The sequence below is a fragment of the Sphingomonas hankyongi genome (genome assembly GCF_023516575.1).
GTDB classification, from domain to species: domain Bacteria; phylum Pseudomonadota; class Alphaproteobacteria; order Sphingomonadales; family Sphingomonadaceae; genus Sphingomicrobium; species Sphingomicrobium hankyongi.
Map to the genome: position 1 here is coordinate 563030 of NZ_JAMGBE010000003.1, position 54504 is coordinate 617533.

A 54504-nucleotide genomic window follows, 5' to 3' on the forward strand; every position below is an offset into this window, starting at 1 on the left:
CGATGTCGTAGCGCGTCGTGCGACGGCTCCCGTCCTCGCGCGGTTCGGCTTCGATCGTGATGGCCAGCGCCGGGCAGATCGCCTCGCACAATTTGCAGGCGATGCAGCGTTCTTCACCATTGGGATAGCGGCGCAGCGCATGTTCTCCCCGGAAGCGCGGGCTCTGCGGCGCTTTTTCATACGGATAATTGATCGTCGCCTTCGGCTTGAAGAAATATTTCAAGGTGAGCGCGTGCGCCTTGAGGAACTCCCAGAGCGTGAAGGCCTTGAGCGTGCGAGAAATCATGCGCCCGCCCCTCCATAACGCGTGAACATCAGCCATCCGGAAACGAGGATCACAAAGAGCAACGACAGCGGCAGGAAGATCTTCCAGCCCAGCCGCATGAGCTGGTCGTAGCGATAGCGCGGCACCGTCGCCTTCACCCAGCCGAAGCAGAAGAAGAAAAAGGTCATCTTGGCGAAGAGCCAGAACAGGCCGGTGAGCTCCGGCGTGAAGAAGAAGCTGTAGAGCGGCGCCCAGTCGATCGGCGGCATCCAGCCACCCCAGAACAGGATGGCGTTGAGCGCGCACATCAGGATGACATTGGCATATTCGCCGAGCCAGAAGAGCGCGAAGCTCATGGACGAATATTCCGTCTGGTGACCGGCAACGAGCTCGCTTTCCGCCTCGACCAGGTCGAACGGCGTGCGGAAGGTCTCGGCCATCGAGCTGATGAAGAACACCACCCACATCGGGAACAGCAGCGGATTGAAGCCAAAGCCGTTCAGCAGGCCAAGCACATGCCCCTTCTGCTGGAGCACGATCGCGCTGAGGTTGAAGGACCCTGCCCAAAGCACGACCGTGATCAGCACGAAGCCGATCGAGACTTCGTAGCTGACCATCTGGGCCGCCGCCCGCAGCGCCGAGAAGAAGGGATATTTTGAGTTGGACGCCCAGCCCGCGACGATCACGCCGTAAACCCCCAGCGAGCTCGCCGCGAGGATGTAGAGTAAGCCGACGTTGACGTTTGCAAGCACGACGCCAGGCGCGAATGGCACTACCGCCCAGACAATCAGAGCGACCGTGAAGGTGACGATCGGCGCGATCAGGAACAGGCCCTTGTTCGCGCTCGTCGGAATGATCGTCTCCTTGAGGAAGACTTTCAGCCCGTCCGCGAAGCTCTGCAGGAGGCCCCACGGCCCGACGACGTTTGGTCCGCGCCGAAGCGCCATCGCCGCCCAGATCTTGCGCTCAGCGTAGATGATCATCGCCACCGCGAGCATCAGCGGCAGCGCGATTACCAGGATCCCAATGATCGTGGCCAGGAACCACGACCATTCGTAGGTCAGGCCCCAGTGGTGGAACGTCTCGGTCACTCGGCGGCCTCCTGGAAGGAAGCGCCCTGCACCAGTTCTTCCGAGCAACGCCGCATCGTCGGGCTGTTGCGGCTGATCGCATTGGTGAGGAAGAAGTCGGCGATCGGATAGCGGATCGCACCGGACGCCTTTGCATTGAGCGCCGGCGGTGCCCAGGGCAGGTCGACGAGGCCGGATCGACCGAGCTGCGGAAATTCCGCGATCATGGCAGCGCGCAGCTCATCATAGCTGTCGAATTGCAGCGGCGACCCGAGCACGCCCGAAACGGCTCGAAGGATGGACCAATCCTCACGCGCATCGCCCGGCGGGAAGACCGCGCGCTCGCTCCACTGCACCCGCCCTTCGGTATTGACGTAGGTCCCGTGCTTTTCGGCATATGCGGCGCCGGGCAGAATGAGATCGGCCTGCTTGGCGCCATTGTCGCCGTGATGGCCAATGTAGACCTTGTACGCGCCGTTAAAGCGGTCGGCGGCCATCTCGTCTGCGCCAAGAAGAAGCACCAACTCAGGATTTGCGGCTTCAAGGTCAGCGATACCGCCCGGCTGCGCATAGCCGAGGATCAGTCCCGCCATCCGCGACGCGGCGGTATGAAGGACGTTAAAGCCGTTCCACTCGCCCTTGAGCAGACCGAGCGGCTGGAGGAGCGCCAGAGCCGCTCCAAGCCCGCCAGCCGCGAGCGCGCCCGGGCCGACGATGACTGCCGGCCGCTCCGCGTTGGCGAAAGCCTCGGTAACGTCCTTCGGCAGGTCGCCGAGCAGCTTGAGATCATCCCCGAGCCACTGGACCTTCATGCCGAGGTCGATTTCCGGTCCGATCGCGAAGATCTTGCCCCCCTTGCGCGCAACCTTGCGGACGCGGGTGGCGATCAGCGGCGCTTCCCAGCGAATGTTCGAGCCGACCAGCAAGACGACGTCCGCGCCTTCAATCCCCGCGATGGTTGAATTGAAGGCGACGGCAGAAAGGCTGCTGGTGTCGTAGGTCATGCCGGTCTGTCGACCTTCGAGCAGCTTCGACCCCTGCCCCTCGAGAAGCTTCTTGGCCGCGTACATGGTTTCGGCGTCAAGAAGGTCACCGCCGATCGTCGCAACCTTGCTGCCTGCCTTCTTCAGCTTCTTGGCGAAGATCTGCAGCGCTTCCTGCCAGCTCGTTTCGCGCAGCTTCCCCTTCTCACGCACCCAGGGCCGGTCGAGACGGTTGCGGACCAATGCGTCGACATGATGCCGCGTCTTGTCGCTGATCCACTCCTCGTTCACGTCCTCGTTGATGCGCGGAAGGACGCGCATCACCTGCCGCTGGCGGACGTCGAGGCGGATGTTCGATCCCACCGCATCCATCACGTCGACGCCCGGGACGCGCCGCAATTCCCACGGGCGCTGCTCGAACAGTTGCGGCTTCTGCAGCAACGCGCCGACCGGGCAGACGTCGGCGAGATTGCCGGCGAGCTCCGTCGAGACCGTGCGTTCGAGATAGGTCGTGATCTGGCTGTCTTCGCCGCGATAAAGCATGCCGATCTCGTCGACGCCGGCGACTTCCTCCGAAAAGCGGATGCAGCGCGTGCACTGGATGCAGCGGGTCATCGAGGTCTTGATGACCGGGCCCATATACTTGTCGTCGACCGCGCGCTTGTTCTCTTCGTAGCGCGATCCGCTGCGTCCATAGGCCATCGCCTGGTCCTGAAGGTCGCATTCGCCGCCCTGGTCGCAGATCGGGCAGTCGAGCGGGTGGTTGATCAGGAGGAACTCCATCACCCCTTCGCGCGCCTTCTTGACCATTGGCGTATCGGTGCGGATCGTCTGCCCGTCCGCGGCCGGAAGGGCGCAGCTCGCCTGGGGCTTGGGAGGCCCGGGCGACACCTCGACCAGGCACATGCGGCAATTGCCGGCGATCGACAGGCGCTCGTGATAGCAGAAGCGCGGGATCTCCTTGCCCGCGAGCTCGCACGCCTGCAGCACGGTCGCGCCCTGCGGAACCTCAATCTCGACCCCGTCGACAATGACCTTAGGCATCGTCGCGGTCCTCTTTCTCGCGAGTACGGGTGATCTGCGTCACGCGTGGGCCGCCGCCGCGCGCGGCAAGAACAGCGATGATCGCGATCACGGCGACGATGGCGATGATGATCTGGGTGTTCGTCATTCCGCGGCCTCCAGCAGCTTGCGGCCGGCGTGCTCTGCGATGCGGCGCTCCAGCTCGGGACGGAAATGGCGGACAAGACCCTGGATCGGCCATGCCGCGGCGTCGCCAAGCGCGCAGATGGTATGGCCTTCGACCTGCTTCGTCACGTCGAGCAATTTGTCTATGTCGGCGACGTCCGCGTCGCCGTCGCGCAGCTTTTCCATCATCCGCCACATCCAGCCGGTGCCCTCGCGGCACGGAGTGCACTGGCCGCAGCTCTCATGCTTGTAGAAATAGCTGATGCGGCTGATCGCCCGGACGATGTCGGTCGATTTGTCCATGACGATGACCGCCGCCGTGCCGAGGCCGGAACCCAGCGCCTTGAGCCCATCGAAGTCCATCGGCGCGTCGATGATCTCGGCAGCCGGGACCAGCGGCACCGAAGATCCGCCGGGGATGACCGCCAGCAGATTGTCCCAGCCGCCGCGGATTCCGCCGCCGTGCCGGTCGATCAGCTCGCGGAAGCTGATGCTCATCGATTCCTCGACGACGCACGGCGTGTTGATGTGGCCCGACAGCTGGAACAGCTTCGTGCCTTCGTTCTTTTCCCGGCCGATGCCCGCGAACCATTCGGGCGTGCGCCGGAGTATGGTCGGCACGACCGCGATGCTCTCGACATTGTTGACCGTCGTCGGGCAGCCATAGAGTCCCGCGCCCGCAGGAAATGGCGGTTTCAGGCGCGGCTTGCCCTGCTTGCCTTCCAGGCTTTCGAGCATCGCCGTTTCTTCGCCGCAGATGTAGGCGCCGGCACCGCGGTGGACGAACAGGTCGAAGTCGTAGCCGGAGCCGGCAGCATTCTTGCCGAGCAGTCCCGCTTCATACGCCTCCGCAACTGCACGCTCCAGCACCCGGGATTCCTGGATGAACTCGCCGCGGATATAGATGTAGCCGGCTCGCGCACGCATCGCGAAGCCGGCGATCAGCGCGCCTTCGATCAGCTTGTGCGGATCGTGGCGAATGATCTCCCGGTCCTTGCACGATCCGGGTTCCGACTCATCCGCATTGATCACCAGGAAATTGGGCTTACCGGGCTTGGGCTCCTTGGGCATGAAGCTCCACTTCATCCCGGTCGGGAAGCCGGCGCCTCCGCGGCCGCGGAGGCCCGACGCCTTGATCTTGTCGATGATCGCGTCCTGGCCGATCTGAATAAGCTTGGCAGTGTCGTCCCAGTCGCCGCGCAACTGCGCCGCCTTCAGCCACGGCTCCTGGAAGCCATAGACATTGGTGAAAATGCGGTCCTTGTCCGCGAGAGGCCCGGTGTAACCCATTAGTGCGCGACCCCGTTCGCGAAGAACCAGACGAGGACGACCGCGATCAGAGCAAGGATGGCGAACTTTACCATTCCGGTCACGAAGCGGAACGCGAGGAAGCCCAGGACCACGGCTACGATGATTGCGGCGATCGTCATTTGATGCGCTTCTGTCCGAAATGGCTCTGCGCAAGCATCAGCCCGCCGACGACCAAAGCCACGATGATCGCGAACTTGAGCAGCTTCAGCACGAGGCCGATCAGGAGGATGCCGATGACCACGGCGATGATAAGCCCGATCATTGCGCGCCCTCCCCGGCGGTCGCCGTCCACTGGCCGCGATAGTCATAGTTACGCTCGGCCATCTTCTTGAGCGTCGTCGGACCGCCTTCGGGGCAGCTGGTCTGGCGATCGACCTGCGGACCAACCTTCGGCTTCTCGCCGCGGGCCAGCGCATCGAGGATCGCGGCCATGCTTGCCTCAGTCAGGTCCTCGTAATTGTCGTCGTTGATCTGGACCATCGGCGCATTGGCGCAGGCGCCGAGGCATTCGACCTCCGTCAAGGTGAACAGCCCGTCGTCGGTCGTATGGCCCTTCTTGAGGCCGCGCTTGTAGCAAGCCTCCAGCACGTCGTCCGAGCCGCGAAGCATGCAAGGGGTCGTCCCGCACACCTGGACGTGGAAGCGGCCGACCGGCGCCATGTTGAACATGGTGTAGAAGGTCGCGACCTCGAGCACGCGGATGTAGCTTGTGCCGAGCTCGTTCGCGACGAACTCCATCACCGGGATGGGCAGCCAGCCCTGCGTGTTCGTCTCAGCCCCGACCTGCCGCTGGGCAAGGTCGAGCAAAGGAATGACGGCCGAGACCTGACGCCCCTCGGGATAGCGGCCGATGATCTCCGCCGCGCGCTTCGCATTGTCAGGCTTCCACTGGAAGCCTTCCCAGCGCGCGCGCTGCTGGGCGTCATCGACGAAAGAGCCCTGCCCGGCCATCAGCGATCTACCTCCCCGAACACGACGTCGATAGCGGAGAGCACTGCGGTGGTGTCCGCGAGCATGTGACCCTTCATCATGAAGTCCATCGCCTGCAGGTGCGAAAAGCCGGTCGGGCGGATCTTGCAGCGATAGGGACGGTTGGTGCCGTCGGCGACGAGATAGACGCCGAACTCACCCTTGGGGCTTTCGGTCGCGACGTAAACCTCACCCGCGGGCACGTGATAGCCCTCGGTGTACAGCTTGAAGTGATGGATGAGGGCCTCCATCGAGGTCTTCATCTCGGTCCGCGACGGCGGGAACACCTTCTTGTCCTCGCTGCCCACCGGCCCCTTCGGCATTTCCTTGAGGCACTGGCGCATGATCTTCGCCGACTGCCGGACTTCCTCGACGCGGACCATGAAGCGGTCATAGCAATCGCCTGCCGTGCCCACGGGTATTTCGAAATCCATGCCCGCATAGACTTCGTAGGGCTGCGAGCGGCGGATGTCCCAGGGGATGCCCGAGGCGCGGATCATCGGTCCGGAGAAGCCCCATGCGATCGCATCGTCCCTGCTGACGACGCCGATGTCGACGTTGCGCTGCTTGAAGATGCGGTTGTCGGCGACGAGGCTGATCGCGTCCTCGAACAGCTGCAGCCGGTTATCGAGCCAGTCGCCAAGGTCGGCGATCATCTTCTCGGTGAGGTCGTAGCGCACGCCGCCGGCTCGGAAATAGTTGGCGTGCATGCGCGCTCCGGACGCCCGCTCGTAGAATTGCAGGGTGTCCTCGCGGACTTCGAACAGCCACAGGTTCGGCGTCATGGCGCCGACGTCCATGATGTGGCTGCCGAGGTTCAGCATGTGATTGGAGATGCGGGTCAACTCCGCCATCAGGGTGCGGATGTACTGGGCGCGGATCGGCACCTCGAGGCCCATCAATTTCTCGATGGCGAGCACGAAGCTGTGCTCCATGCACATCGGGGAGCAGTAATCGAGGCGGTCGAAGTAAGGCAGCGCCTGGGCGTAGGTCTTATATTCGATCAGCTTCTCGGTGCCGCGGTGAAGCAGGCCGACGTGCGGGTCCACGCGCTCGACGATCTCGCCGTCCAGCTCCATGATCAGGCGAAGGACACCGTGCGCAGCGGGGTGCTGGGGACCGAAGTTGATCGTGTAGTTGCTGATCTTGTCGTCGCCGGGCACGCGTTCATCGAGCGCTGCGCCATGCCCGCCGGCGCCAACGTCCACCTCGACGCGGCGCGGCGACTTGGCATGCGCGCCGGTGCCGCCGCCTTCGTTGCGGACGTCGCTCATGACGCGCCTCCGCTCGGCCTACGCGTACGGCTGCCCTTGGGCTTGGGATCCTTCCCGGCCGCCGGCTTGCTGACCTCCTTCGCGGCTTTCGCCGCGCGCGGCTTGCGGGCCTCCTTGGTCGCCTGCTTGTCGGCCGGCGCTCCTGCTCCAGTCTGCGCGGGCGTATCGGTCGTCTTCGGCGTTTCAGCCGGGGTCTTCACATTCTCCGGCTGCTTCCCGGCTGGCGCAGGTGCCGGAGACGGTGCACCGGCCTGCTCGGGAGACGCTTTTTCGTCCCCGGGAAGCACATATTCCGCGCCTTGCCAGGGCATCAGGAAGTCGAATGTGCGGAAGTCCTGCGGAAGAGCGACGGGCTCATAGACCACCCGCTTCTCGGCCTCCGAATAGCGCAGCTCGATATGGCCGGTGAGAGGGAAGTCCTTGCGCTGCGGATGGCCCTCAAACCCATAATCCGTGAGGATCCGACGCAAGTCGGAATTGCCGGCGAACGTGACGCCGTACATGTCGAACACTTCGCGCTCGAGCCAGCCAGCAACCGGCCAAAGCCCGGTGACGGTCGGCACCGGCGTGACCTCATCGGTCGACACATGCACGTGGAGCCGATGATTCTTCGTCAGCGAGAGCAGGCAATAGACGACTTCGAACCGTTCGGGACGTTCCGGATAGTCGACCCCCGCAATCTCCATGAGCTGCTGATATTCGTGATCGTCCCGCAGGGTACGAAGCACTTCGACGACGTCGCCACGCTCGACATCGAAAGCCGTCTCGATGCCCGGTCGGCGGCGAGCACCCTTCAGGCCGGCGAGCGAGGCCGGCTCGTCCACGTAGGTCGGGACGTGCTTGGCAAGCTGGATGGCCATCAGCGCTCGATGGTCCCTTCGCGGCGGATCTTCCGCTGGAGCTGCATGATCCCGTAGAGCAAGGCCTCGGCCGTGGGCGGGCAGCCGGGGACGTAGATGTCGACCGGCACGATGCGGTCGCAGCCGCGCACGACCGAATAGCTATAGTGATAATAGCCGCCGCCGTTCGCGCAGCTGCCCATGGAGATGACGTAGCGCGGCTCGCTCATCTGGTCGTAGACCCTCCGAAGCGCCGGAGCCATCTTGTTGCAGAGCGTTCCCGCGACGATCATCACGTCGGACTGGCGCGGAGAAGCGCGCGGCGCGGCGCCGAACCGCTCGAGATCGTAGCGCGGCATGTTCACATGGATCATCTCGACCGCGCAGCAGGCGAGGCCGAAGGTCATCCACCATAAGGAGCCGGTGCGCGCCCAGGTGAACAGGTCCTCGGCCGTAGTGACCATGAACCCCTTCTCATTGAGATTCTGCTGGAGCGTCTCGAGGTGCTTGCGGTCGATATCGCCAGGAACGAGACCTGCGAGGCGAGCGAGTTCTTCCTCGCTCGGCATGCGGTCCTCGTTGGGACGCAGCATCACTCCCATTCGAGCGCCCCTTTCTTCCACGCATAAGCGAGGCCCAGCCCAAGCTCGACCAGGAAGATCATCATCGCTGCCCAGCCCGACCATTTGGTGAAGTCGAGGCTCACCGCCCAGGGGAAAAGGAAGGCGGCTTCGAGGTCGAAAACGATGAACAGGATCGCGACGAGGTAAAAGCGCACGTCGAACTCCGCGCGGGCATCCTCGAAAGCCGGGAAGCCGCACTCATATTCGCTGAGTTTCGCCGGGTCGGGCCTGTGCGCGCCCGTGAGCCGCGCAACCAGCATCGGCAGCACGACGAACGCGGTGGACAAGCCCAACGCGATGAGCAGGAACAAGAGGATCGGCAGGTAGCCGGCGGCAACGCTTGCCAAGAGGGAAACTCCGGAGGTTCGAAAACTTGGCGGCGCTTTAGGACAGGGAACCCGGCCCCGCAACACCGTCCGGGGCGCAAAATCAGGCGATTAGCGACTGCAGCCCGCGGGCAAGGGTATCGCGACGATCGGCGCACCCGCGCTGCGGCTTCCGTTCGGCTTCGCCGCTGCTTCCCATCCAGCATTTGCAACGACGAGCAACCTCTTGCCGTCGAAGGATATTTGCGTCGGATCGCGGAGGCTGACGCCCTTGGCCAGGTCAACCGCTTCGATGGAGTTCTGTCCGACGTGAATGCTCAAAATTCGGCCGGGCGCGCTGCCATTGTAGACACCCACAAAGGTCTCGCCGCATCGAACGAGCCCATCCACTCCCGAAAGCTTCCCATCGGAGCCCGGTAGCCAAGTCGTCGAAGTGGTCTTGAGATCTATCCTGCCGATGCCTCGCGAATAGTCCGCCACGATGACGCTGACCCCGTCGGGCGCCAATGCCGTGCCCTGAGCGCTGCGGCCGTCACCGGGCCGGTTGATGGCGCGCAATTCCCTGCGCCCAGGGAGAAGCCCGTAAACCAGTCCGTTGTGGCTATCGCTGACGAAAATCCCCCTTTGCGCGACGGAAACATCGCCAGGGTGAAAATCGTTCTTGGGTGCGATAGCCGCCCGAAGCTTCCCAGTGGCGTCGATCGCCACAAGTGCGCCCTTCGAACATTTGGGAACGCCGGGAAGGTCGGGGCAGTCGGCGGCGATCCACAGGAGCTTGCGCGTCCAGTCCCATGCGATGCCGAGCGGATGAAGACCTTCCGGCAAAGTGGCGAGCGTTCGGCAAGTGGCCGCGCAGGCAATGATCTGCCGGTCGAGTACGCTCGACGCCCAGATGGTGGCTCCATTGCTCGCGACACCCTCCACCAGCCGATGTTGCGGGGGGATGACGGCAACGACCTTAGGTTGGGCGAGCGCAGCAACGGCAGCGATCGCCAAGGCGATCACCGAAGCGCGCCTGCAATCAATTTGTGCAGCCTGGAATGAATGTCGCCGTTGCCCGCGATATACTCACCGCGTTTGAACATCTGGTCCGACCCGCGATAGTCGCTGACGAAGCCCCCGGCCTCACGCACCAGCAGGACACCCGCCGCGGTGTCCCAGATGTCGAGATCGTCTTCCCAGAAGCCGTCCATTCGACCGGCCGCCACCCAGGCGAGGTCGAGCGCCGCAGAGCCGAACCGCCGGACGCCGGATACGTGCGAGCCGATAGCCGCATAGATTTTCGCCCAGCGCGCGGGGTCGCCGCGTCCGCAATGCGGAATTCCAGTCCCGATCAGGGTTTCGCTGAGATCGCGGCGCGCGGACACGCGCAGGCGCCCGTCCTGGAGCCAGGCGCCCCTGCCCTTTTCAGCCCAAAAGCTTTCATCGGTCAGCGGCTGGTAGATCAGTGCGTGCGTCACCTCTGGCCGGCCGGCCGCGCCGCGCGGATCCTCGACAGCGATCGAGATGGCGAAATGCGGCACGCCGTGGAGGAAGTTGGTTGTCCCATCCAGAGGGTCCACGATCCAGCGCGGCTTGTCCGGATTGCCTTCGACCTCGCCGCTCTCTTCGAGCAGCATGCCCCAGTCGGGACGGGCGTTGCGAAGCTCTTCAACGATGGTCTGCTCGGCACGCTTGTCTGCCATAGAGACGAAATCCGCCGGGCCTTTGCGGCTGACCTGGAGCTGCTCGACCTCGCCGAAGTCGCGCCTCAGCCGCGGCGCCGCCTTTCGGGCGGCCCGGGTCATGACGGTGATAAGGCCGGAGTGTGAGACCACGTTCGCTACTTAGTCCGCGCGGCGGACATATTCGCGATTGTAGACGTCCACTACGATGCGCGTTCCGGCCGTGATGTGCGGCGGAACCAGCACCTTCACTCCGTTGTCGAGCATTGCAGGCTTGTAGCTGGAGCTGGCGGTCTGACCTTTGACGACGGCATCGGCCTCGGTGATCGTCGCTTCCACCTGGTCGGGGAGCTGAACACTAATCGGGCGCTCGTTGTAGAGTTCCATGATCACGTCCATGCCATCCTGCAGGAAGTCGCCCGCATCGCCCAACAGGTCGGCAGGAAGGCTGATCTGCTCGTAATTGTCCTTGTCCATGAAGGTCAGCATGTCGCCGTCATGAAACAGGAACTGGAAGTCCTTGGTGTCGAGGCGAACGCGCTCGACGGTCTCGGCGGAGCGGAAGCGGACGTTGGTCTTGCGGCCGTCGATGAGGTTCTTCATCTCGACCTGCATGTAGGCGCCGCCCTTGCCAGGCTGCGTGTGCTGGATCTTCACAGCGCGCCAGATGCCGCCTTCATATTCGATGATGTTGCCGGGACGGATGTCCACGCCGCTGATCTTCATGTCTTCTCTCGGAAAGGTTGGGAAAGAGCCGCCGCGCGCTCTAGCCGCCGGCCTTCTTCCCGGCAAGCAGGGGATAGGGATTGATCGGTGAGCCCTGCCACCAGCGCTCCCCTTGCTGCATGCGATTGATGGCGAAGTGAAGGTGCGGACCTTCGGCATTGGCATTGCCCGTGTGCCCGACGCGTCCGAGGAACTGGCCGCGCTTGATCTGCTGACCCTCCTTCAGGCCCGGCGCATACCCCTGCAAGTGGGCATAATAGTAGCTCCAGCGGCCATCCGGCGATCGCACGTAGGCGGTGATCCCCCCGCCCCCGTCGGAGTAGAATAGTTTTTCCAGCGTTCCGTCCGCCGCGGCGAGCACCGGTGTGCCTTCGTTGGCCATGATGTCGATCGCGTCGTGACGGCGAGCCCCGCCGGCGCGCGCCTGAGTATAGGTATCGGTCAGCTGATCGGCCTTGAGTCCTTGCACCGGAATGACGAGACCGGCCGGGCCTACCTCGACTCCTTCGGCAATCGCGACAGGCGGACCCTTCGCCGGGTCAACCGTTGCGACGTCGCCCGCGGCAGTCACACGGCCGTTGGGTTCGGTCGCCGACGCGGCCGGGCTCGACGTGTAGAACCAGATCCAGAACCAGCTGGTGACGAAAGCCGTCAGCAGCGCCGTTCCGATAAGCTTGAGCATGCTCCTCCCTACGCCACGAAGACGGCAGTAAAGCCGGGCTTCAGCATCAGCGACAGTCGCATCACATCCCAATTGGTGAGACGAAGGCAGCCGTGGCTTTCAGTCTTCTGGATGGTCTGAGGCTCGCTCGTTCCGTGGATGCCGTAATGCTCCTTGGTCAGGTCGAGCCAAGCGACGCCGACTGGCCCGTTGGGGCCCGGCGGCAGTTTCTGCTCGGCCTTGTCATCGCTCACATCCCAGAACAGGTCGGGCTGGAAGTTGAATGGCGGCAGGAAGGAGTAGGTCGTCGTCTTCCATGTTCCCAAAGGCAGCGGGTCATGACCTGAACCCGTCGTCACGGGGAATTGCGCCACAAGCTGGCCCGAAGGCTTTTCGCCCTTTGCCGGCGGCGATCCGCGGTAGACCTTCAGCGTGCCGTCGCTCTTGTCGACCACAATATAATCGGCCTTCGGAGCGTTCCCTTCGACATTGAGCATCGTCAGGAGCTGCGACTGCTTGTCATTCGCGCCCGAGTAATCGGTCGATTGCGGCACGACATTCGGCAGCTTGAGGATTTGCCCAGGACCGATCAACTTGTCGGGACCGTTGAGGGCTACGATCGTGGCTGGCGTCGTGTGATAGCGTTCGGCGACCTTCTCCAGCATGTTACGGTAGCCAAGGAATTTCAGCTTGGCCTGGTCTTCGTATTTCTTCGGGAAGGGGTAGACGAATGGGCCTGAAACATCCTCGTCGGCGAGCCTGATCATCCGCGTCGACTGCCGATTTTGTTGCAGTAGGGCCTGTCTCGTCGGCGCGTCCAGCTTGCCGTTGATCTGAAGCCCCTTGGCCTCCTGAAACCCTTTGATGGCCTGGATAAGCGAGCTGCCTTTCTTGCCGTCGATCACGCCTGCGGTGAATCCTGCAGCATCAAGAAGCACTTGAGCGTGGAAGGTCTCGCCATCAATCGGCGATCCCTTGGTTCCAGGAGCGACCCAGGCTTTGGACTTGGAGGCGCTCGAAGGCTCGGATTTCTGCGCAACGGCGGCAGCGCTGAGCGTTGCTCCGGCGGCGATGGCAATCAGGACGGCACGCAACGCAACTCTCCTCACGAATGATGGTTCGGGGTTGCAACGATGGAGAGTTCAACTGTTTCCCACGCACGCCGCGGAGGAGATCACGAGGCCCGGACGCTAAGTCGATGTTCGCTCAGCTGAACCGCCGATCAGCTTTCTTCGGTCGGAGCATTATCGTTCTCGCTGATCTCATCTGAACCGAGCTGGCCATGACCATGATAGCCTGGGTTCGACTTTCCGCCGTGAAAGCCGCTTTCCTCCTTACCGCTGTGCGGGTTTGGGATAAGGCCCTCCGCCGGACTCGCCCGAATCATCGCCAGCTTCCGCATCCGGCGATTTGCGCGCCGCTAGGTCGCCTTCCTCGGCCGGATTCGGCGTGCGTTCCCCGACATCTGTCGATTTGGGATTCTCGTCCTGGGTCATGATCGCTCCTTCGACGATCCAACCGTCGAGGGCTGGCGTCGTTCCTAAAGCGCGAGCACATCCTGGAATACTGCGACGGCCGCCGCAGGATCGTCCCTGCCCCATACAGACTGGCAGACGGCGAGGAAGTCTGCGCCGGCTTTGACGAGGGGCGCTGCATTCTCTGGCGTGATCCCGCCGATTGCCACGCACGGGATCTCGAACAGAGTGGCCCACCAGCTCAATATAGAAGGATCGGGCCTGTGGTCGGATGGCTTGGTCATCGTCGGATAGAAGGCGCCGAATGCGACATAGTCCGCTCCGGCCTCACCCGCATCCATCGCGAGATGGCGGCTATCGTGGCATGTCTTCCCTATCTGCGCCGCGGGACCGAGCGCAGCGCGCGCTTCGCGTATGTCGCCGTCACTCTGTCCGAGGTGCACGCCGTCCGCGCCGAGCCGTTTGGCGAGCGCAATGCTGTCGTTGACGATAAAGGCGGCGCCGGCATCTGAACAAAGGCGTTGAAGCGGCTCGGCAAGCCGCGCCAGCTCATGCTCGACAACGCCCTTGACGCGCAGCTGGAATGCAGTGGCCAAGCCCGGCTCGAGCGCAGCCTTCAGCCGATCGGGAAATCCGCCGCCGACGTCCTGCGGGCTGATGAGATACAGCTTCGCAGGCTCACGGCGTTCCGGGGCCGGGAAGTCGATAGGGTCGTATTCGGACTCGTCCACCGTCAGGCAGGAACCCGCGCGACCGACGCTTCATGGATTTCGTCGATGGCTTGTCCGAGCGTGCGGTCGAACTCCTCGTCCGTCTGGCCGTGACGCAGGTCGGAGAGCAGGGCACGGCTAAAGCTCGCGATCATTCCGGGGTTCTTGGCGAGCTCGCGACACGCTTCGTCGCGGCTGAACCCGCCGGAGAGTGCAACGACACGCAATACCTTGGGGTGATCGACCAGCGGCTGGAACAGGCCGGGTTCGGCCGGAATGGTGAGCTTCAGCATGACCTGTTCGCCCGGGGCGATTGTATCGAGCTGCTTCAGGATTTCCTGCAGCAGGATGCGATCCGCGGCATCACGCTCCGGACTTTTGATGCTCACCTCGGGCTCAACAATGGGCATCATGCCGTGCGCGAGCACCTGACGCGCCACCTCAAACTGCTGGGCGACAACAGCGGCGATCCCCGCCTGGTTCGCCAAGTTGATGACGGAACGTTCCTTGGTCCCGAACACACCCAGGCCCTTGGCGCGGGTCAGCAAATCGTCGAGACCGGGGTTCGGCTTCATCATCTGGACGCCGTTCGCCTCGTCTTCGAGACCCTTGTCGATCTTGATAAAGGGCACGATGCCGAGGTCGATCAGGGCCTGAGGCGTCGGCTTCCCGGCGACCTGGCCATCCATGGTGCGTTCAAACAGGATCGCGCCAATCACCTTGCCGCTCCCGAACGACGGGGAGGTGATGATGCGCGAGCGCATCTGATGGATAAGCGCGAACATCTCCTCGTCGTTCGACCAGGCACCCTCTTCGATACCGTAACCCTTGAGCGCCTTGGGCGTGGATCCTCCGGATTGGTCGAGGGCGGCGATGAAGCCGTTCCCGTCGCGAATTTTCGTCGTCATCTCAGACTGATTCATGTCTTGCCTCTTGCTGCTGTTCGAGAGCCGCGACGCCCGGAAGCGTGCGCCCTTCCATCCATTCCAGGAACGCCCCACCGGCAGTGGAAACGAACGTAAAATCTTGCGTCACGCCCGCGTGATTGAGCGCGGCAACAGTATCGCCGCCCCCCGCGACGGACACCAGAGATCCTTCCTTCGTAAGTGCAGCCGCGGTTTGCGCCAGAGCCACTGTCGCGGCATCGAAAGGCGGCGTTTCGAAGGCGCCAAGCGGGCCGTTCCACACCAGGGTTCGGCAGGTCTTCAGCGCATCCGCGAGCGCCTCTACTGCAGCCGGACCGACGTCGAGGATCATCTCGTCGGCGCCGACTTCATGCACGTTCACCGTACGCAGACTCGGCGGATTCGCCGCGAATTCCTTCGCGACGACAACGTCATACGGCAGATGGATCGTGCACCCCGCCGCATCTGCCTGGTCGAAGATCGCGTTGGCTTCGCCGGTCAGCTCGTGTTCGCACAGGCTCTTGCCGACGCTGATACCGCGGGCGGCGAGGAAGGTGTTTGCCATGCCGCCGCCAATGATGAGGTGATCGACCTTCGAGACCAGATGTCCGAGCACGGCGAGCTTCGTGGAGACCTTTGCTCCGCCGACGACGGCAGCCACAGGGCGCTCAGGCGAACCGAGAGCTTTCTCCAATGCTTTGAGTTCGGCCTCCATTGCGCGTCCTGCGAAGCTCGGCAGCAGGTGCGCAACGCCCTCTGTGGAAGCATGCGCGCGGTGTGCGGCAGAGAAAGCGTCATTGACGTAGAAGTCACCTAGCGCGCCGATCGCCTCGGCCAGGCCGCGATCGTTCTTTTCCTCGCCCAGGTGAAAGCGGGTGTTCTCCAGAATCCCGATATTGCCTGGCAACATCGTGGCGATCGCCCGCTGCGCCTCCGGGCCCTGGCAGTCCTCGATGAAGCGCACGGAACGCCCCGCAAGCCGGTGCAAAGGCATCACGAGCTGCGCAGTCGACATGTCCGGCCTCTTTTCGCCCTTGGGCCGGCCGAAGTGAGACAGCAGCAATACGATCGCGCCGCGGTCCGCCAACTCGAGAACGGTGGGCAGCATGGCCCGCAAACGCGTGTCGTCGGTGACGCGGGCGCCGTCCATCGGCACATTGAGGTCGACGCGGACCAGCACCTTCTTGCCGGTCAAATCCTCCGGCAGGTCGTCGAGGGTCTTGAACCCGCTCACCTTAGCCGAGCTTGGCCATCGCGCAGGCCGTATCGATCATTCGGTTCGAGAAGCCCCACTCATTGTCGTACCAGCTGACGACGCGGACGAGCTTGCCGTCGATCACGGCCGTCTCGAGGCTATCCACCGTCGAGCTGGCCGGCGTGTGCATGAGGTCGATCGAAACCAGCGGCTCATCGGTATAGTCGAGAATACCCTTTAGGCGCCCGCTCTCGCTTGCGGCCTTGAGGATCTGGTTGACCTCCTCGCGGGTTGTGTCGCGCCCAGGGGTGAATGTTAGGTCCACCAGGCTCACGTCGGGTACCGGAACCCGTATCGCCGAACCGTCGAGCTTGCCTTTCAGCTCGGGGAGAACTTCGCCCACCGCGCGCGCAGCGCCCGTCGTCGTGGGGATCATCGACATCGCCGCCGCACGGGCACGGCGCAGGTCGGAATGGATCTGGTCGAGGATCTTCTGGTCGTTGGTGTAGGCGTGGACCGTCGTCATCAGCCCGCGCTCAATGCCGAGCGCGTCGTTGAGCACCTTGGCGACGGGTGCCAGGCAGTTGGTCGTGCAGGATGCGTTGGAGACGATCGTGTGCTCGGCAGAGAGCTTGTCGTCATTGACGCCATAGACGACCGTGAGATCGACGCCTTTCGCCGGAGCAGAGATCAGGACGCGCTTTGCCCCGGCATTGGTGTGCTTCTGGGCGCTTTCGCGATCCGTGAAAAAGCCGGTGCATTCGAGCACGATCTCGATGCCCTGGTCACGATGCGGGAGCTGCGCAGGGTCCTTTACCGCCGTGACGTGGATGCGCTTGCCGTCGACGACGATGTCATTGCCCTCGGCCGCCACCTCGCCCGGGAACTTGCCATGCACGCTGTCGTGCTTGAACAACCAGGCGTTGGCCTTGGCATCGGCGAGGTCGTTGACGCTGACGAGGTTCAGCCCACAGTCGGGACGCTCCAGGATCGCGCGAGCGACCAACCGCCCGATGCGGCCGAAGCCGTTGATTGCAACTTTCGTCATTGAATTCCTCTTTGCTTCATGAAGTCGGTGACGCTCCGCGCCACGGCATCAGGGGTGAGCCCGAAATACTCGAATGCATCTTTCGCCGGCGCGGAGACCCCAAACCGATCGATCCCGATGCGGAGGCCGTGCAGACCCGTATAGCGCTCCCATCCGAACGTGGTCCCCGCTTCGATCGATACGCGGAGAATTTCGCGGTTGCTGACGTCGGGAAGGATATCCTCGCGATAATCTGCGGACTGCGCGTCGAAACGCTCCGTGCAGGGCATGGACACAACGTCGGTACCAATGCCTTGCCCTTCAAGCAGCTTTGACGCTTCTAGCGCGAGGTGCACTTCAGATCCGGTCGCAATCAGGATCACCTTTCGAGGTTGCCGAGCCGGCTTGAGCCGATAGGCGCCACGAGCCGAAAGATTTTCGGCCGCGGCCTCGGTACGCACGAGCGGCACATTCTGGCGCGTCAATGCGAGCACGCTTGGCTCTTCGCTCGCCAAGGCCAGCGCCCAGCATTCTGCGGTTTCGACTGCATCGGCAGGACGGAACACCTCCAGCTGCGGCATGGCGCGCAAGGACTGCAGATGCTCGATCGGCTGGTGCGTCGGTCCGTCCTCTCCCAATCCGACACTGTCGTGGGTCATCACATAGATGACCCTCGCCTTTTGCAGCGCGGAAAGGCGGATCGCCGGACGCGCGTAGTCGGTGAATACGAGGAAAGTGCCGCCGTACGGGATCACGCCCCCGTGCAGGGCCATGCCGTTCATGGCGGCGGCCATCCCGAACTCGCGGATGCCGTAATAGACGTAACGGCCGCCGTAATTTTCCGGGGTCAGCGGCTCCAGCGCCTTTGTCTTCGTGTTGTTCGAGCCGGTGAGATCGGCCGACCCGCCCACCGTGCTCGGAATTGCAGCATTGATCGCGCCCAACGCCATCTCAGACGCCTTGCGGGTCGCGACGGGCTTGGGGTCCGCAAGGAGCGTATTTATGTGAGGCTTGAGCCAGCTATCGTCGACTGAGCCGGCCATCCGGGCAACGAACTCGTCCTTATGGCCGCTCTTTTCGAGCCGTTGGCGCCATTCCGCGTGCTCAGCCCCGCCGCGCTCGCCGGCCTTGCGCCACGCAGCGAGAACGTCGTCCGGAACGGTGAACTCCCTGGGCTCCAGGCCCAGTTCCTTACGCGCCGCCTCGACCTCATCCTTGCCTAGCGCCGCTCCGTGCGTGGCCGCAGTGCCCTGCATGTTCGGTGCGCCATAGCCAATGATGGTCTTGCACCGGATTAGGGTCGGCCTTTCATCGGCAGTTGCGGCCGCGATCGCCTTGCTCACCTTGCCGGCGTCGAGACCGTCGCATTCGATCGTGTGCCAGCCTGCAGCCGCATGTCGCGCCATCACATCTTCGCTTCGCGAAAGATCCGTGGAGCCGTCGATGGTGATGCGATTGTCGTCCCACAGGACGATCAGGCGTCCGAGCTTCAGATGCCCAGCCAGGCCGATCGCCTCGTGATTGACGCCTTCCATCAGGTCGCCGTCCCCGGCGATCACGAAGGTGCGGTGATCGACCAGATCATCGCCGTAGATGGCGTTGAGGTGACGCTCGGCAATGGCCATCCCGACCGCCATCGCCACGCCCTGTCCAAGCGGGCCGGTGGTGACCTCCACGCCGGGCAGCTCGAAATTCTCCGGATGCCCCGCGGTTGGACTGTGGAGCTGCCGGAAATGCCTTATGTCATCGAGCGTCGGGCGTTCGTAGCCGGTCAGGTACAGCAGGGCATATATGAGCATGGAGCCGTGACCGGCCGACAGGACGAAGCGGTCGCGGTCCGGCCAATGCGGGTCCTTCGGATCGAATTTCAGATGCTTCGTGAAAAGCGCAGTCGCCGCGTCGGCCATGCCCATGGGCATGCCCGGATGGCCGCTGTTGGCGGCTTCGACCGCATCCATCGCGAGTGCGCGAATGGCGTTGGCGAGGCGGCGTTGGGTCGGCTGCATCAGGGCTCCGGCAATGGGGTTCGGCGGCGCCGGGAACTCATGGCGGCCGCGCGGCCCCATTAGCCGCCCTGCCGGTGGCGTCAAATTGTGCAGCTTCCGCCGCAACGACCGAGCAGTGACGCTTGCCCGGAAACGCTAAAGTTCGTAGCGGATTGGAATGGACGATGGAGGAATGTCCTCAGCATTGGATCGCGCCGACCAGGCGCTCCAGCGGATCGAGCGAGCCTTGGCTGGCCGGCAGGCGGCAGTCCCCGCGCGCGATGAAGAGCTTCGCGCCAAGGTGCGCGAAGTCGTCGAAGAGCTCGATGAATTGATTCGGGAGGCAGCGGCTTGATGGCGGCCATGATCGACCTGTCCATCGCCGGGCGCACGTACCAGGTCGCATGCCGCGAAGGAGAGGAGGAAAATCTCCGTGCCGCGGCCCGCCTGGTAGACGGAAAAAGCCGCGAGGCGCTCGCCGGGCTAGGCTCTCTTAGCGAAGCTCGCCAGTTCCTGTTCGCTTCGCTGCTGCTTGCCGATCAGCTGATCGACAATCGACCCGACGCCGAGCCGCCAGCTCAATCGGCACCGGATCCGGAGCTCGTCAGTCGCGCCGAGACACTCGCCAATCGTCTCGAGTCGCTCGCGGCACGGCTTGAGAACGAGGCATCTGCGTCTTAAATAGACCTCGACGGGCACTACCCGGTGCGCGCCTTCGGAAAATCCCTGAGGCGATATGATCCACTTGGGAGCTGTCCCTGCCCGGATTCCGGTCCGGATCACACGGCACCCACCTGACGTTTTGGCGTCAGAGGATTTTAGGGCAAACGGCCACGGTGGTCCCGTCACCCCCTTTCTCTCCCGGCCCGCGGCCTGAAATGGAGCCGCTGTCCAAGGAGTCGCTACGGCGGATCGCACTCGACGCGCGGAAGGCGTTCCTTTCTACGCTGTCGGACGCGGAGCGGACTCGCCTGGAGCAGAAGCTTGCCGAGCATCTCACCTGGCTATGCGCCGGAGCGCGAGTCGTTGGCGGCTATGCCCCCCTTGGGTCTGAAATCAGCCCGAAACTGGCGACCGAGGAAGCCCGGGCCGTGGGCGCGATCGTGGGCTATCCCGCCTTCGACAACCCAGCCAAGCCGTTCAAATTCCGTGCTGGGGACCCTCTCGAACCGGGTCCGTTCGGCATTCTGCAGCCGAAGAAGTCCGCCCCGATCGTCGAGCCCGACCTTGTTCTGATCCCCTTGCTTGCAATCGATCATCGCGGAACGCGGCTTGGCCGCGGCAAGGGGCATTATGACCGGGCGCTCGTGCGCCTCAAGAAATCGAAGGCGCGACTGGTCGGCCTGGGATGGCAGCTGCAGCGCCTCGATCAGGAGATTCCAGCCGACGAGTGGGACGTGCCGCTGGATGCATTCGCCTCCCCGGAGGGGGTCGAATGGTTTCGCCAGGCCCCGCTTCCGTTCTAGTGCCCGCGCGCATGACACCTTCGACCCGGCCGCTCATCGGAATCGCCCTGATTCTCCTTCTCATCATGCTATGGGCGGCGTTGGTCGCAAGTCTCGCCCCCTTCGTCGGAACCTGGCCTGTTCTCGTTCAGGCTCCATTCTATCTCATTATGGGAATAATATGGATCATCCCATTGAAACCGTTGGTGAGATGGGTTCAGACGGGCCACTTCAAGGCACCTTCGAAGTGAGCAGTTGAAGCAGCTGTATTAGAAGAGTATTACAGGCGGGCATGTCCGAAGCAATGACACTTTCTCACCCCCTCGCGGGGCTCAAGGATCGTGCGGCGCAGTTGAAACTTCGCGCGGCGAAGCTTTGGCGCTCGCATCCGCGCGAGGCGGTCGGCTTCGGCGTTCTGGGCCTTGCCGTCGCCGTGGCCGTTGGCGGTGCCGCCCACTCTACTCCGGACGTCCAGCCGGCGGTGGCGCCTCCTGCTCCGCCCCCGATGCTGATACGCCAACTGGCGCCGGAGAAGGCGCTGCAGGTGAACGAGCAAATCCCGATTGCAGTGGGGCCGAATCCTGCTGCCGCACCGTTCGTGTTCAAGGGTGACAAGACGGCGCGCGCGCGCGCGCTCGAATGCCTCACGAGCGCGGTCTATTACGAAGCCGGGCAGGAAAGCACGGACGGACAGCGCGCCGTGGCGCAGGTCGTGCTGAACCGCGTCAGACATGCGGCATTCCCGGCGAGCGTATGCGGTGTCGTCTATGAGGGATCGACCCGGGCGACCGGCTGCCAATTCACCTTTACCTGCGACGGATCGCTTTACCGAGGCCCGGACGCCGCCGGCTGGCGCCGTGCGTATCACGTCGCCGAAGCCGCGCTGGCCGGCTCCGTTTACGCGCCTGTCGGAAACGCGACGCATTATCACGCCAACTATGTGGTGCCCTATTGGGCGTCGACGCTGGCAAAAAATGCAGTGGTCGGCGCGCATATCTTCTACCGCTGGGCAGGCGGATGGGGACAATCGGCAGCATTCACGAAAAATTATGCGGGGCGCGAGCCGAACGCTGAAGCTCTGAAAACCGCAGCCCTCGCCGCGGAGGCCGCGACTGCTTACCAGTCGCCGTCGACCGTCGCCGAAGCAGTGAACGAGATTCCAGGCGCCCAGGCCCTTCCGCTCAAGCCATCGATGCGTGGCGACAAGCAGGTTGCGGTACGCTTCAACCTCGTCGCTCGAGAAGCGTCCGAGAAGGTTGAGCACAAGGAATATGTCGAGAAGTTCAGCGCTTCCGACAACCTGCGTTGGACGCTGTCAGGCGACAGTGCAGCGAGCACGGAGCAGCCGCTCGGTAGCGCAACCTCGGCCGCCGGCGGAAGCGCAGCCGGGGCGACCGCACAGCGTTAGTCGCCGACTGCGGCCTCCGGCGCCGGATGTAGGCGCGCCGCAATGGCAAGTTCGACATGTAGACGCACTCGATCGAGGCGGCTGTCCATCGCCAGGGAATCGTTCGAGAACAAGGTTGCCGCGCTCATCTGTCTGCCAGTCACGGCAAGCTCGCCGAAAGGTCCGCGATCGCGAAGCGGATCGCGGTCGAGCAATTGCACTGCCGCGTCGTCGAACGCAGCGCAGCGATCGAGAATGGCGACATCGGGGTTTGCCCGAAGCCGCGAGAAGCAGTCGCGGCTTGCGGAAGCGAGGGCCATTTCGTCGCGGTCGCGGGCCATCGCGAACGCATCGTTCACCGCACGCTCGACTGCCATTGCGTCAACCGGCGCGGAAATGGCGTCGCCAGAGGGAGATACGGTCGATCTCTTTGCCAGATTAAGGCTTGGCGGGATGGAGAGCGGCGTCGCGACGCGCACCATCGGGCCGACCAGGATTGCAACTCCGATGGCCAGCGCAGCAAAGACGACCGTGGAGCGGACACGTCCACGACGATGGGGGTCGATGTCGCTCCAGTCCTGCAGATCCAGCGCCTCGCGCACCCTCCCTGCAAGCCGCAGCTCTCGATACGCGCGGTTGATGTCGGCAGCGCGCCGCGCGTCGCCGCCGTCGCGATCGGGATGGTGACGCTTGATGAGCCTCTTGTAGGCGCGCTGGATCGTCGCTGCGTCCGCGCCGGGTTCGACGCCGAGGGTTGCATAAGCGGACGCATCGGCGGCCATGGCGCCGTCTAGTCCAGGAGCGACAACGATGAAAAGTGGCGCGAGTGACGGGGCTCGAACCCGCGACCTCCGGCGTGACAGGCCGGCGCTCTAACCAACTGAGCTACACCCGCGTTTTTGGCGTGGCGGCGAACTAGGTGGCAGGCTTTTCAGTGTCAACCATGGGTGGACCGATTTCCCGGCGTTCGTCCTCCTCCTCTTCGTCGGGCTCACCCACATGGGTCAAAGTCCCATGCTCGAAGAGGAATCCGGCGATATCCGGCGTGCCGGCAGCCGAGAAGACGGTCTTCATGATGATCAGGAGGGGTACGGCGAGGAGTGCGCCAGTCGTTCCCCAGACCCAAGCCCAGAACGAAAGCGAGACGAGAATCGCCAGCGGGCTGATCGTCAGTCGATGTCCCACCACCAACGGCGTAAGGACATTGGCCTCAACCAGGTGAAGGCTGATGAAGGCTGCGGGCGGAAGCATGGCAGCCCAGATGTCCGGAAAGGTCATCAGGCCGCCAAAGAATAGCAGCAATGCGCAGACGATGGGGCCGAGATACGGGATATAGTTGGCCACAGCGACAATGCCGCCCCACATGACCGGCGAATCCATGCCGAGCTGCCACAGGAGGAGCGCCGTCAGCGCTCCGAGCCCAATGTTGATGACGGTGATCGTGCCCAGATAGGTCGAGGTCGCATCGACAACCTGCTGGATGACCCGCGCGGTCGTGAGCGCCCCTTCGAAGCTGCCGCGGCTGACGATCGTCTTCTTCCGCATTGCGGTCCACCCCGCGAGGAAGAAGTAAATGACAAGCAAGGAGAAGAAGAGCTGGATCAGCAAGTGCGGTGCCGACGAGGTGAGCAGGCCAAGCATTGAGTTCGGCGTCTCGATCCTGACCGCTCTCGTGCGTTCCTGCGTGATCGCAATCTGCGACATCGTCCGGTCGATGAAGCGATCGAGGTTCTTGTAGAGGTCGAAGACCGGCTCGAGCGTCGACCGGACATGGCCAATCTTCTGCGGGACCTGCGCCACCCAGTCCGTTGCCGGGATGACGATCGATCCGATGGCGAAAATTGCAAATGCCAGGAATATGACGAGGCAAAGGGCGGAGGCGGCACGGGATGGGACGCCCCGCCGCTCGAACCATTCAAGCATCGGCACCAAGGCGATGGCGACCACGAGCGCGGCCGTCACGGGCATGAAGAATTCCGCGCCTGCGCGAAGCGCGAACGGCAGCGTGATGAGAAGCCCGATACCCGCGATCAGGGTCAGGGACGCAAGGAGGCGATCCCGCTTCGCTGGGCTAATCTCGTCGTCATTGTCCTGGGCTTGCTGCCGCTTGGTACGCGCGTCCATGCGAAGACCATATCCGCGCACGGGGGCTCCGACTAGCGGTCCTTTGCGCTGGTGCCCCTGGTCCGACTCGAACGGACACTCCGGTGAAGGAACTCGATTTTGAGTCGAGCGCGTCTACCATTCCGCCACAGGGGCCCCGCAGCCCGCGTTAGCTAGGCGAGCGCCTGCCGCGGGGCAACCGTGAAGCGATCAGCGGGCGAAGGAGAAAGCTGTCGGCGCCGCGCCGTAGCGATTTGGAACCGTCGATCCCTTCTTCATGAAAAGGGTCACGAGGTTCGCAAAGGCGAGCAACGTGATGCCCAGAAATCCGAGCGCCACGATCTGCGGCAGGATTCCGCGGAAGCCGAGCACGAGGCCGGAGAGGAACAACATCACGCAGGGAACAACCAGTTCGCGGCCGCTCTTGCCCACGTCGTGAAGGCGCCGCACGGCGACGGCGAGTTGCGGGATGAACAACAGTGCCGCGACCAGCCCAGGCAGAGCGCCGCGCATGCCAAAGATCGCCCCAACGAAGCCGGCCAATGCATTGGCAATGATGACGAAAGCGAAGAAACACCAGAATTCCTGTCGCGACGCGCGACCATTGAATTCGGCATATTTCTTGAGCGTCTGCAGAGCGGATTCGAAGATGAACATGACTGGCCCCTGTTATACGCGCACTCGGGCGCACGCGGCATGATCGGGGTACGCGCTTAATATTCTATTACAGCAATTTATTACCGCGATTAGTTCCTCGGTGCCTGGCGCCGGTAGCTGAGCGCCTCGGCCACATGGATTCGGCCGACCTGCTCAGTGCCGGCCAGGTCGGCGATCGTTCGCGCTACGCGAAGCACGCGATGAAAGCCGCGCGCCGATAATCTCATTGCAGCAGCCGCATCCGCGAGCAGCTTTCGCCCCGGATCGTCAGGCGTAGCGACGCGATCCAATAACTCGCCGTTCGCCTCGGCGTTCGTGCGTACGCCATTGCCGTTATAACGGTTGGCCTGAACCTGCCGCGCGGCTGCAACCCGGTCCGCCACCTGTTCGCTTCCCTCTGCGGGTGGAGGCAAAGTGAGATCTGCAGCGGAAACGCCGGGTACCTCCACGTGCAGGTCGATCCGGTCCAAAAGCGGCCCTGAAACGCGCGCCTGATAATCGGCGGCGCACCTCGGCGCCCGGCTACATGCGAGAGCCGGATCGCCGAGGTGGCCGCACCGGCAGGGATTCATGGCAGCGATGAGCTGTACCCGCGCCGGGAAGGTGACGTGGGTATTTGCTCTGGCAACGCTGACATTGCCGGTTTCGAGCGGCTGGCGAAGAGAATCCAGAACGGCCCGCTGGAATTCCGGAAGCTCATCCAGGAACAGGACGCCGAGATGCGCGAGGCTGATCTCTCCCGGACGTACGCGCAGGCCGCCGCCGACAAGAGCGGGCATAGAGGCACTATGGTGCGGCGCCCGGAACGGTCGACGCCGCCTGATCTTCCCGCCGTTGAGGTCACCGGCGATCGACGCAACCATCGACACTTCGAGCGCTCCCGAGGGCTGCAGCGGCGGCAGGATGCCCGGAAGGCAGGCCGCGAGCAGAGACTTGCCCGCGCCAGGCGGACCGCTCATCAGCAAATTGTGGCCGCCGGCCGCTGCGATCTCGAGAGCGCGCTTGGCAACCTCCTGCCCTTTCACCTGTCGAAGGTCGGGCCCGTGGTCCACGGGTTCCGCTTCAGGCGACGGCGGGGATTGGAGAAGTGCGGTGCCCTTCAAATGCGCAAGCAGCGCGAGAAGGTCGGGCGCAGCGATGACGTCGAGCTGACCGGCCCAGCTCGCTTCGCTCCCCTGAGCGGCCGGGCAGATCAGACCTCGTTCCAGAGCGGACGCGTGAATGGCTGCGAGGAGCACACCCGGCGATGCTGCAATCCGTCCGTCGAGGCAGAGCTCGCCAACCGCGACATATTGCGCCAGCGCCTCGGCATCAGCTGCTCCAATGGCAGCAAGCAGGCACAAGGCGATTGGCAAATCGTAATGCGAACCTTCCTTCGGCAAGTCCGCCGGGGAGAGGTTCACGGTGATCCGCTTGGGCGGCAGCGCTAGGCCGATCGCGGCCAGCGCCGCTCGAACGCGCTCGCGGCTTTCGGCCACGGCCTTGTCGGGCAATCCTACGATGATGAAAGCGGGAAGGCCGGCGGAAAGCTGGACCTGGACCTCGACGGCGCGAGCCTCGAGCCCAAGATACGCAACAGTGGCGACGGTCGCAGCCATCAGGCTCCGTCCCCGGCACACGAAACAGCAGTCAGCGTTCCCCCTAGCTCGGCGGCGTCACGCTAGCGCGGCGCAGTGCCAAACCGCAAGGCGCTTGCGCGAAACGCCTCGGCCAACCAAATGCGTCGCATGACGAGGCGGGAGCAGTGGCGCAGATTCTTCGACAAGCCCTGGGTGGAATGGGGCCTGTTTGCCCTGGGCGTCGTCCTCGTCATCATCGGCATCATCGTCGCTCCGCTGCCCGGCCCCGGCGGCGTATTCTTCATTGCTCCTGGCGCGGCCCTGATCCTGAGGACCAGCATGTGGGCCAAGCGCCACTATGTGAAATTCAAGCGCTGGCAGCCCAAGGCCGGGCGATGGACCGACTGGGCGCTGAGGCGGCCGAGCGCCCAACGGCGAGCAGCCCTCCGCAAGGCCGAACGCGAGGAAGTCGAACTACCATCGGAGGGTTCGAGCAATTGACTTCGCGCGCATGCTCGACTATCGGCGCGCTCGACAGCGGCTGCCTCATTTGGCGGCCCTTTTTCATTTAGAATTTGAGGCATGAGCGATGAAGCGCACCTTTCAGCCGAGCAATCTCGTCCGCAAGCGCCGGCACGGCTTCCGCGCGCGCATGGCGACGGTCGGCGGCCGCAAGGTCCTGAACGCACGCCGCGCCCGCGGCCGCAAGAAGCTCAGCGCCTAAGCACGATCAAGAAGCGCGCCGATTTCCTTGCCGCCAATAGCGGCAAGCGTGCGTCCACGCCCGGCTTCATCCTGCTGGTGCGGGATCGCAAGGACACCGACCAGGCGATGAGGGTCGGCTTCACGGTCACCAAGAAGATCGGCGGCGCCGTCATCCGCAACCGGATGAAACGGCGTTTCCGCGCTCTGGCCCGGGAAATTGTTCCAGCGCGAGGCTTTCCTGGTTCGGACCATGTGATGATCGGCCGCGCCAAAGGCATCGAGCGCGATTATGGGCAGCTGCGCGCCGAGTTGACGAGCGCGCTAGACAGGCTGCGCCAGCAATGATCGCGCGGCTGCTCGTAATGGTTGCGCGCGGCTGGCAGCGCGGCCCGTCACAGATACTCCCCCCAAGTTGTCGTTATCAGCCGAGCTGCTCGGCCTATGCGATCACAGCGATTGAACGCTATGGCGCAGCCCGGGGCAGCTGGCTCGCGCTCAAGCGCATCCTGCGTTGCCATCCCTGGGGCGGCCAAGGCTACGACCCCGTACCGTGAGGATTTAAGTGAACGACAGCAAGAACATGATCCTCGCGGTGGTGCTGAGCGCGCTCGTCCTGCTCGGATGGAGCTGGGCGGCCAACCGCTTCTTCCCGACCGCTCAGCCGCAGAGTACGAAGATAGAGAACGGCAAGCAGCAGCCGGTTTCCCAGCCGACGGCACAGCCCCAACCGACTGCGGCAGCGCCAAAGGCCATGCGTGCTCGGAATGTGGTGCTCGCATCGACGCCTCGAATTCGCATCGTCACTCCGTCACTGCAGGGCTCGATCAACCTGAAGGGCGCACAGATCGACGACCTCACGCTCGTGACTCAGCGCCAGACGATTGCGAAGAATTCGCCGCCCGTCCGGTTGCTGTCACCGCTCGGCGCGCCGGGCGCCTATATCGCCTCGTTCGGTTGGACCGTGGAAGGCGCGCCCGCGCCCAATCTCGATACCGTTTGGACGGCGAGTAATCAGGTTCTCACTCCCGGCCGGCCCGTTACGCTGACCACAGAGATCAGCGGTGTCCGCTATGAGCAGCGGATCAGCATCGATGACGGCTATCTTTTCACGGTCGAGCAGCGGGCGACCAACGCATCTGGTCATCCGGTGATCGTCCGCCCGATCGGACTTGTCAGCCGCGCAAGCAAATCGAACGACCGCGACAGCTGGACGATGCACGTCGGTCCGATCAGCGTCTTCGACGAAAAGGCCGATTATGACGTCGACTACAAGACCCTCGACGAGGGAGCGCAGAGCTTTGCAAATGTCAAAGGCTGGCTCGGCTTCACCGATCACTTCTGGCTGACCGCACTCGCCCCCGTCGACGCTCAAATGGCCGCGGATTTCCGGCGGTCGCCGAGCGGCGGCTACCAGGCCGATTACGCGCTGCAGCCATCGACTCTTGGGCAGGGCCAGACCGTCACGTCCAAGGTCAACCTATTCGCGGGCGCGAAGGAGAAGACCTGGCTCGACCGTTACGAAGACGCCGGGACCGTGAAGATCTCCAAGTCGATCGACTGGGGCTGGTTCGAATTCTTCATGCGGCCGATCTTCGACCTGCTGATGTTCCTCTTCCGCACCGTCGGGAACTTCGGAGTGGCGATCATCTGCCTGACGCTGATCGTAAGGCTGATCATGTTTCCGATCGCCCAGAAGCAGTTTCAGTCGATGGCGGCGATGCGCAAGCTGCAGCCCAAGATGAAGGCCGTTCAGGAGCGGTGGAAAGACGACAAGGCGCGTCAGCAGCAGGAAATCCTGAAGCTGTACCAGGAAGAGAAGATCAACCCGGCGGCCGGATGCCTCCCCCTCCTCCTCCAGATCCCCGTCTTCTACGCGCTTTACAAGGTCCTGCTCGTCTCCGTCGAAATGCGGCACCAGCCCTTCGTCGCCTGGATCAGGGACCTTTCGGCGCCCGATCCGCTCACACCGGTCAACCTGTTCGGCCTGCTCCAATTCACGCCGCCCGCATTTCTCGCGATCGGCGTCCTGCCGATCATGGTCGGAGCCACCCAGTGGCTGTCGATGAAGCTGAACCCGCAGCCGATGGACTCGGCGCAGGCGCAGATTTTCGCGATCATGCCGTGGGTGCTGATTTTTGTGATGGCGCCGTTCGCGGCCGGACTGCAGCTTTACTGGATGACGAACAACATCCTCACGATTGCTCAGCAATGGTGGCTATACCGCAGGTACGGCTTGCACCTGTCGGATACGCATCCGGTCCACACATGAGCGGCGAGGTTGACGAGGAACTGGCCGAGCGTGCGCGAAAGCTTTTCGCCGGGCCGATTGAATTCCTGAAGTCAGCGCCCGGGCTCCAGTTCCTCCCGGACCCGACCGCGCCGGAGATTGCCTTCGCTGGCCGGTCGAACGTCGGCAAGAGCTCGCTGCTCAACGCGCTTACAAACCGCAAGACTCTCGCCAGGACGTCGAACACGCCCGGACGGACCCAGGAGCTCAACTTTTTCGATGTGGGAACCCCGTTACAGTTCCGGCTCGTGGATATGCCGGGCTATGGTTTCGCCGAGGCGCCAAAGGACATGGTCAAGCGCTGGCGTTTCCTAGTGAACGACTATCTGCGCGGTCGCGCCGTCCTCAAGCGTGCCCTCGTCCTCATCGATTCCCGGCACGGCCTCAAGGACGTCGATCGCGATATCATGAAGATGCTCGACGATGCTGCGGTCAGCTACCATCTGGTGCTCACGAAAGGCGACAAGGTGAAGCCGACCGAGCTGACCAGGACGTTGGACGCGCTGAGCGCCGAAGCAGCGCGGCATCCCGCAGCCCATCCGCTCATCTTCACGACGTCGAGCGAAACGGGTAGCGGCATTGCCGAGTTACGGACGGCTGTTCTCGAAGCAGCCACCGCCTAAGGAGTCCATCTTGCTCAAGCTGATCATCGGCAATCGCGCTTACTCCAGCTGGTCCTTTCGCGGCTGGCTCGCCTGCAAGCAGTCCGGCCTCGACTTCGAGGAGCTGGTCGTGCCGATGTTCGACGCCGACTGGGAAAAGCGTCGTGAGGGCGACGAATTCGCGCCGTCGCTAGGCAAGGTTCCCATCCTCTGGGACGGCGAGTGCGTCGTCTGGGACAGTCTGGCGATCATAGAGTTCCTTGCCGATCGTGTCGGCGGCGACGTCTATTGGCCTGAAGAAGAAAGTGCCCGGGGCATGGCACGATCAATGGCTGCCGAGATGCATTCCAGCTTCACCAACCTGCGGCGCGAGCTTCCCATGAACGTCCGCCGAAGCTTCTCTCCCAAAGAGCTGAGCGATCCGGTCCGCGAAGAGATCGACCGGATCCTCCAGCTTTGGGCGCAGGCTCGCGCGCGGTTCGGCGGAACGGGCGACTACCTCTTTGGCCATTGGTGCGCGGCGGACATGATGTTCGCCCCCGTGGTCACGCGCCTGATCACCTACGGCGTCGCGGTTCCGTCGTTCGCGGGTGTCTACATGAAGGCCGTGCTTTCGCATCCGCATGTCATGGAATGGATCGACAAGGCACAGGACGAGCCCTGGGTCATCGAGCAATATGAGGCGGACAAGGCCGCCTAGCCTGGCCGCTTCGTGCCGCCGTAAGGCGTTCCGTCCCGGTGGGCATAGGTGCCTTGAGGCGTGAAGATCAGGTCTATGTCCGAATAGCCGCCGCCGGTGTTCGTCCCGCCTCCGATGACAACGAACGTGCAGTCATGCGCGCTCTCGTTGATCAGGTGATGTCCGTTCGTGCTGCCTTTGGGCCAGGAGGCGCAGTCGCCCGGGCGAAGCACTGTCCGGCCGTCGTCTTCGACCAGCACGGCCTCCCCATCGAGCATCACGAGGAACTCGTCTTCGCCATTGTGCCAGTGGCGTTGCGAAGACCATGAACCGGGCTTCAGCGTGACGTGGCTCACCCCGAAATCCGACAGTCCCGTCGCCGGCGCGAGCCGCCTGTACCATCGGCCTCCGACTTGCTCGTCGAACGGCGGCGGATAACCCGTTCTATTCACCTGCTCGATTGCGTCCAGGTCGACCTTGGGCATCGGATGCTCCTTTGCTACGCCGCCCTTATGACTGATCCCGTCGACCCCATTGCGCTCGCACGCGCTTTAATCAACTGCCCCAGCGTCACGCCCGCCCGCGGCGAGGTCTTTGACGTGTTGGACAGCGCGCTTTCCGCGCTCGGTTTCACGATTCATCGATGGGTGATGGGCGGGGCTCCGGACGGCCCGACGGAGAATATGGTCGCCACTCGAGGTTCGGGATCACCCCATTTCGGCTTTGCCGGCCACCTAGACGTGGTCCCGCCCGGCGAAGGCTGGAGCGGCGATCCCTTCGATGCCCACATCGATAACGGCGTGCTGGTTGGGCGCGGCGCGAACGACATGAAGAGCGCGATCGCCGCCTTCGTGGCCGCCGTGTCGAGAGTCGAGCAGGACAAGGGCACGATCTCCTTCCTGATCACCGGAGATGAAGAAGGCTATGCGACCTACGGCACGCCGCGCATCATCGATTGGCTGAACGAGCGGCAAATCCGCCCCGACGTGATCTTGATCGGTGAGCCGACATCGGTCGATCGCCTCGGTGACACGGTGAAGATCGGGCGCCGCGGCTCGGTGAACATGTGGATCGAGATTCCCGGAGTGCAGGGACATGTTGCCTATCCTCACCGGGCAACCAATCCGATCCCCGCGATCGCGCGCGTCGTGTCGGCGCTGGACGCCATTCATCTCGACGACGGCAATGACGCCTTTCCTCCTTCAAACCTCGAGTTCACGGCAATCTCCGTCCCGACTCAGGCGAGCAATGTGATTCCGGGCTCGGCGACCGCGCAGCTCAACATCCGCTTCAACAATCTCCAGTCCGGGGCCGAGCTCGTTCGAATGGTGGAGGGGGTGGTCGAACGAGAAGCCCCAGGCGCCGTCGTCAAGGCGCGAATCTCGGGCGAAGCATTCCTGACGCCACCCGGAAGGCTGTTCGACGTCGTTGTGGAGAGCATAAGCGAGGAGACCGGCCTCCAACCCGAACTGTCGACTAGCGGCGGGACGTCCGACGGGCGGTTTCTCATCCAGCTTTGCCCCGTGGTCGACTTCGGCCTGCCGAACGCATCAATGCACAAGCTCGACGAGCATGCGGCTGTAGAAGATATCGAAGCGCTTGCGCGGATTTACGAGCGCGTCGTTCGGAAGGCTTTGGGCTAGGCGGCCAATCGGGTGTATAGGGGTGCAGGGGGACAGGTCCAGGAGGAGGACCCCTATGCGCAAACATCGCGGAGCCCAGGCCGCCGTAGTGCTTTTGCTGCTTCTCGCGCCCGCCTCGTCGGTGGCAGCGCAGGATCGCGGCGGAGTTCGCAGCGAGACCGAGGAACGCCTGCGGAACAAGGTAGACTCAAGCTATCTGTGGAACCTGATCGGGCTGCTTGGCCTAGTAGGCCTCGCTGGTCTCCACCGAGGCCATGATGAAGATAGCTACCACCCGGCAAGTTTTGAGTAAGCGCTCATCGCCGGTCGCAGCGGCCGCGAGCATCATCGTCAACTAGGCCACCGACTTCGAGCTTCGGACAGCGTTGCTCGTCCAGTTGACGAATTCGTCTTCGAACATCGCAGGGGCGAAGACGAACCCCTGGACGGTGTCGCAACCCATTGCGCGCAGGATGTCCGCTTGAGCTGCGGTCTCCACCGCTTCGGCCACCACTTCGCAGCCTATGCCCTTGATCAGCTGAATGACCGCCTGCAGGATCACCCGGGCCTTCTCGGAGCTTTCGATGCCCAAGATCAGGGAAGGATCGATCTTTACCCGATCCAGGGGGATCGTGCGCAGGCGCGCCAGATTGGAATAGCCCGTCCCGAAATCATCTAGTGCGATTCGAGCCCCATCGAGCCGTAGTGCGCCGATCTCAATGAGCACGGTGTCGCTCGCTTCCATGGCGGCGCTCTCCGTGAATTCGAGCTCCACCAGGGAAAGCGGAACATCCGCCTGCGCAAAGGTTGAACGAAGCTTTGCGAAAAAGTCCGCACGATCCAGCTGACGCGGGCTGATATTTATTGCGATCCGTCCATCGAAGCCCTCTCGGCTCCAGGCGCTTAGAGTTGCTGCCATTTCCGCAAGAACCCAGTCACCGATCTCGGCGATAATGCCGCTCCGCTCGGCAACCGGGATGAAGCTCGAGGGAAGCCGCATTCCATCAACCGGGTGGTTCCAGCGCAAGAGCGCTTCGGCTCCCGCCACTTCTCCAGTCAACAGGCTCATCTGGGGTTGGAAGGCGAGCAGGAACTCGCCGCGTTGCACCGCTTGAGATAGCGCAAGCTCCGTTTGCAGTTTCTCTTGATGCTCGGCAGCAAGCTCCTTGTTGAAGATACAATGTTGGCCGCCGCCGTTGGATTTTGCGCGGTACATGGCGACGTCTGCAGACCGCATGAGAGCCTCGACGGTGGTTCCATGGTCAGGCGCTAGGGCGACGCCGATCGAAGCACCGATGTCGACGCTATGCGACGAGATCTCGAAAGGCTCCGCAATTTCCAGCGCGATGCGTCGTGCAATCCGCTCGACGCGAGCGCGTTCGGCTTCCGGGAAGAAGATTGTGAACTCGTCGCCGGCGAGACGGGCCAGCAATGGGCGCATGCTCGCCTTACCCGCGAACTCCGCGTTGACGACGACTCGCAGGCGGTTGCCAACCATGATCAGAAGCTGGTCGCCCCGGGCGTGGCCGAGGCTGTCGTTGACCATCTTGAATCGATCCAGGTCGACGAAGAGCATCGCGCTGCGCTGATCGGGCTTGCGCTCACTCAGAAGCTTGTCGGCTTCGGACCGGAAATGAAGGCGATTGGGAAGCGACGTCACCGGGTCGTACATGCCGAGCGCATGGGCATTCTCGATCGAAGCTCGGACCTCAGCGAAAAGCGTGTCGACCGCGGACGCGAGGACCGGCATAGCGCGCCGCAGGGGTGCAGGCGCCGGTGAAACCAGGTCGCCGGCTTCGACCGCCATCAGACGCTCGCTCAACGCCGAAAGGGCTCGTGCGCTCTCGCTATTGGGGCGCTCGGAGGCAATGTAGCTGACCAGCAGGCAGAAAGCGCCGGCGACAATCGCAGCGAGAAGCTTTTCGTCAAACTCCGTGACGTAGAGCAGTGCGCCCAGCGAAAAGACGAAGGACGCAAACCCTGCCATACACGACAAAATCGCGTTGCTGAGCTGTTGGGCCGTCCCGGCTTTCATCAAATATCGCGCCCCTACCCGCCCGCGGTACGGGATCGGGGTTAACAAACCGTCAGCGTGCGCGACGAAGAACGATATAAAGGCTGCCGCCCCCGCCATGACGGCGATGCGCGTCGCGAACGGCGGCGATGTGCGACGCATGGCGCGACGCTGCGAGCCAATCGTGCACGGCAGCGCGGATGCGCCCGCGCGCGACGGGCGGATGTCCAGGCCGGTGATGCCCGGTGATGAGCAGCATCAATCGGTCGCCTTGCCGGATTGCGCGGTCCAGTTGGGCGTCGATGGTTTGCCAGGCCCGATCCAACGTCATCCCGTGCAGATCCACTGTGCGATCGGGCTCGACCGAGCCGGACCGGAGCCGTTTGTCCCAGCTACCGTCCAGAGTCGCGGATGCATGCGGACGCGGCGTCGACTTTTCGATTGCTGTTGGCCGTAAGGGCGGGATTCGCTTCGCGGTCGCGGAGGCCGGAATCGCCCTTTCGGCTGGAGCCTCGCGCTCCGGCGCGTCCCGGGACAGCGGCCTGATGCTCGCCGTCACCCGTGCCCACAGTGACGCCTCTTCAGGGTTGAGCGAGCGCACGGGCAGCGACGCCCTTGGGCAGCAGGATGAGTGCTTGGCCCGACGCCGACATTCCGCCAGCGATTCGCGTGGCGTCGTCACCGGCGCCCCAATAAGTATCGAAGCGATTAGGGCCTTTGATGGCACCGCCGACATCCTGAGCAATCCAGAGCCCTGTCGCCTCTGGACGGTCCATGGTGAGGAGGACCGGAGCCCCAAGCGGAATGAACTTTGGATCCGCCGCCACGGTGCCGCGCGGAGTGATCGGAAGCCCGAGCGATCCGAGTGGCGGGCCTGGCAGCTCCTTGAAGAAGATGTAGGAGAGGTTTTCGCGCATGAGCGCCCGTCCCTCGTCGGGATTGGCACGGATCCAATCCTTTATCGCCTGCATGTTGGCTCCGCCGGGAGGCAGGACGCCGCGCTCACGAAGCAGGCGGCCGATCGCGACATATTCGCGGCCGTTTTGATTGTCGTAACCGATCCGCATGACGGTCCCGTCGGGAAGCCTCAGCTCGCCGGAACCCTGGATCTCAATGAAAAAAAGGTCGACCGGGTCCGCTGCCCAGCCGATTTCCAAGCCCTTGTTGGCAAGCGCACCGTCATCGATCTCGGCACGTGTGTAGTAGGGCACGCAAACGCCGCTCGCATCGAGTCTGCCGCGGCCGGTCGACCCGTCCGCGCGGGTGCAGCGCACCAGGTCCGGCGGAGTCCGATAAATCGGTATCGTATATCCGGCCCCTGCCGTTCGAGAGCCGGCTGTCTCGGGGATGTAATAGCCCGTGGCAAAGGCCTGGCCGTTAGCCACTTGCACCCAGTCGAAACGGTAGAAGAAGAAACCCGGCGCATACTCCGGCTGCAGGGTGGCTGCCTCGCGGCACACGGCGCTCCAGTCCGCGGGCTGGGTCAGCAAGGATGAGTCTTGCCTGCGGGTCAGCGCGGAGCAACTCGTACGGAATGCCTGGAGCGCTCTCACCGCGTCCTCCGCCTTGAGCAGCTTGGGCTGGCCGATAGCGACTCCTGCAGCGCGCGCGTTAGGCGCCGTCGTCGGGGGCGCAGGCGATGGCGTCGGAACAGGCGCAGGAGTTGGTTTGGGCGCGGGCGCGGGCGGCGGAGGTGCCGGCGCGGGAGTGGGTTGCGTCGCGCAAGCGGCCAATGTCGCAAGGGAAGCGAGCGTCAGCGCCCGCGCAACGAATCTCACTCTTCCTCGTCGGTCTCGATCAGCAGCCAATTCGGATCGCGCGAGGAAATGTCGCGACGGAAAGTCCAAAGGTCTCGGGTCTGAACGGCATCGCTCAACGAGCCCGCAACGACCTCGTTGTCGCTGTTGCGGGTCACCGCTGCAATGTCCGCTTCAAAACGTACCGTGACGACCGCTGCCTGCCGCTCGATTGCCGCCTCGGCGATCACGACCTGGTCCATCGCGACCAGGCGATTGTCGAGGACAAGCCCGTCCTTCGAGCGCTGCTCGATCGCACCGGCAAATGTCTCATACACATGATCATCGACGAACGGGCGGAGTGCGGCAGCGTCGCCCCTCCAGAATGCCTCGAGGATAATGCGATATGCCGCTGAAGCACCTTCGAGGAACTTGGCGACGTCGAAGCTCGGGTCGGCAGCAAGCAATGCCCTGACGCCCGGTCCGGCGGTCGGGAGAAACGCCATGTCGCCGGCATCCATGCTTGGGGCGGCCGGCGCCGCGGGTTGCGCGGGTCGAGTCTCGACACGGCCATCGGTGTCAGCCGGCCTCAAGATAGGCTGCTGCTCATGCCCGGTGCGCTCCCCGAGAACGCTGTAGAGCCGAAGCCCAATGAATAGCGCGACGAGCGCAAGGATGACGATAACGGTCAAGCTGTTTCAATCCTGGTCCAAGTTGCCTGACAACATAATGCGCCACTCGTAAAGATTCCAACACTGGGGTAACGCATGAGGCGGCATTGCGCCCCATTTCCGCGACTGCTAGTCGCCGGGCCGCGTAACGCCGCTTCACCAGCGGCTTCCACGACAGCTCAACGTTTTGCAAGGACAGCATTAATGGCGGACCAGGATCCGAACACCGGCGGCAATGGCGCAGCCGCCCCGGCGGATGGCGCACAGTTTTCCGTACTCGCCCAGTATATCAAGGATTTGTCGGTCGAGAATCCGAGCGCGCCGCAAGTCTTCCAGTGGCAGGCGCAGCCGAGCCTCGACGTCCAGTTCCACATCAACGTCGATAAGGTCGCGGACGACGTGCACGAAGTGGCGCTCAAGATCGACGTGACCGCAAAGTCGGAGAACGGCGTACATTTCGTCGTGGATCTCAGCTACGCGGGGCTTTTCGGCATCCGTGGGCTGCCGGACGAAGCGCTGGCCCCGATCCTGCTGGTTGAAGCGCCGAGATTGGTCTTCCCGTTCGCTCGCCAGATCGTCGCCGACGCGGTCTCCAATTCCGGATTCCCGCCGCTGCTGCTCGATCCGATCGACTTCGCCGGAGCTTATGTCGCGCAGGTCGAAGCCGCGCAGCGTGGGGCCGAAGGGAACGGCGGCAACGGTTCGGGCGAACTGCCCGCGACCGAAGGCCCGCAGCAAGCCTGACGAAACCGGCCGAAGCGGGCGCATGAACCTCTTCAAGGCGACCGGCACGATCGGCGGCCTCACGCTTGTGAGCCGCATCGCCGGATTCGCGCGCGAGATGCTGATGTCTCGCGTGATGGGTGCGAGTTGGCAGGCAGATGCCTTCTTCGTCGCCTTCCGCCTGCCCAATACCTTTCGTCGGCTGTTCGGCGAGGGCGCGTTCTCGGCGGGGTTCGTGCCGCTCTATGCGCAGAGACTTCAGGGTCAGAATGGCGAGACGGAGGCGAAAAACTTCTCCGAGGAGATCCTGGCCGTCTTCGTCCCTACGTTGATCCTGTTCACCATCGTTTTCGAGATCATAATGGGACCGTTCGTGTTCCTGATCTCGGGCTATCACGGCGAGAAACTGGCGCTTGCCAGCTTCCTTACGCGGATCACGTTCCCGTACCTGCTGTTGATCAGCCTCGTCTCGCTGTTCTCGGGCATCCTCAACAGCATTGCGCGCTTCACGGCCGCCGCCTTCGCCCCTGCCCTGCTTAACCTCGCGATGCTCACCGCTCTCATCGTCGTCCCGGTCGGCGGGACCACGACAGCCGTGGCCTTGTCCGCCGCCGTCACCGCCGGTGGCGTGCTGCAGCTGTTCCTTCTTCTTGGCGCATGCAAACGCGCTGGGATCGTGCTCAAGCTGCGCAAGCCCAGGATGACCCCGGGTGTCAGGCAGTTCGTCCGCGTGGTCATCCCGGCGACGCTCGGCGCGGGCGTCTATCAGATCAGCGCGTTCATCGACACTTTCTTCCTCGCTCGCATCGGCACCGGATCGCTCAGCTACTTCAACTATGCGGATCGTCTGAACCAGCTTCCCCTTGGGGTGATCGGAGCAGCGCTGGGCACGGCCATTCTTCCCCAAATCAGCAAGCACGTCGGAGCGAACGAGCCCGACAAAGCCGCCCACGTGCAGAGCCAGGCGGCCGAGCTTGCCATGCTGCTCTGCCTGCCCGCGGCACTCGCGCTGGCGGTCAGTGCGGGTCCCCTGGTGTCCGCGCTGTTCCAGGGCGGGCGGTTTACTCCTGAGGATGCGCATCTCACGGCGGTTACCCTGTCCATCGTCGTCCTGGGTCTTCCTGCTTATGTGCTCGTGAAAGTTCTGACCCCGGGCTTCTACTCGCGGCAGGACACTGCGACCCCGGTCAAGATCGCCTGCATCGTGCTCGTCGCCACGGTGGTGCTCAACTTCCTGCTGATCCCGCCCTTCGGGATTGCCGGACTGGCTTCTGCAATCGCGATTTGCTCATGGCTCAACTGCCTGATGCTCTACGTCATCCTGCACCGACGCGGGCATTTCCGGATCCCCCGCTGGCTCGCTTCGCGCGTCGCTCGGCAGATGATCGCCTGCCTAGGCATGGCGGCAGCGCTCTACGCAATTAAGCTCGTAGTAGGCGACTGGTTCAGCGCGTCCCCGGGCAAGCGCCTCATCGGGGTCGTGGCGCTCGTGGGCGGGGGAATGGCCGTATATTTCCCCCTCGTCTGGATTCTCGGCGGAACTGATCGCGAAGAACTCAAAGCCCTGTTCAAGCGGCGGAGGCCATATACCGATGCCGGCTGATGCAAGCATGCGCGTGGTCTCAGGGATCCAGCCTACCGGCGACTTGCACCTCGGAAACCTTCTCGGCGCGATCCTCCGCTGGGTTCGGATGCAGGACGAGGCTGAGTGCCTCTATTTCCTCGCCGATCTTCACTCATTGTCCGAATATATCGAGCCTGATGTCCGGCGCTCCAGCATTCGCGAAATGGCGGCCGCCCTTTTCGCGAGCGGTATCGATCCTTCGAAATCGATTCTCTTCGCGCAAAGCGCTGTCCCGGAACACGCCGAGCTGTGCTGGATCCTCAATGGAACCGCCCGCATGGGCTGGCTGAACCGGATGACGCAATGGAAGGACAAAGCCGGCAAGAATCGGGAAGGCGCGTCTGTCGCCCTGTTTGACTATCCGGTGCTCCAGGCGGCCGATATCTTGCTCTATCGTGCAACGCACGTGCCTGTCGGCGAGGATCAGAAGCAGCATATCGAGCTCACCCGCGACATCGCGCTCAAGTTCAATACCGACTTCGATGTCGACCTCTTCACCCCGCCCGAACCGTTCATTGGCGGCGGTGCCGCGGCCCGCATAATGAGCCTTCGAGACGGCCGATCGAAGATGTCGAAGTCGGACCCGTCGGAGATGAGCCGCATACATCTAACGGACGACGACGACGCTATCGCTCAGAAGGTTCGCAAGGCGAAGACTGACCCGGACCCGCTTCCGGAAGATCCAACTCTTCTCGAGCCGAGGCCCGAAACGAAGAACCTCGTCGGCATCTACGGCGCGGTGACCGGCGAAACGGTCGAACAAGTGCTGGCGCGCTTCGCGGGCCAGGGCTTCGGAGAGTTCAAGCCGGCGCTCGCCGACGCGCTCATCTCGCTCCTTGGTCCGCTCCGCTCGAGGCTCGAGGAATTCCGCCGCGATCCTGACGAGCTCGACCGGATATTGCTGAGTGGCGCCGAACGGGCTCGTGAGCTGGCGGCACCCACCCTTGCGGAAGCATATCGGGCTGTCGGGCTAAAATAACGCTTCATCGACGGTTCAGCGCTAATTGTGCAATAAACGGAAGATCTTCAACCGTTTATCCCGAGTTCCAGGGGACTGAACCATGCGTATCAAAAAACTCGCAACCGCGCTCGCGCTCGGTGTCGCCGCGGTCGGCGTCTCCGGCTGCGCCACCGGACTGAACACCAAGGTCTCACGCTATCAGGCGGCAAGCATTCCGCTTGGCCAGACGTTCTACGTCGTCTCCGACCAAGGGCCGGCAACGCCCGAATTCTATCATTATGCGTCGATGGTCTCGCAGCAGCTGCAGGCGCAGGGTTATCGCCCGGCCGGTGCACCAAGCGTCGCCGACATGCTCGTCAAACTGGATTATGGCGTCGACGAGGGCCGCAAGGAATATGTGGATCAGCCGTACATGGGCGGCTCGCGCTACGGTTGGGGTTCCTACGGTTATGGCTGGCGCGATCCCTTCTTCGATCCGCGCTGGGGCGTTTATTATGGCCGCCCTTATTGGTCGAGCTGGGGCCGCAGCCCCTTCTATTACGGCTGGAACGATCCGTTCTGGTATGCCTCTCCTTATGCCGGTTACGGCCCGTATGGGTATGACCGGATCCGCGAATATACGGTTTACAAGAGCTTCCTCGACATGGACATCGTGCGCCGCGCCGACAACGCGCAACTGTTCGAAGGCCACGCGCAGGCACGATCTCAGACCGACGAGCTTGAGAAACTCGTGCCGAACCTCGTCACGGCCATGTTCACCGGATTTCCGGGAAAGAACGGCGAGACGGTGAAGATCACGGTCCCGGCACGAAAGAACTAATCGGCGCCTTCGCGATACGAAAAAGACGAGGCCCGTCCGAAGCAGGTTCGGGCGGGCCTCTTTTTCCGGCGCTCGGGACGCCTGGAAATTGTGATCTCAGCCTTCGAGCTGGCGTGTCAGCAGCCGAATGTCGGCATCCAGCTCGGCATCGCTTGCCCGCAACTTCTCAATCTGGCGCACCGCATGGATCACCGTGGTGTGATCCCGCCCGCCGAAGCGCCGACCGATGTCCGGCAGCGACTTCGGCGTCAGCTGCTTGGACAGGTACATGGCGACCTGGCGCGGGCGCGCCACCTCCCGCGCGCGCCGCGCCGAGGTCATCTCGGCTTTCCGGATCCGATAATGCTCCGCGACCTGTGTCTGGATCTCGTCGATCGAGATCCGCCGCTGGTTCGCGCGAAGGACGTTGGCCAGCACTTCCTCGACGAACGCTACGTCGATCGTGCGCCCGGTCATCATCGCATAGGCGCCGATGCGATTGAGCGCACCTTCGAGCTCACGGACCGACGAGGTCACTCGCCGCGCAAGGAAATCGATGACATTGCGCGGCATTTCGACGCCCGGAAGCGTCTCCAGCTTGGATACGATGATGTTGAAGCGAAGCTCGTAATCCGCGGCATTGATGTCGGCGACGAGGCCCCAGGAGAGGCGCGACAGGATGCGCGGTGCGATGCCGTCGAGGTCCTGCGGCGCGCGGTCGGACGTGATCACCAGGCGCCGGCCGGCGGTGATGATCTCGTTCATAGTGTGGAAAAATTCTTCCTGAGTAGAATCCTTGCCGGCGATGAACTGGACATCGTCGATGAGCAGCAGGTCCGCGTTGCGAAGGCGCTGCTTGAAACCGATGGTATCGTTTTCCTTCAGCGCGCGAATGAACTCGACCATGAACTTTTCGGCCGACATCGACACCACGCGCGATCCGCGGTTTTGAGCCAGGAAAGCGTGACCGATGGCGTGAAGCAGGTGAGTCTTGCCGCGCCCCGTGCCACCGTGGATGAACAACGGATTGAAGCTGACCGTCTGGGACGTGGCCAAAGTCCGGGCGGCGGTTGCGGCGACTTCGTTCGCCTTGCCCACCACAAAAGTCTCGAACCGATAGCGAGGATCGAAGTTGGGTGTATTCGGATCCCGCTCCGACGGCGCCGGCCCTTCTTCTAGAATCAACAACGGAGCCGGGCGTGGTGCGTCCGCCGCGGCAATCACGCGCACGTCACGAACAATCGGGAGGACCGTCTTCCAGGCAAGCCCGAGACGCTCACCGAAGTGCGAACGCACCCAGTCGGCCATGAACTGGCTCGGCATGACAACATCGAGCGTCCCGCTGTCCGGCTCAAAGGCGCCGAGCTCGGCGGGCTTCAGCCATCCATCGAAGGTTCGCGCCCCGAGATCCTTGCGCAGTCCAATGCGGATCGAGTCCCAAGCTGCCTCGAGGGGAGCCGCGACCGTTGCCGGCTCAGCGACCTCCATAGACGAATTCGTCCCTCCGCCCTGCACTGGCACGCGCCTCCCTCGAACAGCCCCCAGCCGAGACAAAAGGTTCCTGTTGCCCGCGAACGAGTCGCGCGCCCGAGGTTTCTTTTCTCTCTTGCCCCCGGCGCGGATTCGCGCCTGGAACGTTGTTTTTGAGATTGTATGCGGCAGCTTTCAAGTGCCGTTTTTTCATCCAAGTGAAATAATGCGTCTTGACATAGGAATCGCGCCGAAAGTGCGCAAAAATGGCTTCAAACCGCCATTTTCATGGTTATTTTGCCGTTAACTATTGCGCGAATCGCCGGAATTGCTGCATTTTTTTTACGGTCCCGATACGGGACGAGCCGCCGGTCGCCCGGCGGCTCGCATTAGACCCGACTTCGCGGCTGTCTTTAGCCGAGAGAAGCAACCCTCTTGGACAAACGGGAAAATTTCCGCGCGGCCGTGTTTTTGTGGATAACCCCGCGAGCGACTCCGCGCGCCATCTCTGGCTGAACTTGCTTCAGCGCCTCGGCGGCTTCCGCCTTCTTGCCCGCCGCAATCGCCGACTCGACGGCCTTGATGAAGGTGCGGACGCGGCTGATGCGCGAATGGTTGATCGTGGCGCGGGTGGCGTTGCGACGAATGCGCTTCTTGGCCTGCGGCGTGTTCGCCATGATATTCCTCTAGCTCAATGAAAAAGCGGCGCGGCTCGCCCATAACAGGCTGGCTCGCACCGACGTGGCGTCCCCCTAACCGCAAGCGCCTTGAAGGTCAACGCTGACACCGGGGGCAATAGAATGTCGATCGTCCGCCCTGCACGATTCGCCTGACCGTGCCGCCGCACGCGCACGATTTGCCTTCGCGGCCATAGACCGCGAACGACTTCGAAAAATAGCCCAGCTCCCCTTCCGGACTGGCGAAGTCGCGAAGCGTCGAACCGCCTGCGTCGATCGCTTCCTCAATGACTTGCCTGATCGCAGGGACAAGGCGTCGCACCCGTTCGAGCGATAACGACCCACCAGCGCGACGCGGATGGATTCCTGCGCGGTACAAAGCCTCGCACACATAGATGTTGCCGAGCCCCGCTACGATGGTCTGGTCGAGGAGGAGGAGCTTGATCGCAGCGGTTCGGCCCCGAAGATTCTTGCGGAGATTATCTGGCGTAAGCTCGAGGGGCTCCGGTCCGAGGGCCTTGAAGGGCGGCCATTCGCCAACCTGCTCCGTAGGCATCAGATCGAGCGAACCGAAGCGGCGCGCATCATTCAGCGTTAGCCTCGTCCCCTCGTCTGTCTCCATCAGCAAGTGGTCGTGCTTTTCGACCTCCTGCGGGTCGATGCGCCACCTTCCGGACATGCCGAGGTGGAAGATCAAAGTGTCGCCGCGATCGGTATCGATGAGCCCGTATTTCGCGCGCCTTCGAAGTCCGATGACGCGCGCGCCGGTCAGCCGCTGGCCTAGGTCGACTGGCAGCGCGCGGCGAAGGTCTGGCCTACGCGCTTCGACCCTCGCAATCCGTCGCCCTCGGAGGACGCGCTCCAGACCGCGAACGGTCGTTTCGACTTCGGGAAGCTCTGGCATGTCGACCGGCGATATGGCGGAGCCGCATCAAGCCCGCTAGAGCCGCCAGCGCTATGGAAGAACGGGTCAATTTCGGAGACGAGCTGGTCACCCGCGACGAGAAGACCCGGCGCGTCAGCGCCGTGTTCAGCTCCGTCGCCCGCAGCTACGACATGATGAACGACCTGATGTCCGGCGGCATGCACCGGCTCTGGAAGGATCGGTTCGTGGCGCGCGCGAAGCCTCGCATCGGCGAGCATGTCCTGGACATGGCCGGAGGCACCGGAGACGTCGCATTCCGCATGGCTCGCCGAGGAGCGCATGTGACCGTGGCGGACATCAATGCCGACATGCTGGAGGTCGGCAAGCACCGAGCCGAAGCGCAAGGCCTTCGAGGCCTCAGCTGGGAAGTCCAGAACGCGGAGGCGCTGACCTTCACTAGCGGGAAGTTCGACGCGTACACGATTGTATTCGGAATTCGGAACGTGACCGACATCCCTGCAGCCCTTCGGGAGGCCCATCGCGTGCTCAAACGCGGGGGGCGCTTCTACTGCATGGAGTTCTCCACCAGCGATTGGCCAGGCTTTTCGAAAGCCTACTCCCTGTGGGCAGACAATGTGATCCCCAAGCTCGGCAAGGCCTTCGCCGACGATGAGGAAAGCTATCGCTACCTGGTGGAAAGCATCCGCCGCTTCCCGCGGCCCGAAGCGTTTCGGCGAATGGTCGGCGAAGCTGGCTTCACGCGGGCTTCCGCCGAGCCGATGCTGGGCGGACTGGTGACCATACATTCGGGTTGGAAGATTTGACGACCAGCGCAACCCATTTGTGGCGTTTGTTGAAGTGGGGCCGGACGCTGGCTCGGCATGGCGCGTTGCGCGGTATCGAGGAAGATCCGATGACGCCGCCCCCGGTGCGCCGGCTCGCCCGGATTGCACGGTTCGGCGCCAGGATACCGCCCACTCCGGATTATGCCGCGGCGCTTGTTGCCATCGGCCCAGCCGCGATCAAGCTGGGCCAGGCCCTGTCCACACGTCCGGACCTGGTCGGCGACCGGGCGGCCGAAAACTTATCCCAGCTCCAGGACGACCTTCCGCCCGCCCCCTTCGCAGCAATCAAGCAAACGATCGAAAGCTCCTTCGGCGCGAAGCTCGAGGAGCTTTTCACCAAATTCGACGAAGTCCCCGTCGGAGCTGCATCCATCGCCCAGGTCCACCGCGCCGTTACGACAGAGGGACGTGAAGTCGCCGTCAAGGTTTTGCGACCCGGCATCGAAGAGGAATTCGCAAAGGCGATCGAGACCTACGAATGGGCGGCAGCCCACGTCGAGCGTTACGGCGGAGAGGCTCAGCGGCTGAGGCCGCGAATGGTGGTTGCTCAGTTTCGGGTTTGGACCGCGCGCGAACTCGACCTCCAGCGTGAAGCGGCATCGGCGTCTGAGCTTCGGGAAAACATGGTCGCCGAGCCGGGCTTTTACGTACCGGAAATCGACTGGCGGAGAACCGCGCGGCGAGTCCTCACGCTGGAATGGCTGGACGGCATCAAGCTCAACGAGCGCGAGGCGCTGATCGAGGCCGATCAGGACTGCAAGACGCTCGCAGCGACACTGGTCCGCGCCTTCCTCCGCCAGGCCGTGGTCGACGGCTTCTTCCATGCAGATTTGCATCACGGGAATCTTTTCGCGCTCCGAGACGGCCGGATCGCCGCGATCGACTTCGGGATCATGGGCCGGATCGACCGCCGCGCCCGCGTCTGGCTCGCGGAGATCCTCTACGGTCTCATTACCGGCGATTACCGGCGCGTCGCCGAAATCCATTTCGAAGCGCAATATGTTCCGGCTCATCACAATGTCGAAGAATTCGCCACCGCCCTTCGCGCTGCAGGCGAGCCCATCAGGGGCCTTCCAGTGAAGGACATCTCGGTCGGGCGTATGCTGGAAAGCCTGTTCTCTATCACCCGCGATTTCGACATGCCGACCCAGCCGCATCTCCTTCTTCTGCAAAAGACAATGGTGATGAACGAGGGCGTCGCGACCGCGCTCGATCCGGACATCAACATGTGGGAGACCGCGGAGCCGTTCCTTCGCGAGTGGCTCCGCTCCGAGCTCGGACCCGAAGCATATTATGCCGACCGCATCATCGAGATCGTGCGTGCTGCGAAGAAGCTGCCAGAGCTGGTCGAGCGTATCGACTATTACTATCCGCCTCCGGGGGCTGCACCGCCTGCTCCTCCTCTCCCCGATATCGCTGTCATGGAGCAAAGGCACGGATGGGGCTACGCCCTGGCAGCGGTCGCGGGCGCCATTGTCGCCGCACTGCTGATGATTGTGCTAGGCTGAGCCCATGGCCCATGTTCTGCTGGTCGTTGGCGGAGGCATCGCTGCCTACAAGTCGCTCGAATTGGTGCGGCTACTGAAAAAGGCCGGTCATCAAGTGACGCCCGTCCTCACCAAGGGCGGCGAGCATTTCGTCACGGCGATGAGCCTGGGAACGCTAGCCGAAAGTCCCGTCCATTCTTCGCTTTGGGAGCTGAAGGACGAGGTTGAGATCGGGCACATCCAACTTTCGCGATCCGCGGACTTCATCCTCGTCTGCCCGGCCACCGCCGATCTGCTCGCCAAGATGGCGGCGGGCATGGCCGACGATCTTGCGACGACGCTCCTGCTCGCGACCGATAAGCCCGTCGTGGTTGCGCCGGCGATGAACGTGCGCATGTGGCTTCATCCGGCCACGCTGAGGAATATCGCCCAGCTTAAAGCTGATGGGGTGCGCGTGCTCGATCCGGACGAAGGCGAGATGGCCTGCGGAGAGTTCGGACCCGGGCGCTTGCCCGAACCGCAGGACATATTCGATCGCCTGGCCGACCTGCTGAAGTGACTCTCGTCGGGAAGCATATTCTTGTCACGGCTGGGCCGACCCATGAGCCGATCGATCCGGTTCGCGTGATCGCAAATCGATCCTCCGGCCGCCAAGGGTTCGCAATCGCCGAGGCAGCCGTAGAGTTGGGCGGACGGGTCACGCTGGTGGCGGGTCCAGTCGCCCTCGTCACTCCGCCAGGAGTCGATCGGGTGGATGTAGAGACCGCCGAACAAATGGCGGATGCCGTCATGACGTCATTGCCGGCCGACGCGGCAATCCTCGTCGCAGCCGTCGCCGACTGGCGGGTCGAGCCAGCAACTACGAAGCTCAAAAAGGGCGACGGACCGCCGAAGCTGAAGTTCGTGCCTACTCGCGACATTCTGGCGGAGCTTGGCAGTAGCGATCGACGTCCTCGCCTTCTCGTCGGCTTTGCTGCCGAGACCGAGAGGGTGGTCGAACGGGCGATTGCGAAGCAGATTGCGAAACGGGCGGACTGGATCGTGGCCAACGACGTGTCGGGCGACGTTATGGGCGGACGTCGCAACCGCGTTCACCTCGTGACTTCCGACGGCGTCGAGGATTGGCCCGAAGCAAGCAAGGAAGAGGTTGCACGGCGGCTGATCGCGCGCGTGGCCGCCGCGTTAGGCTGAGCCGCAGCTCTTGCACGCCGGGTCCGCCGGTATGCGAATCGCGCGCCAACCCAGCGTGTCGCCCTGGAACAGGTGCAGCGTGCCAGCCTGGTCGCCGCCGATCCCGACGAGAAAGTTGATGGCGAGAAGCGCCGCGAAGCCACCGACAGTGGCGGTCAGCGCTCCGAGCACGCCAAGCTCCGCGCAATTGTCGCAATTTTCAGTGTCAAAGGCATCGCCGACAAAGCAGCGATAGCAAGGCCGTGCGTGAAATAGTCCGACCTGCCCCTGGAACTGCACCGCAGCGGCGGCGAGCAACGGGATGCCGAGTTGCACGCAAGCGTCGTTGACGGTCAGCCGCGTAGCGAAATTATCGCTGCCGTCGATGACGAGGTCGTGCGCGGCGATCAGGTTCTTAGCATTGTCGCGGTCGATCCGCGCGCAAACCGCTTGAGCCGCGACGAAGTGGTTGAGTTCATGCACGAACTCAGCGGCAACTTCCGCCTTGCGCTTTCCCTGGTCGCTCTCCGAGTAAAGCGGCTGCCGATGCAGATTGGCAATTTCGACGCTATCGTCGTCGACAATGGTAATCGTCCCGACGCCTGCGCCGGCGAGCGCCGGGATCACCGCACTTCCGATCCCGCCCGCGCCGATCACCGCAACTTTCGCCGCCTTGAGCCTTCGCTGGCCGATGCCGCCGACTTGCGGCAGCACGATGTGCCGCGCGTATCGCTCCAGTTCCTCGTCCGAGAGGCTCACCGGCCCGTGGAACCGAAGCCCCCTGCGCCCCGGCTCGTCTCGCTGAGTTCTATGACTTCGCTGAAATGCGCCTTCGTGACGACGGCGGGCACCAGTTGGGCGATCCGCTCCCCGCGCCGCACTTCGAAGGCCTCGCTGCCAAGATTCGCCAGGATGACCTTCACCTCGCCGCGGTAATCGTGATCGATCGTGCCGGGCGTGTTGAGGCAGGTGATGCCATGCTTCAGCGCAAGGCCAGACCGGGGTCGCACCTGCACTTCATATCCCTCCGGGATCGCAATCGAGAAACCGGTGGCCACTGCGTGCCGTTCGCCCGGGTGAAGCGTCCGGTCTTCGGCAGCCACGACATCGAGACCGGCGGCGCCTTCCGTTGCATATCCCGGGATCGGCAGGCCTTCGCCGTGCGGCAGTCGCTGAAGCTGGATTTCGATCACTTCGTCTTCTTCCGTGTGGGTTTGCGTCCGCCCTTCTTCTTTGGCGGACCTTTCGCAGCCCGCTCATCGATCAGGCGAACGGCTTCGTCCAGCGTGACCGCCTTCGGATCGGCGCCCCGCGGAAGCGTCGCGTTGGTCGTTCCATCGGTGACGTACGGGCCATAGCGGCCCGCCATGACCTTGATCTCACCGCCGCTAGTGGGATGGGCGCCCAGAACCGCTACGGGCTCGCGCGAAGCTCCGCGCTGCCGCCCGCCACCGGTAGCCGCGTCGGCAAGCTTGGAGACGGCCGCGTTCATGCCGGTTTCAAAGACCTCGGCGGTCGAGCCCAGCTTCGCATATTTACCGTCATGGGCGAGGTACGGACCATAGCGGCCGATCGACGCAGTGATCGGCTTTCCAGTCTCCGGATGGGGGCCGATCTCACGGGGTAGCGAGAGCAGGCGCTCGGCAATCTCGGCATCGACATCCGAAAGCGGCACATCCTTCGGGATCGAGGCGCGTTTATCGTCGCGCTCGACATAGGGGCCGAAGCGTCCGCTCTTGAGCATGATGCCGTCCCCGAGGTCCGTCGGACCGTCGTTTTGTGCCTGATCGCCCGACTGCCCAAACTTCTGGGTGTACTTGCAGTCGGGATAGTTGGAGCAGGCGATGAAGGCTCCGAACTTTCCGCCACGAAGCGAAAGCTTCCCATTGCCGCATTGCGGGCAGATGCGCGGATCGCTGCCGTCGGCACGGGCGGGGTAGAGCCAGGGCGCAAGAAACTCGTCCAGAGCCTGCGTGATCTCGCTCGGCTTTTGGTCCATGACTTCGCCGGCCTTCGGCTTGAAGTCGCGCCAGAAGTCATCGAGCAGCTTTTCCCAATTCAGCCTTCCGCCGGAAACGTCGTCGAGCTCTTCTTCCAGCTCAGCAGTATAATCGTAGCTCACGTATCGCTCGAAGAATCGCTCGAGGAAGGCAGTCACCAGTCGGCCGCTCTCCTCGGGCACGAAGCGCCCCTTGTCGACGCGGACATATTCACGGTCCTTGAGCGTCTGCAGCGTTGCCGCGTAGGTGGAGGGCCGGCCGATACCCAGCTCCTCGAGGCGCTTGACCAGGCTCGCTTCGGAATAGCGCGGCGGCGGCTGCGTGAAATGCTGCGTCGCGTCGACCCCCGTCTTCGCCGGCGTATCGCCTTGCCGTAGGACGGGCATCCGGGCGCCGTCCTCATCGTCGCCCCTGTCGTCACGGCCTTCTTCGTAGAGCGCGAGATAACCAGGGAAGAGCACCACCTGGCCGGAAGCGCGAAGCACCGCCCTGCCCGCTCCATCGCTGAGCTCCACGGTCGTCCGCTCGAGGCGCGCAGACGCCATCTGGCTTGCGAGCGCACGGTTATAGACCAGCTCATATAGACGCCCATGGTCGCCGGAAGCTGCACGAGCGCGGCTGAAATCCGTGGGACGGATTGCTTCGTGGGCCTCTTGCGCGTTTTTCGCCTTCGTTTGGTAGACCCGCGGCTTGTCGGGAACGAAGCCGGAATCGTAGCGGCTTGCGATCGCCCGGCGGGCGGCGCTGACCGCCTCAGGCGCCATGTCGACCCCGTCGGTTCGCATGTAGGTTATCAACCCTTCCTCGTAGAGGCTCTGGGCAACTCGCATCGTATGGCTGGCGGAAAAGCCCAGCTTGCGCGCTGCCTCCTGCTGCAGGGTCGACGTCGTGAACGGTGGCGGAGGGTTCTTGGCGAATGGCTTCGTCTCGACCGCGGACACGCTGAATCGACCGGCTTCGACGGCAGCCTTGGCGGCGTCGGCGTCAGCCCTGGTGCCGATCGTCAGGCGATCGATCTTCTGTCCGTCGAGATGAACCAGCCGCGCTGTGAAATGCTGCCCATCCGTTTCGAACGTAGCGCTGACCTGCCAATATTCCTGCGGTCGGAAGATTTCGATCTCACGCTCGCGATCCACGATCAGGCGCAGTGCAACCGATTGAACGCGGCCGGCCGATTTCGCGCCGGGAAGCTTGCGCCAGAGGATCGGCGACAATGTGAATCCGACGAGATAATCGAGAGCGCGGCGAGCCCGATAGGCGTCGATCAAATCCTCATCGAGGCCACGCGGGTTCTTCATCGCTTCGCTGACGGCAGAATTGGTGATCGCATTGAAGGTCACCCGCTGCACTTCGGGCGGTAGCGCCTTCTTTTGCCGCAGGACCTCCTGGACATGCCAGCTGATCGCTTCGCCCTCGCGATCGGGGTCGGTCGCCAGGATGAGTGCGTCGGCCTTCCTGGCCTCCTCGGTAATTGCCTTCAGCTGCTTCGACCGATCAGGCGATACCTGCCATTGCATGGCAAACCCTTGATCCGGATCGACCGAGCCGTCCTTGGGAGGCAGGTCGCGCACATGTCCAAAGGACGCGAGCACACGATGCCCGCTTCCGAGATACTTCTCGATTGTCTTCGCCTTGGCCGGCGATTCCACGACGACCAGCTTCATGCATTTCCCTCACGCATACGCGTAAAGGTGGGGCTTCCGGATTCGCCCCGTCAAGCGGCCCTCAAGCTGACCTGGTTGCCGGCATGGCGGTCGAGGCGGCCGGCAAGGTCAAGCTCGAGCAGTGCCATCTGCACCGCGCCGCTGGTTGCTCCAGACAGCCTGATGAGTTCATCGACCGGCACCGGCGACGGGCCGAGGAGGTCCTCGACATCGCGGAAGGCATCGTCGCCATTCACTGGATCCGGAGCGGGACTGAACGTGGATCGGGTCATGTGAACGCGCGACTGGAGTGGCCGAACCGCTTCCAGCACGTCCGCGGCATCTTGGACTAAGGTCGCCCCATCCCGGATAAGCTGGTTACAACCGCGCGCTCGAGGGTCGAGGGGCGAGCCGGGGACGGCCATCACCTCCCGTCCGGCCTCTGCCGCGAGGCGGGCCGTAATCAGGGAGCCGGATCTCGGCGCGGCTTCCACTACCACAGTGCCGGCGCTCATCCCGGCGATGATCCGGTTCCGGTACGGAAAGTGTCGGGCCCGTGGCTCCGTGCCGGGCGGCATTTCTGCAATCACCAGCGCTCTTTCGAACATGGCACTCTGCCTGTCCTCGTTTTCCGGCGGATAAAAGACATCGATCCCGCCCGCGACGACGCCCACGGTGCCATTGTCGAGCGCGCCATCATGCGCCGCGGTGTCTATGCCTCGCGCAAGGCCCGAGACCACCACCATTCCATCCTCGCTGAGGCCGTGCGCCAGGCCCCGTGCAAACCGGCAGGCCGACGCCGATGCATTGCGCGCGCCGACGATTGCGACGGCCTGCCTGTCCAGCAGATTGATGTTCCCCTTCGCGACAAGCAGTGGCGGGGCGTCTTCGAGCTCCGCAAGGAGTCTGGGGTAAAGGCCCTGACCCAGGACAAGATATCGAGCGCCTAACTTCTCCACCCTCGCAATCTCGCGTTCGGCTGTCTCTCGCGTGCAGATGGCCGGCGCCTTTCCGCCGCCCCGTCGGGCAAGCTCGGGGACTGCGGCCAGCGCGGCCTGAGCGCCTCCGAAACGGGACACAAGCTGTCGAAATGTGACCGGTCCAATGCCCGGCGTTCGAACGAGCCTCAGGCGGCTGAGGAGGTCTTCGTACCTATTCGTGGCTCGGTTCCTTTCCGTAGACGAAGGATATTTTCGCGATGCTTCCAGAGGACCAGCACCGCGAAACCGAGCAACATGAGAAAGAGGGAAGAATGAAGCAGATAGGCACTGATCGGCGCGCTTACTGCGGCTGCCATGCCCGCGACCGACGAGATTCGGATCGTCAGGAGCAGGAGGATCCAGATGCCGGCATAGACCAGCGACGCCGGCCATAGCAGGGCAATGAGGACGCCAAGGAAGGTCGCGACGCCTTTTCCACCGCGGAACTTCAGCCAGAGCGGGTACAGATGACCGATCATCGCACCGGCTGCTGCGATCATTCCGGTAAGCTGGCCGAACAGCAACTGCGAGAGCAGAATTGCGGTCGTAGCCTTTAGGCAGTCGAGGACGAGCGTGAGCGCAGCGAGAGGCTTGCTGCCAGTCCTCAGCACGTTTGTCGCGCCGATATTGCCGGATCCGATTTCCCGGACGTCGCCCTTCCCCGCCAAGCGAGTCAGCAGCAGGCCGAAGGGAATCGACCCGAACAAATATCCAAGCAACAGGGCGAACAGTATCTCTCGGGTCACCCGCGATTGGTAGCAAACCGGAACAGCCGTGCAACTTGCGGCTAAGGCCGGCCCGCGCCACAGAGCCGCCATGGATGCCGACGCACCAATCCTGTTCTTTGATTCCGGCGTCGGCGGATTGTCGGTGCTGGCGCCCACGCGCGAATTGCTTCCGAATGCGCCGATCATCTACGCCGCCGACAGCGCCGGCTTCCCGTACGGCAAGCGCAGCGAGGCGGAGATCGCGAGCCGCGTGCCCGCGCTGCTGGGTCGGTTGGTTGAGCGATTTCACCCGAGGCTCGCGGTAATCGCCTGCAATACCGCGTCTACCATCGCCCTGGATCATGTCCGATCGGCCCTCGACCTACCGGTTGTCGGAACGGTACCTGCGATCAAGCCTGCGGCAAAGATTTCGCAGACACGCGTGATCGGAGTGCTCGGCACTGAGGCTACGGTCCGCCAGCCTTACGTGGAGAATCTCGCCGCCGACTTCGCAGCCGATTGCACGATCATTCGGCACGGTTCGCCCGAATTGGTCGAGCTTGCCGAGGCCAAGCTCGCGGGCGAAGAGGTAAGCACCGAGGCCGTCCGCGCAGCCGCTCAGGCGATGTTCGATGCCTCATCCGGAGAGAGCATCGATACCGTCGTGCTCGCCTGCACGCACTTTCCTCTCCTCGATGCCGAGCTTCGGGCGGCATTCCCGGACGTTAGCTATGTAGACGGGGGTCCCGGCATTGCGAGACGGATCGCGCAGTTGACCCGCGGGCAAGTCTGGCCAAATGACCGGCCTTCCGGATTAGCCGTCTTCACCGGCGCAGTCGGCAGGCCGCTAGAAAGTGCGCTCGCCCGGTACGGGCTGGACGAGGTGTTGACGCTCTAACTTATTGCGAGTCGTTCGCAATGGAATTGACTGAGAGGCGCGGTTAAAGGCCCGTCGAGCGAGAGTAAGCTTTGAACTACGACGAGATTTTCAAATCGGCGATCGACCGGCTCCACGAGGAAGGCCGGTACCGTGTATTCGTCGATATCCTTCGCCACAAAGGCCAATTCCCGAACGCGCATTGCTTTGGAGGCAATGGCCCCAAGCCGATCACCGTCTGGTGCTCGAACGACTATCTCGCAATGGGCCAGCACGCGTCCGTCATCGAAGCGATGGAGAAAGCGCTTCACAAGGTCGGCGCGGGTTCCGGCGGCACCCGCAACATCAGCGGCAACACCCGCTATCATACGGAGCTCGAAGCCGAGCTCGCCGACCTCCATGGCAAGGAGGGCGCGCTCCTCTTCACCTCGGGATATGTTTCCAACGAAGCCGCGCTTTCGACGCTGGGCAAGCTCCTGCCGGGATGCGTGATCTTCTCCGACGAGCTCAATCATGCTTCGATGATCGCCGGCATCAAGAGCTCTGGCTGCGCTAAGCGTGTTTTCCGCCACAATGATCTCGAACATCTTGAAGAGCTCCTGGCGGCGGAGGATGCCGGCACGCCAAAGCTCATCGCCTTCGAGAGCGTCTATTCGATGGACGGGGACGTCGCTCCTATTGGGGCGATCTGCGACCTCGCCGACAAATATAATGCCATCACCTACCTCGACGAGGTCCACGCCGTAGGCATGTACGGTCCGCGCGGCGGTGGGATTTCGGAGCGCGACCTGGTGGCCGACCGGCTGACCCTTATTGAAGGCACGCTCGGCAAGGCTTTCGGCGTGATGGGCGGCTATGTTGCCGCGTCAAAGACGCTGATCGACTGCATCCGCAGCTATGCGCCGGGCTTCATATTCACGACTTCGCTATCGCCGGTGCTGGTTGCAGGAGCGCTCGCCAGCGTTCGCCATCTCAAGGTCTCGTCGGAAGAGCGGGACGCCCAGCAGCAGGCG

61 protein-coding genes, 2 tRNA genes, 1 other RNA gene and 2 pseudogenes (2 of these 66 only partly in view) are annotated in these 54504 nt (G+C 63.3%); 24 read left to right on the forward strand and 42 right to left on the reverse strand.

The genetic code is table 11. From position 1 onward, the window contains the following. From nuoI to tkt, 23 genes and pseudogenes are all read right to left on the reverse strand, one after another. On the reverse strand, window positions 1-286 hold the 5' portion of the coding sequence (gene nuoI / locus LZ538_RS11305) for an NADH-quinone oxidoreductase subunit NuoI (protein ID WP_249832110.1). Its footprint begins 197 nt before the window's first position; only the first 286 of its 483 coding nucleotides appear in the window; it begins with the start codon at window positions 284-286; its stop codon lies off the left edge, out of view. Continuing rightward, window positions 283-1356 (reverse strand): NADH-quinone oxidoreductase subunit NuoH, encoded by a 1074-nt coding sequence (gene nuoH / locus LZ538_RS11310; RefSeq protein ID WP_249832111.1) that lies wholly within the window; start codon window positions 1354-1356, stop codon window positions 283-285. The genes nuoI and nuoH overlap by 4 nt, the downstream gene beginning before the upstream one ends. After that, the gene (gene nuoG / locus LZ538_RS11315; protein WP_249832112.1) at window positions 1353-3362 is read right to left on the reverse strand and encodes an NADH-quinone oxidoreductase subunit NuoG; all 2010 of its coding nucleotides are present in this window, start codon (window positions 3360-3362) and stop codon (window positions 1353-1355) included. Before nuoG ends, nuoH begins: the two co-directional genes overlap by 4 nt. Beyond that, window positions 3355-3489, reverse strand: a complete 135-nt coding sequence (locus LZ538_RS13310) for a hypothetical protein (RefSeq protein ID WP_283937760.1) — start codon at window positions 3487-3489, stop codon at window positions 3355-3357. The genes nuoG and LZ538_RS13310 overlap by 8 nt, the downstream gene beginning before the upstream one ends. Then, window positions 3486-4796, reverse strand: a complete 1311-nt coding sequence (gene nuoF, locus LZ538_RS11320) for an NADH-quinone oxidoreductase subunit NuoF (RefSeq protein ID WP_249832113.1) — start codon at window positions 4794-4796, stop codon at window positions 3486-3488. Before nuoF ends, LZ538_RS13310 begins: the two co-directional genes overlap by 4 nt. Beyond that, the gene (locus tag LZ538_RS11325) at window positions 4796-4936 is read right to left on the reverse strand and encodes a hypothetical protein (protein WP_249832114.1); all 141 of its coding nucleotides are present in this window, start codon (window positions 4934-4936) and stop codon (window positions 4796-4798) included. The genes nuoF and LZ538_RS11325 overlap by 1 nt, the downstream gene beginning before the upstream one ends. After that, window positions 4933-5079, reverse strand: a complete 147-nt coding sequence (locus LZ538_RS11330) for a hypothetical protein (RefSeq protein ID WP_249832115.1) — start codon at window positions 5077-5079, stop codon at window positions 4933-4935. The genes LZ538_RS11325 and LZ538_RS11330 overlap by 4 nt, the downstream gene beginning before the upstream one ends. Further along, complete coding sequence (locus LZ538_RS11335; protein ID WP_249832116.1) at window positions 5076-5768, reverse strand: complex I 24 kDa subunit family protein; 693 nt, start codon at window positions 5766-5768, stop codon at window positions 5076-5078. Before LZ538_RS11335 ends, LZ538_RS11330 begins: the two co-directional genes overlap by 4 nt. After that, window positions 5768-7060 carry an NADH-quinone oxidoreductase subunit D gene (locus tag LZ538_RS11340; protein ID WP_249832117.1) on the reverse strand — a complete coding sequence of 431 codons (1293 nt, stop codon included), beginning with the start codon at window positions 7058-7060 and terminating at the stop codon, window positions 5768-5770. The genes LZ538_RS11335 and LZ538_RS11340 overlap by 1 nt, the downstream gene beginning before the upstream one ends. Continuing rightward, the gene (locus tag LZ538_RS11345; RefSeq protein ID WP_249832118.1) at window positions 7057-7920 is read right to left on the reverse strand and encodes an NADH-quinone oxidoreductase subunit C; all 864 of its coding nucleotides are present in this window, start codon (window positions 7918-7920) and stop codon (window positions 7057-7059) included. Before LZ538_RS11345 ends, LZ538_RS11340 begins: the two co-directional genes overlap by 4 nt. After that, window positions 7920-8393 (reverse strand): annotated as a pseudogene (locus LZ538_RS11350) (NuoB/complex I 20 kDa subunit family protein); the annotation flags it as partial. The gene LZ538_RS11345 and the pseudogene LZ538_RS11350, both read right to left, overlap by 1 nt. Window positions 8394-8491: 98 nt before the next feature. Further along, on the reverse strand, window positions 8492-8869 hold the full coding sequence (locus LZ538_RS11355) for an NADH-quinone oxidoreductase subunit A (RefSeq protein WP_249832119.1): 378 nt from the start codon (window positions 8867-8869) through the stop codon (window positions 8492-8494). Window positions 8870-8959: 90 nt separating this feature from the next. Continuing rightward, window positions 8960-9853 (reverse strand): NHL repeat-containing protein, encoded by an 894-nt coding sequence (locus LZ538_RS11360; protein ID WP_249832120.1) that lies wholly within the window; start codon window positions 9851-9853, stop codon window positions 8960-8962. After that, entirely contained in the window at window positions 9850-10665 is an 816-nt protein-coding gene (locus LZ538_RS11365) for an inositol monophosphatase family protein (protein WP_249832121.1), read from the reverse strand. Before LZ538_RS11365 ends, LZ538_RS11360 begins: the two co-directional genes overlap by 4 nt. Before the next feature lie 9 nt (window positions 10666-10674). Next, window positions 10675-11238, reverse strand: a complete 564-nt coding sequence (efp, locus tag LZ538_RS11370; protein ID WP_249832122.1) for an elongation factor P — start codon at window positions 11236-11238, stop codon at window positions 10675-10677. A 40-nt stretch (window positions 11239-11278) separates the two neighbouring features. After that, entirely contained in the window at window positions 11279-11920 is a 642-nt protein-coding gene (locus LZ538_RS11375) for a M23 family metallopeptidase (protein WP_249832123.1), read from the reverse strand. A gap of 8 nt (window positions 11921-11928) precedes the next feature. Beyond that, window positions 11929-12993: a L,D-transpeptidase family protein gene (locus tag LZ538_RS11380; RefSeq protein ID WP_249832124.1), complete on the reverse strand. Its 1065-nt coding sequence runs from the start codon at window positions 12991-12993 to the stop codon at window positions 11929-11931. Between the two features lie 240 nt (window positions 12994-13233). Further along, the gene (locus tag LZ538_RS11385; protein ID WP_249832125.1) at window positions 13234-13395 is read right to left on the reverse strand and encodes a hypothetical protein; all 162 of its coding nucleotides are present in this window, start codon (window positions 13393-13395) and stop codon (window positions 13234-13236) included. Window positions 13396-13439: 44 nt separating this feature from the next. Next, complete coding sequence (thiE, locus tag LZ538_RS11390) at window positions 13440-14105, reverse strand: thiamine phosphate synthase (RefSeq protein WP_249832126.1); 666 nt, start codon at window positions 14103-14105, stop codon at window positions 13440-13442. A 2-nt stretch (window positions 14106-14107) separates the two neighbouring features. Beyond that, a complete protein-coding gene (locus tag LZ538_RS11395) occupies window positions 14108-15007 on the reverse strand; it encodes a fructose bisphosphate aldolase (RefSeq protein WP_249832127.1) in 900 nt (299 codons plus the stop codon). Further along, window positions 14994-16223 carry a phosphoglycerate kinase gene (locus LZ538_RS11400; RefSeq protein ID WP_249832128.1) on the reverse strand — a complete coding sequence of 410 codons (1230 nt, stop codon included), beginning with the start codon at window positions 16221-16223 and terminating at the stop codon, window positions 14994-14996. The genes LZ538_RS11395 and LZ538_RS11400 overlap by 14 nt, the downstream gene beginning before the upstream one ends. A 1-nt stretch (window position 16224) precedes the next feature. Continuing rightward, window positions 16225-17232: a type I glyceraldehyde-3-phosphate dehydrogenase gene (gene gap / locus LZ538_RS11405; protein ID WP_249832129.1), complete on the reverse strand. Its 1008-nt coding sequence runs from the start codon at window positions 17230-17232 to the stop codon at window positions 16225-16227. Then, on the reverse strand, window positions 17229-19217 hold the full coding sequence (gene tkt, locus LZ538_RS11410; protein ID WP_249832130.1) for a transketolase: 1989 nt from the start codon (window positions 19215-19217) through the stop codon (window positions 17229-17231). Before tkt ends, gap begins: the two co-directional genes overlap by 4 nt. 172 nt (window positions 19218-19389) lie before the next feature. On the opposite strand from tkt, the gene LZ538_RS11415 reads away from it, so the two are divergent. From LZ538_RS11415 to LZ538_RS11435, 6 genes are all read left to right on the forward strand, one after another. After that, window positions 19390-19551, forward strand: a complete 162-nt coding sequence (locus tag LZ538_RS11415; RefSeq protein WP_249832131.1) for a hypothetical protein — start codon at window positions 19390-19392, stop codon at window positions 19549-19551. Next, window positions 19551-19877 carry a cell division protein ZapA gene (locus LZ538_RS11420; RefSeq protein WP_249832132.1) on the forward strand — a complete coding sequence of 109 codons (327 nt, stop codon included), beginning with the start codon at window positions 19551-19553 and terminating at the stop codon, window positions 19875-19877. Before LZ538_RS11415 ends, LZ538_RS11420 begins: the two co-directional genes overlap by 1 nt. A gap of 11 nt (window positions 19878-19888) precedes the next feature. Next, a non-coding RNA gene (ssrS, locus tag LZ538_RS13440) (6S RNA) lies at window positions 19889-20043 on the forward strand. A 31-nt stretch (window positions 20044-20074) separates the two neighbouring features. Then, the gene (locus LZ538_RS11425; protein WP_249832133.1) at window positions 20075-20662 is read left to right on the forward strand and encodes a 5-formyltetrahydrofolate cyclo-ligase; all 588 of its coding nucleotides are present in this window, start codon (window positions 20075-20077) and stop codon (window positions 20660-20662) included. Window positions 20663-20673: 11 nt separating this feature from the next. Further along, window positions 20674-20892 carry a DUF2842 domain-containing protein gene (locus LZ538_RS11430; protein ID WP_249832134.1) on the forward strand — a complete coding sequence of 73 codons (219 nt, stop codon included), beginning with the start codon at window positions 20674-20676 and terminating at the stop codon, window positions 20890-20892. Between the two features lie 41 nt (window positions 20893-20933). Continuing rightward, on the forward strand, window positions 20934-22049 hold the full coding sequence (locus tag LZ538_RS11435; RefSeq protein ID WP_249832135.1) for a cell wall hydrolase: 1116 nt from the start codon (window positions 20934-20936) through the stop codon (window positions 22047-22049). On the opposite strand, the gene LZ538_RS11440 is transcribed toward LZ538_RS11435, so the two are convergent. From LZ538_RS11440 to LZ538_RS11465, 6 genes are all read right to left on the reverse strand, one after another. Further along, entirely contained in the window at window positions 22046-22810 is a 765-nt protein-coding gene (locus LZ538_RS11440; RefSeq protein ID WP_249832136.1) for a J domain-containing protein, read from the reverse strand. The two genes, LZ538_RS11435 and LZ538_RS11440, sit on opposite strands and share 4 nt — an antisense overlap. A 36-nt stretch (window positions 22811-22846) precedes the next feature. Further along, window positions 22847-22923 (reverse strand) — tRNA-Asp (locus LZ538_RS11445). A 20-nt stretch (window positions 22924-22943) separates the two neighbouring features. Further along, window positions 22944-24152, reverse strand: coding sequence for an AI-2E family transporter (locus tag LZ538_RS11450; RefSeq protein ID WP_249832137.1), 1209 nt, complete (start codon window positions 24150-24152; stop codon window positions 22944-22946). A gap of 49 nt (window positions 24153-24201) precedes the next feature. After that, window positions 24202-24287: transfer RNA gene (locus tag LZ538_RS11455), tRNA-Leu, on the reverse strand. A 54-nt stretch (window positions 24288-24341) separates the two neighbouring features. Beyond that, window positions 24342-24788, reverse strand: a complete 447-nt coding sequence (locus LZ538_RS11460) for a DUF805 domain-containing protein (protein WP_249832138.1) — start codon at window positions 24786-24788, stop codon at window positions 24342-24344. A gap of 89 nt (window positions 24789-24877) precedes the next feature. Next, window positions 24878-26386, reverse strand: a complete 1509-nt coding sequence (locus LZ538_RS11465; protein WP_249832139.1) for a YifB family Mg chelatase-like AAA ATPase — start codon at window positions 26384-26386, stop codon at window positions 24878-24880. Window positions 26387-26515: 129 nt separating this feature from the next. On the opposite strand from LZ538_RS11465, the gene LZ538_RS11470 reads away from it, so the two are divergent. The 7 genes from LZ538_RS11470 to LZ538_RS11500 all read left to right on the forward strand — a co-directional run bounded on the left by LZ538_RS11470 (window position 26516) and on the right by LZ538_RS11500 (window position 30641). Continuing rightward, a complete protein-coding gene (locus tag LZ538_RS11470) occupies window positions 26516-26848 on the forward strand; it encodes a PGPGW domain-containing protein (protein ID WP_249832140.1) in 333 nt (110 codons plus the stop codon). Between the two features lie 88 nt (window positions 26849-26936). Further along, entirely contained in the window at window positions 26937-27071 is a 135-nt protein-coding gene (gene rpmH, locus LZ538_RS11475; protein WP_192589922.1) for a 50S ribosomal protein L34, read from the forward strand. A gap of 5 nt (window positions 27072-27076) precedes the next feature. Further along, entirely contained in the window at window positions 27077-27397 is a 321-nt protein-coding gene (gene rnpA, locus LZ538_RS11480; protein ID WP_249832221.1) for a ribonuclease P protein component, read from the forward strand. Beyond that, window positions 27394-27606, forward strand: a complete 213-nt coding sequence (gene yidD, locus LZ538_RS11485) for a membrane protein insertion efficiency factor YidD (RefSeq protein WP_249832141.1) — start codon at window positions 27394-27396, stop codon at window positions 27604-27606. Before rnpA ends, yidD begins: the two co-directional genes overlap by 4 nt. Window positions 27607-27614: 8 nt before the next feature. Continuing rightward, window positions 27615-29321, forward strand: coding sequence for a membrane protein insertase YidC (gene yidC, locus LZ538_RS11490; protein ID WP_249832142.1), 1707 nt, complete (start codon window positions 27615-27617; stop codon window positions 29319-29321). Further along, complete coding sequence (yihA, locus tag LZ538_RS11495) at window positions 29318-29962, forward strand: ribosome biogenesis GTP-binding protein YihA/YsxC (RefSeq protein ID WP_249832143.1); 645 nt, start codon at window positions 29318-29320, stop codon at window positions 29960-29962. The genes yidC and yihA overlap by 4 nt, the downstream gene beginning before the upstream one ends. A 10-nt stretch (window positions 29963-29972) precedes the next feature. Beyond that, the gene (locus LZ538_RS11500; protein WP_249832144.1) at window positions 29973-30641 is read left to right on the forward strand and encodes a glutathione S-transferase family protein; all 669 of its coding nucleotides are present in this window, start codon (window positions 29973-29975) and stop codon (window positions 30639-30641) included. Here the strand turns inward: LZ538_RS11500 and LZ538_RS11505 are convergent. Then, a complete protein-coding gene (locus tag LZ538_RS11505) occupies window positions 30638-31105 on the reverse strand; it encodes a cupin domain-containing protein (RefSeq protein WP_249832145.1) in 468 nt (155 codons plus the stop codon). The two genes, LZ538_RS11500 and LZ538_RS11505, sit on opposite strands and share 4 nt — an antisense overlap. A gap of 27 nt (window positions 31106-31132) precedes the next feature. On the opposite strand from LZ538_RS11505, the gene dapE reads away from it, so the two are divergent. Both dapE and LZ538_RS11515 read left to right on the forward strand, forming a co-directional pair. Beyond that, the gene (gene dapE / locus LZ538_RS11510) at window positions 31133-32263 is read left to right on the forward strand and encodes a succinyl-diaminopimelate desuccinylase (RefSeq protein ID WP_249832146.1); all 1131 of its coding nucleotides are present in this window, start codon (window positions 31133-31135) and stop codon (window positions 32261-32263) included. A 55-nt stretch (window positions 32264-32318) separates the two neighbouring features. Next, a complete protein-coding gene (locus LZ538_RS11515; protein ID WP_249832147.1) occupies window positions 32319-32555 on the forward strand; it encodes a WGxxGxxG family protein in 237 nt (78 codons plus the stop codon). Window positions 32556-32597: 42 nt separating this feature from the next. Here LZ538_RS11515 and LZ538_RS11520 read toward each other — a convergent pair whose 3' ends face one another. The 4 genes from LZ538_RS11520 to LZ538_RS11535 all read right to left on the reverse strand — a co-directional run bounded on the left by LZ538_RS11520 (window position 32598) and on the right by LZ538_RS11535 (window position 36684). Beyond that, window positions 32598-34229, reverse strand: a complete 1632-nt coding sequence (locus LZ538_RS11520; RefSeq protein ID WP_249832148.1) for a putative bifunctional diguanylate cyclase/phosphodiesterase — start codon at window positions 34227-34229, stop codon at window positions 32598-32600. 100 nt (window positions 34230-34329) lie between these two features. Further along, window positions 34330-34857: a Smr/MutS family protein gene (locus LZ538_RS11525; RefSeq protein ID WP_347402766.1), complete on the reverse strand. Its 528-nt coding sequence runs from the start codon at window positions 34855-34857 to the stop codon at window positions 34330-34332. After that, entirely contained in the window at window positions 34838-35746 is a 909-nt protein-coding gene (gene mltA / locus LZ538_RS11530) for a murein transglycosylase A (protein ID WP_347402767.1), read from the reverse strand. Before mltA ends, LZ538_RS11525 begins: the two co-directional genes overlap by 20 nt. Window positions 35747-36030: 284 nt before the next feature. Beyond that, on the reverse strand, window positions 36031-36684 hold the full coding sequence (locus tag LZ538_RS11535) for a Tim44/TimA family putative adaptor protein (RefSeq protein ID WP_249832149.1): 654 nt from the start codon (window positions 36682-36684) through the stop codon (window positions 36031-36033). Window positions 36685-36867: 183 nt separating this feature from the next. On the opposite strand from LZ538_RS11535, the gene secB reads away from it, so the two are divergent. The 4 genes from secB to LZ538_RS11555 all read left to right on the forward strand — a co-directional run bounded on the left by secB (window position 36868) and on the right by LZ538_RS11555 (window position 40791). After that, window positions 36868-37407 (forward strand): protein-export chaperone SecB, encoded by a 540-nt coding sequence (gene secB / locus LZ538_RS11540; protein ID WP_249832150.1) that lies wholly within the window; start codon window positions 36868-36870, stop codon window positions 37405-37407. Window positions 37408-37429: 22 nt separating this feature from the next. Then, window positions 37430-38989: a murein biosynthesis integral membrane protein MurJ gene (murJ, locus tag LZ538_RS11545; RefSeq protein WP_249832151.1), complete on the forward strand. Its 1560-nt coding sequence runs from the start codon at window positions 37430-37432 to the stop codon at window positions 38987-38989. 7 nt (window positions 38990-38996) lie between these two features. Then, entirely contained in the window at window positions 38997-39989 is a 993-nt protein-coding gene (trpS, locus tag LZ538_RS11550) for a tryptophan--tRNA ligase (RefSeq protein WP_249832224.1), read from the forward strand. An 82-nt stretch (window positions 39990-40071) separates the two neighbouring features. After that, window positions 40072-40791 carry a DUF4136 domain-containing protein gene (locus tag LZ538_RS11555; RefSeq protein ID WP_249832152.1) on the forward strand — a complete coding sequence of 240 codons (720 nt, stop codon included), beginning with the start codon at window positions 40072-40074 and terminating at the stop codon, window positions 40789-40791. A gap of 96 nt (window positions 40792-40887) precedes the next feature. Here the strand turns inward: LZ538_RS11555 and dnaA are convergent, their stop codons facing one another. From dnaA to mutM, 3 genes are all read right to left on the reverse strand, one after another. Then, window positions 40888-42258 carry a chromosomal replication initiator protein DnaA gene (dnaA, locus tag LZ538_RS11560; protein WP_249832153.1) on the reverse strand — a complete coding sequence of 457 codons (1371 nt, stop codon included), beginning with the start codon at window positions 42256-42258 and terminating at the stop codon, window positions 40888-40890. Between the two features lie 395 nt (window positions 42259-42653). Next, window positions 42654-42917: a 30S ribosomal protein S20 gene (gene rpsT / locus LZ538_RS11565; RefSeq protein ID WP_249832154.1), complete on the reverse strand. Its 264-nt coding sequence runs from the start codon at window positions 42915-42917 to the stop codon at window positions 42654-42656. 97 nt (window positions 42918-43014) lie between these two features. Beyond that, window positions 43015-43821, reverse strand: a complete 807-nt coding sequence (gene mutM, locus LZ538_RS11570; RefSeq protein WP_249832155.1) for a bifunctional DNA-formamidopyrimidine glycosylase/DNA-(apurinic or apyrimidinic site) lyase — start codon at window positions 43819-43821, stop codon at window positions 43015-43017. Between the two features lie 53 nt (window positions 43822-43874). Between mutM and LZ538_RS11575 the strand changes: the two genes are divergently transcribed. The 3 genes and pseudogenes from LZ538_RS11575 (at window position 43875) to coaBC (ending at window position 47305) form a co-directional block, all read left to right on the forward strand. Then, the gene (locus LZ538_RS11575; protein ID WP_249832156.1) at window positions 43875-44606 is read left to right on the forward strand and encodes a class I SAM-dependent methyltransferase; all 732 of its coding nucleotides are present in this window, start codon (window positions 43875-43877) and stop codon (window positions 44604-44606) included. Continuing rightward, window positions 44603-46135 carry a 2-polyprenylphenol 6-hydroxylase gene (gene ubiB, locus LZ538_RS11580; RefSeq protein ID WP_249832157.1) on the forward strand — a complete coding sequence of 511 codons (1533 nt, stop codon included), beginning with the start codon at window positions 44603-44605 and terminating at the stop codon, window positions 46133-46135. Before LZ538_RS11575 ends, ubiB begins: the two co-directional genes overlap by 4 nt. Before the next feature lie 4 nt (window positions 46136-46139). Then, window positions 46140-47305, forward strand: a pseudogene (coaBC, locus tag LZ538_RS11585) (bifunctional phosphopantothenoylcysteine decarboxylase/phosphopantothenate--cysteine ligase CoaBC). On the opposite strand, the gene LZ538_RS11590 reads toward coaBC, so the two are convergent. Genes LZ538_RS11590 through plsY form a run of 5 tightly spaced genes read right to left on the reverse strand, consistent with a single transcriptional unit; the run spans window position 47297 to window position 52653 of the window. Continuing rightward, window positions 47297-48043 (reverse strand): HesA/MoeB/ThiF family protein, encoded by a 747-nt coding sequence (locus LZ538_RS11590; protein ID WP_249832158.1) that lies wholly within the window; start codon window positions 48041-48043, stop codon window positions 47297-47299. The pseudogene coaBC and the gene LZ538_RS11590 overlap by 9 nt on opposite strands. Then, the gene (gene dut / locus LZ538_RS11595) at window positions 48040-48477 is read right to left on the reverse strand and encodes a dUTP diphosphatase (RefSeq protein ID WP_249832159.1); all 438 of its coding nucleotides are present in this window, start codon (window positions 48475-48477) and stop codon (window positions 48040-48042) included. The genes LZ538_RS11590 and dut overlap by 4 nt, the downstream gene beginning before the upstream one ends. Next, entirely contained in the window at window positions 48474-50948 is a 2475-nt protein-coding gene (gene topA / locus LZ538_RS11600) for a type I DNA topoisomerase (protein ID WP_249832160.1), read from the reverse strand. Before topA ends, dut begins: the two co-directional genes overlap by 4 nt. Before the next feature lie 50 nt (window positions 50949-50998). Then, complete coding sequence (dprA, locus tag LZ538_RS11605) at window positions 50999-52057, reverse strand: DNA-processing protein DprA (RefSeq protein ID WP_249832225.1); 1059 nt, start codon at window positions 52055-52057, stop codon at window positions 50999-51001. After that, window positions 52054-52653, reverse strand: coding sequence for a glycerol-3-phosphate 1-O-acyltransferase PlsY (gene plsY, locus LZ538_RS11610; protein ID WP_249832161.1), 600 nt, complete (start codon window positions 52651-52653; stop codon window positions 52054-52056). The genes dprA and plsY overlap by 4 nt, the downstream gene beginning before the upstream one ends. 70 nt (window positions 52654-52723) lie before the next feature. On the opposite strand from plsY, the gene murI reads away from it, so the two are divergent. After that, window positions 52724-53512, forward strand: coding sequence for a glutamate racemase (murI, locus tag LZ538_RS11615; RefSeq protein ID WP_249832162.1), 789 nt, complete (start codon window positions 52724-52726; stop codon window positions 53510-53512). Window positions 53513-53583: 71 nt separating this feature from the next. After that, window positions 53584-54504: the 5' portion of a 5-aminolevulinate synthase gene (gene hemA, locus LZ538_RS11620; RefSeq protein ID WP_249832163.1), read on the forward strand. It continues 291 nt past the right edge of the window; the window shows 921 of its 1212 coding nt (coding positions 1-921); its start codon is at window positions 53584-53586; the stop codon falls past the right edge of the window.

Excerpts from the sequence above, each read along its gene's own strand:
- nuoG (WP_249832112.1), bottom strand. The coding sequence starts at position 3,362 with ATGCCTAAGGTCATTGTCGACGGGGTCGAGATTGAGGTTCCGCAGGGC.
- LZ538_RS13310 (WP_283937760.1), bottom strand. The coding sequence starts at position 3,489 with ATGACGAACACCCAGATCATCATCGCCATCGTCGCCGTGATCGCGATC.
- nuoF (WP_249832113.1), bottom strand. The coding sequence starts at position 4,796 with ATGGGTTACACCGGGCCTCTCGCGGACAAGGACCGCATTTTCACCAAT.
- LZ538_RS11325 (WP_249832114.1), bottom strand. The coding sequence starts at position 4,936 with ATGACGATCGCCGCAATCATCGTAGCCGTGGTCCTGGGCTTCCTCGCG.
- LZ538_RS11330 (WP_249832115.1), bottom strand. The coding sequence starts at position 5,079 with ATGATCGGGCTTATCATCGCCGTGGTCATCGGCATCCTCCTGATCGGC.
- LZ538_RS11335 (WP_249832116.1), bottom strand. The coding sequence starts at position 5,768 with ATGGCCGGGCAGGGCTCTTTCGTCGATGACGCCCAGCAGCGCGCGCGC.
- LZ538_RS11340 (WP_249832117.1), bottom strand. The coding sequence starts at position 7,060 with ATGAGCGACGTCCGCAACGAAGGCGGCGGCACCGGCGCGCATGCCAAG.
- LZ538_RS11345 (WP_249832118.1), bottom strand. The coding sequence starts at position 7,920 with ATGGCCATCCAGCTTGCCAAGCACGTCCCGACCTACGTGGACGAGCCG.
- efp (WP_249832122.1), bottom strand. The coding sequence starts at position 11,238 with ATGAAGATCAGCGGCGTGGACATCCGTCCCGGCAACATCATCGAATAT.
- LZ538_RS11375 (WP_249832123.1), bottom strand. The coding sequence starts at position 11,920 with ATGCTCAAGCTTATCGGAACGGCGCTGCTGACGGCTTTCGTCACCAGC.
- LZ538_RS11385 (WP_249832125.1), bottom strand. The coding sequence starts at position 13,395 with ATGACCCAGGACGAGAATCCCAAATCGACAGATGTCGGGGAACGCACG.
- LZ538_RS11395 (WP_249832127.1), bottom strand. The coding sequence starts at position 15,007 with ATGAATCAGTCTGAGATGACGACGAAAATTCGCGACGGGAACGGCTTC.
- gap (WP_249832129.1), bottom strand. The coding sequence starts at position 17,232 with ATGACGAAAGTTGCAATCAACGGCTTCGGCCGCATCGGGCGGTTGGTC.
- tkt (WP_249832130.1), bottom strand. The coding sequence starts at position 19,217 with ATGCAGCCGACCCAACGCCGCCTCGCCAACGCCATTCGCGCACTCGCG.
- LZ538_RS11415 (WP_249832131.1), top strand. The coding sequence starts at position 19,390 with ATGTCCTCAGCATTGGATCGCGCCGACCAGGCGCTCCAGCGGATCGAG.
- LZ538_RS11420 (WP_249832132.1), top strand. The coding sequence starts at position 19,551 with ATGGCGGCCATGATCGACCTGTCCATCGCCGGGCGCACGTACCAGGTC.
- LZ538_RS11425 (WP_249832133.1), top strand. The coding sequence starts at position 20,075 with ATGGAGCCGCTGTCCAAGGAGTCGCTACGGCGGATCGCACTCGACGCG.
- LZ538_RS11430 (WP_249832134.1), top strand. The coding sequence starts at position 20,674 with ATGACACCTTCGACCCGGCCGCTCATCGGAATCGCCCTGATTCTCCTT.
- LZ538_RS11435 (WP_249832135.1), top strand. The coding sequence starts at position 20,934 with ATGTCCGAAGCAATGACACTTTCTCACCCCCTCGCGGGGCTCAAGGAT.
- LZ538_RS11440 (WP_249832136.1), bottom strand. The coding sequence starts at position 22,810 with ATGGCCGCCGATGCGTCCGCTTATGCAACCCTCGGCGTCGAACCCGGC.
- LZ538_RS11450 (WP_249832137.1), bottom strand. The coding sequence starts at position 24,152 with ATGGACGCGCGTACCAAGCGGCAGCAAGCCCAGGACAATGACGACGAG.
- LZ538_RS11460 (WP_249832138.1), bottom strand. The coding sequence starts at position 24,788 with ATGTTCATCTTCGAATCCGCTCTGCAGACGCTCAAGAAATATGCCGAA.
- LZ538_RS11465 (WP_249832139.1), bottom strand. The coding sequence starts at position 26,386 with ATGGCTGCGACCGTCGCCACTGTTGCGTATCTTGGGCTCGAGGCTCGC.
- LZ538_RS11470 (WP_249832140.1), top strand. The coding sequence starts at position 26,516 with ATGACGAGGCGGGAGCAGTGGCGCAGATTCTTCGACAAGCCCTGGGTG.
- rpmH (WP_192589922.1), top strand. The coding sequence starts at position 26,937 with ATGAAGCGCACCTTTCAGCCGAGCAATCTCGTCCGCAAGCGCCGGCAC.
- yidD (WP_249832141.1), top strand. The coding sequence starts at position 27,394 with ATGATCGCGCGGCTGCTCGTAATGGTTGCGCGCGGCTGGCAGCGCGGC.
- yihA (WP_249832143.1), top strand. The coding sequence starts at position 29,318 with ATGAGCGGCGAGGTTGACGAGGAACTGGCCGAGCGTGCGCGAAAGCTT.
- LZ538_RS11505 (WP_249832145.1), bottom strand. The coding sequence starts at position 31,105 with ATGCCCAAGGTCGACCTGGACGCAATCGAGCAGGTGAATAGAACGGGT.
- dapE (WP_249832146.1), top strand. The coding sequence starts at position 31,133 with ATGACTGATCCCGTCGACCCCATTGCGCTCGCACGCGCTTTAATCAAC.
- LZ538_RS11515 (WP_249832147.1), top strand. The coding sequence starts at position 32,319 with ATGCGCAAACATCGCGGAGCCCAGGCCGCCGTAGTGCTTTTGCTGCTT.
- LZ538_RS11520 (WP_249832148.1), bottom strand. The coding sequence starts at position 34,229 with ATGGCAGGGTTTGCGTCCTTCGTCTTTTCGCTGGGCGCACTGCTCTAC.
- secB (WP_249832150.1), top strand. The coding sequence starts at position 36,868 with ATGGCGGACCAGGATCCGAACACCGGCGGCAATGGCGCAGCCGCCCCG.
- murJ (WP_249832151.1), top strand. The coding sequence starts at position 37,430 with ATGAACCTCTTCAAGGCGACCGGCACGATCGGCGGCCTCACGCTTGTG.
- trpS (WP_249832224.1), top strand. The coding sequence starts at position 38,997 with ATGCGCGTGGTCTCAGGGATCCAGCCTACCGGCGACTTGCACCTCGGA.
- LZ538_RS11555 (WP_249832152.1), top strand. The coding sequence starts at position 40,072 with ATGCGTATCAAAAAACTCGCAACCGCGCTCGCGCTCGGTGTCGCCGCG.
- dnaA (WP_249832153.1), bottom strand. The coding sequence starts at position 42,258 with ATGGAGGTCGCTGAGCCGGCAACGGTCGCGGCTCCCCTCGAGGCAGCT.
- rpsT (WP_249832154.1), bottom strand. The coding sequence starts at position 42,917 with ATGGCGAACACGCCGCAGGCCAAGAAGCGCATTCGTCGCAACGCCACC.
- mutM (WP_249832155.1), bottom strand. The coding sequence starts at position 43,821 with ATGCCAGAGCTTCCCGAAGTCGAAACGACCGTTCGCGGTCTGGAGCGC.
- LZ538_RS11575 (WP_249832156.1), top strand. The coding sequence starts at position 43,875 with ATGGAAGAACGGGTCAATTTCGGAGACGAGCTGGTCACCCGCGACGAG.
- topA (WP_249832160.1), bottom strand. The coding sequence starts at position 50,948 with ATGAAGCTGGTCGTCGTGGAATCGCCGGCCAAGGCGAAGACAATCGAG.
- murI (WP_249832162.1), top strand. The coding sequence starts at position 52,724 with ATGGATGCCGACGCACCAATCCTGTTCTTTGATTCCGGCGTCGGCGGA.